This window comes from Sphingomonas trueperi (assembly GCF_040545665.1).
Taxonomy (GTDB): domain Bacteria; phylum Pseudomonadota; class Alphaproteobacteria; order Sphingomonadales; family Sphingomonadaceae; genus Sphingomonas; species Sphingomonas trueperi_B.
Genome location: NZ_JBEPMH010000007.1, coordinates 1 through 57,671, shown reverse-complemented (window position 1 = coordinate 57,671; position 57,671 = coordinate 1). Strand labels below are relative to the sequence as shown.

47 protein-coding genes, 1 tRNA gene and 3 pseudogenes (1 of these 51 running past the window's edge) are annotated in these 57,671 nt (G+C 65.6%); 20 read left to right on the top strand and 31 right to left on the bottom strand.

Annotated features, from left to right (window positions below; translation table 11 throughout):
* The 3 genes in view from ABIC65_RS19550 to ABIC65_RS19540 are tightly spaced (at most 22 nt apart) and all read left to right on the top strand, a layout consistent with a single transcriptional unit that may run on beyond the window.
* Positions 1 to 51 carry the end of a glycosyltransferase family 4 protein gene (locus tag ABIC65_RS19550; protein WP_354310942.1) on the top strand. It extends 951 nt beyond the left edge of the window, so the window shows 51 of its 1,002 coding nt (coding positions 952–1,002); the start codon falls outside the window, past its left edge; it ends in the stop codon at positions 49 to 51.
* A gap of 22 nt (positions 52 to 73) precedes the next feature.
* Complete coding sequence (locus ABIC65_RS19545; protein ID WP_354310941.1) at positions 74 to 1,375, top strand: glycosyltransferase family 4 protein; 1,302 nt, start codon at positions 74 to 76, stop codon at positions 1,373 to 1,375.
* Positions 1,372 to 2,676, top strand: a complete 1,305-nt coding sequence (locus ABIC65_RS19540) for a hypothetical protein (protein ID WP_354310940.1) — start codon at positions 1,372 to 1,374, stop codon at positions 2,674 to 2,676. The genes ABIC65_RS19545 and ABIC65_RS19540 overlap by 4 nt, the downstream gene beginning before the upstream one ends.
* A 1-nt stretch (position 2,677) precedes the next feature.
* Here ABIC65_RS19540 and ABIC65_RS19535 read toward each other — a convergent pair whose 3' ends face one another.
* The gene (locus ABIC65_RS19535) at positions 2,678 to 3,859 is read right to left on the bottom strand and encodes a lipopolysaccharide biosynthesis protein (RefSeq protein WP_354310939.1); all 1,182 of its coding nucleotides are present in this window, start codon (positions 3,857 to 3,859) and stop codon (positions 2,678 to 2,680) included.
* Positions 3,860 to 3,902: 43 nt separating this feature from the next.
* Complete coding sequence (locus ABIC65_RS19530) at positions 3,903 to 4,943, bottom strand: ABC transporter permease (protein ID WP_354310937.1); 1,041 nt, start codon at positions 4,941 to 4,943, stop codon at positions 3,903 to 3,905.
* A 92-nt stretch (positions 4,944 to 5,035) separates the two neighbouring features.
* Here ABIC65_RS19530 and rfbF point away from each other — a divergent pair, with 92 nt between their 5' ends.
* From rfbF to ABIC65_RS19485, 9 genes and pseudogenes are all read left to right on the top strand, one after another.
* Positions 5,036 to 5,803, top strand: coding sequence for a glucose-1-phosphate cytidylyltransferase (rfbF, locus tag ABIC65_RS19525; protein WP_354310936.1), 768 nt, complete (start codon positions 5,036 to 5,038; stop codon positions 5,801 to 5,803).
* Positions 5,767 to 6,891, top strand: coding sequence for a CDP-glucose 4,6-dehydratase (gene rfbG, locus ABIC65_RS19520; RefSeq protein WP_354310935.1), 1,125 nt, complete (start codon positions 5,767 to 5,769; stop codon positions 6,889 to 6,891). The genes rfbF and rfbG overlap by 37 nt, the downstream gene beginning before the upstream one ends.
* Complete coding sequence (locus tag ABIC65_RS19515) at positions 6,891 to 8,129, top strand: class I SAM-dependent methyltransferase (RefSeq protein WP_354310934.1); 1,239 nt, start codon at positions 6,891 to 6,893, stop codon at positions 8,127 to 8,129. The genes rfbG and ABIC65_RS19515 overlap by 1 nt, the downstream gene beginning before the upstream one ends.
* Positions 8,126 to 8,656, top strand: coding sequence for a dTDP-4-dehydrorhamnose 3,5-epimerase family protein (locus tag ABIC65_RS19510; protein ID WP_354310933.1), 531 nt, complete (start codon positions 8,126 to 8,128; stop codon positions 8,654 to 8,656). The genes ABIC65_RS19515 and ABIC65_RS19510 overlap by 4 nt, the downstream gene beginning before the upstream one ends.
* A complete protein-coding gene (locus ABIC65_RS19505; protein ID WP_354310931.1) occupies positions 8,653 to 9,558 on the top strand; it encodes an NAD-dependent epimerase/dehydratase family protein in 906 nt (301 codons plus the stop codon). The genes ABIC65_RS19510 and ABIC65_RS19505 overlap by 4 nt, the downstream gene beginning before the upstream one ends.
* 138 nt (positions 9,559 to 9,696) lie before the next feature.
* Positions 9,697 to 16,728, top strand: coding sequence for a rhamnosyltransferase WsaF family glycosyltransferase (locus ABIC65_RS19500; RefSeq protein WP_354310930.1), 7,032 nt, complete (start codon positions 9,697 to 9,699; stop codon positions 16,726 to 16,728).
* Between the two features lie 330 nt (positions 16,729 to 17,058).
* A pseudogene (locus ABIC65_RS19495) lies at positions 17,059 to 18,259 on the top strand (transposase); the annotation flags it as partial.
* 71 nt (positions 18,260 to 18,330) lie between these two features.
* Complete coding sequence (locus ABIC65_RS19490; protein WP_354310928.1) at positions 18,331 to 18,789, top strand: hypothetical protein; 459 nt, start codon at positions 18,331 to 18,333, stop codon at positions 18,787 to 18,789.
* 97 nt (positions 18,790 to 18,886) lie between these two features.
* Positions 18,887 to 19,246: a UrcA family protein gene (locus tag ABIC65_RS19485; protein ID WP_354310926.1), complete on the top strand. Its 360-nt coding sequence runs from the start codon at positions 18,887 to 18,889 to the stop codon at positions 19,244 to 19,246.
* Positions 19,247 to 19,435: 189 nt separating this feature from the next.
* Here ABIC65_RS19485 and ABIC65_RS19480 read toward each other — a convergent pair whose 3' ends face one another.
* The 16 genes and pseudogenes from ABIC65_RS19480 to ABIC65_RS19405 form a co-directional block, all read right to left on the bottom strand.
* The gene (locus tag ABIC65_RS19480; protein WP_354310925.1) at positions 19,436 to 21,148 is read right to left on the bottom strand and encodes a hypothetical protein; all 1,713 of its coding nucleotides are present in this window, start codon (positions 21,146 to 21,148) and stop codon (positions 19,436 to 19,438) included.
* Positions 21,149 to 21,169: 21 nt separating this feature from the next.
* Complete coding sequence (locus ABIC65_RS19475; protein ID WP_354310924.1) at positions 21,170 to 22,249, bottom strand: protein-glutamate methylesterase/protein-glutamine glutaminase; 1,080 nt, start codon at positions 22,247 to 22,249, stop codon at positions 21,170 to 21,172.
* Positions 22,249 to 23,064 carry a CheR family methyltransferase gene (locus ABIC65_RS19470; protein ID WP_354310923.1) on the bottom strand — a complete coding sequence of 272 codons (816 nt, stop codon included), beginning with the start codon at positions 23,062 to 23,064 and terminating at the stop codon, positions 22,249 to 22,251. The genes ABIC65_RS19475 and ABIC65_RS19470 overlap by 1 nt, the downstream gene beginning before the upstream one ends.
* Positions 23,065 to 23,132: 68 nt before the next feature.
* Entirely contained in the window at positions 23,133 to 23,612 is a 480-nt protein-coding gene (locus tag ABIC65_RS19465) for a chemotaxis protein CheW (protein ID WP_126002480.1), read from the bottom strand.
* Positions 23,609 to 25,402 carry a methyl-accepting chemotaxis protein gene (locus tag ABIC65_RS19460; RefSeq protein ID WP_354310921.1) on the bottom strand — a complete coding sequence of 598 codons (1,794 nt, stop codon included), beginning with the start codon at positions 25,400 to 25,402 and terminating at the stop codon, positions 23,609 to 23,611. Before ABIC65_RS19460 ends, ABIC65_RS19465 begins: the two co-directional genes overlap by 4 nt.
* 32 nt (positions 25,403 to 25,434) lie before the next feature.
* Positions 25,435 to 27,339 (bottom strand): methyl-accepting chemotaxis protein, encoded by a 1,905-nt coding sequence (locus ABIC65_RS19455; RefSeq protein WP_354310920.1) that lies wholly within the window; start codon positions 27,337 to 27,339, stop codon positions 25,435 to 25,437.
* Positions 27,340 to 27,362: 23 nt separating this feature from the next.
* Positions 27,363 to 29,045: a methyl-accepting chemotaxis protein gene (locus tag ABIC65_RS19450; protein ID WP_354310919.1), complete on the bottom strand. Its 1,683-nt coding sequence runs from the start codon at positions 29,043 to 29,045 to the stop codon at positions 27,363 to 27,365.
* Between the two features lie 67 nt (positions 29,046 to 29,112).
* Positions 29,113 to 29,622 carry a chemotaxis protein CheW gene (locus tag ABIC65_RS19445; protein ID WP_354310917.1) on the bottom strand — a complete coding sequence of 170 codons (510 nt, stop codon included), beginning with the start codon at positions 29,620 to 29,622 and terminating at the stop codon, positions 29,113 to 29,115.
* Between the two features lie 4 nt (positions 29,623 to 29,626).
* On the bottom strand, positions 29,627 to 31,585 hold the full coding sequence (locus ABIC65_RS19440) for a chemotaxis protein CheA (protein ID WP_354310916.1): 1,959 nt from the start codon (positions 31,583 to 31,585) through the stop codon (positions 29,627 to 29,629).
* The gene (locus tag ABIC65_RS19435) at positions 31,582 to 31,950 is read right to left on the bottom strand and encodes a response regulator (RefSeq protein ID WP_354310914.1); all 369 of its coding nucleotides are present in this window, start codon (positions 31,948 to 31,950) and stop codon (positions 31,582 to 31,584) included. The genes ABIC65_RS19440 and ABIC65_RS19435 overlap by 4 nt, the downstream gene beginning before the upstream one ends.
* Entirely contained in the window at positions 31,947 to 32,258 is a 312-nt protein-coding gene (locus tag ABIC65_RS19430; protein ID WP_354310913.1) for an STAS domain-containing protein, read from the bottom strand. The genes ABIC65_RS19435 and ABIC65_RS19430 overlap by 4 nt, the downstream gene beginning before the upstream one ends.
* 353 nt (positions 32,259 to 32,611) lie before the next feature.
* Positions 32,612 to 33,304: pseudogene (locus tag ABIC65_RS19425) on the bottom strand (IS5 family transposase); the annotation flags it as partial.
* A 72-nt stretch (positions 33,305 to 33,376) separates the two neighbouring features.
* Entirely contained in the window at positions 33,377 to 34,492 is a 1,116-nt protein-coding gene (locus ABIC65_RS19420; protein ID WP_354310911.1) for a collagen-binding domain-containing protein, read from the bottom strand.
* Positions 34,493 to 34,752: 260 nt separating this feature from the next.
* Complete coding sequence (locus tag ABIC65_RS19415) at positions 34,753 to 35,220, bottom strand: hypothetical protein (RefSeq protein WP_354310910.1); 468 nt, start codon at positions 35,218 to 35,220, stop codon at positions 34,753 to 34,755.
* A gap of 6 nt (positions 35,221 to 35,226) precedes the next feature.
* Positions 35,227 to 35,658, bottom strand: coding sequence for a hypothetical protein (locus ABIC65_RS19410; protein WP_354310908.1), 432 nt, complete (start codon positions 35,656 to 35,658; stop codon positions 35,227 to 35,229).
* A gap of 1 nt (position 35,659) precedes the next feature.
* The gene (locus ABIC65_RS19405; protein WP_354310907.1) at positions 35,660 to 36,436 is read right to left on the bottom strand and encodes an SDR family NAD(P)-dependent oxidoreductase; all 777 of its coding nucleotides are present in this window, start codon (positions 36,434 to 36,436) and stop codon (positions 35,660 to 35,662) included.
* Between the two features lie 147 nt (positions 36,437 to 36,583).
* Here ABIC65_RS19405 and ABIC65_RS19400 point away from each other — a divergent pair, with 147 nt between their 5' ends.
* Both ABIC65_RS19400 and ABIC65_RS19395 read left to right on the top strand, forming a co-directional pair.
* On the top strand, positions 36,584 to 37,297 hold the full coding sequence (locus ABIC65_RS19400; protein ID WP_354310905.1) for a hypothetical protein: 714 nt from the start codon (positions 36,584 to 36,586) through the stop codon (positions 37,295 to 37,297).
* Positions 37,298 to 37,491: 194 nt separating this feature from the next.
* Entirely contained in the window at positions 37,492 to 37,872 is a 381-nt protein-coding gene (locus ABIC65_RS19395) for a VOC family protein (RefSeq protein WP_354310903.1), read from the top strand.
* A 51-nt stretch (positions 37,873 to 37,923) separates the two neighbouring features.
* On the opposite strand, the gene ABIC65_RS19390 is transcribed toward ABIC65_RS19395, so the two are convergent.
* From ABIC65_RS19390 to ABIC65_RS19375, 4 genes are all read right to left on the bottom strand, one after another.
* Complete coding sequence (locus tag ABIC65_RS19390) at positions 37,924 to 38,988, bottom strand: M23 family metallopeptidase (protein WP_354310902.1); 1,065 nt, start codon at positions 38,986 to 38,988, stop codon at positions 37,924 to 37,926.
* Positions 38,989 to 39,242: 254 nt separating this feature from the next.
* On the bottom strand, positions 39,243 to 39,689 hold the full coding sequence (locus tag ABIC65_RS19385; protein ID WP_354310901.1) for a tyrosine-type recombinase/integrase: 447 nt from the start codon (positions 39,687 to 39,689) through the stop codon (positions 39,243 to 39,245).
* Positions 39,690 to 39,731: 42 nt separating this feature from the next.
* Positions 39,732 to 40,310 (bottom strand): tyrosine-type recombinase/integrase, encoded by a 579-nt coding sequence (locus tag ABIC65_RS19380; RefSeq protein ID WP_354310900.1) that lies wholly within the window; start codon positions 40,308 to 40,310, stop codon positions 39,732 to 39,734.
* A 159-nt stretch (positions 40,311 to 40,469) separates the two neighbouring features.
* Positions 40,470 to 40,560, bottom strand: a tRNA-Ser gene (locus ABIC65_RS19375).
* Positions 40,561 to 40,638: 78 nt separating this feature from the next.
* Here ABIC65_RS19375 and ABIC65_RS19370 point away from each other — a divergent pair.
* On the top strand, positions 40,639 to 41,526 hold the full coding sequence (locus tag ABIC65_RS19370; RefSeq protein WP_354310899.1) for a peptidylprolyl isomerase: 888 nt from the start codon (positions 40,639 to 40,641) through the stop codon (positions 41,524 to 41,526).
* Between the two features lie 4 nt (positions 41,527 to 41,530).
* On the opposite strand, the gene ABIC65_RS19365 is transcribed toward ABIC65_RS19370, so the two are convergent.
* Genes ABIC65_RS19365 through ABIC65_RS19350 form a run of 4 tightly spaced genes read right to left on the bottom strand, consistent with a single transcriptional unit; the run spans position 41,531 to position 45,025 of the window.
* Complete coding sequence (locus tag ABIC65_RS19365) at positions 41,531 to 42,124, bottom strand: ABC-type transport auxiliary lipoprotein family protein (protein ID WP_354310898.1); 594 nt, start codon at positions 42,122 to 42,124, stop codon at positions 41,531 to 41,533.
* A gap of 8 nt (positions 42,125 to 42,132) precedes the next feature.
* Complete coding sequence (locus ABIC65_RS19360) at positions 42,133 to 43,098, bottom strand: MlaD family protein (protein WP_354310897.1); 966 nt, start codon at positions 43,096 to 43,098, stop codon at positions 42,133 to 42,135.
* The gene (locus ABIC65_RS19355; protein WP_354310896.1) at positions 43,098 to 43,919 is read right to left on the bottom strand and encodes an ABC transporter ATP-binding protein; all 822 of its coding nucleotides are present in this window, start codon (positions 43,917 to 43,919) and stop codon (positions 43,098 to 43,100) included. The genes ABIC65_RS19360 and ABIC65_RS19355 overlap by 1 nt, the downstream gene beginning before the upstream one ends.
* Positions 43,916 to 45,025 carry an ABC transporter permease gene (locus ABIC65_RS19350; RefSeq protein ID WP_354310895.1) on the bottom strand — a complete coding sequence of 370 codons (1,110 nt, stop codon included), beginning with the start codon at positions 45,023 to 45,025 and terminating at the stop codon, positions 43,916 to 43,918. The genes ABIC65_RS19355 and ABIC65_RS19350 overlap by 4 nt, the downstream gene beginning before the upstream one ends.
* Positions 45,026 to 45,086: 61 nt before the next feature.
* On the opposite strand from ABIC65_RS19350, the gene ABIC65_RS19345 reads away from it, so the two are divergent.
* The 3 genes from ABIC65_RS19345 (at position 45,087) to ABIC65_RS19335 (ending at position 50,155) form a co-directional block, all read left to right on the top strand.
* The gene (locus tag ABIC65_RS19345) at positions 45,087 to 45,764 is read left to right on the top strand and encodes an HAD family hydrolase (RefSeq protein ID WP_354310894.1); all 678 of its coding nucleotides are present in this window, start codon (positions 45,087 to 45,089) and stop codon (positions 45,762 to 45,764) included.
* 90 nt (positions 45,765 to 45,854) lie between these two features.
* Positions 45,855 to 47,564, top strand: coding sequence for a histidine kinase famiy protein (locus tag ABIC65_RS19340; RefSeq protein ID WP_354310893.1), 1,710 nt, complete (start codon positions 45,855 to 45,857; stop codon positions 47,562 to 47,564).
* A complete protein-coding gene (locus ABIC65_RS19335; RefSeq protein WP_354310892.1) occupies positions 47,561 to 50,155 on the top strand; it encodes a PAS domain-containing protein in 2,595 nt (864 codons plus the stop codon). Before ABIC65_RS19340 ends, ABIC65_RS19335 begins: the two co-directional genes overlap by 4 nt.
* Positions 50,156 to 50,157: 2 nt before the next feature.
* On the opposite strand, the gene ABIC65_RS19330 is transcribed toward ABIC65_RS19335, so the two are convergent.
* The 4 genes from ABIC65_RS19330 to ABIC65_RS19315 form a co-directional block, all read right to left on the bottom strand.
* On the bottom strand, positions 50,158 to 51,165 hold the full coding sequence (locus tag ABIC65_RS19330) for a glycosyltransferase family 4 protein (protein ID WP_354310891.1): 1,008 nt from the start codon (positions 51,163 to 51,165) through the stop codon (positions 50,158 to 50,160).
* A 112-nt stretch (positions 51,166 to 51,277) separates the two neighbouring features.
* Complete coding sequence (locus ABIC65_RS19325; RefSeq protein WP_354310890.1) at positions 51,278 to 52,957, bottom strand: alpha-amylase family glycosyl hydrolase; 1,680 nt, start codon at positions 52,955 to 52,957, stop codon at positions 51,278 to 51,280.
* 160 nt (positions 52,958 to 53,117) lie between these two features.
* On the bottom strand, positions 53,118 to 54,233 hold the full coding sequence (locus ABIC65_RS19320) for a glycosidase (RefSeq protein ID WP_354310889.1): 1,116 nt from the start codon (positions 54,231 to 54,233) through the stop codon (positions 53,118 to 53,120).
* Between the two features lie 37 nt (positions 54,234 to 54,270).
* A complete protein-coding gene (locus ABIC65_RS19315; RefSeq protein ID WP_354310888.1) occupies positions 54,271 to 54,579 on the bottom strand; it encodes a chorismate mutase in 309 nt (102 codons plus the stop codon).
* An 82-nt stretch (positions 54,580 to 54,661) separates the two neighbouring features.
* Here ABIC65_RS19315 and ABIC65_RS19310 point away from each other — a divergent pair, with 82 nt between their 5' ends.
* On the top strand, positions 54,662 to 55,675 hold the full coding sequence (locus ABIC65_RS19310) for a polyprenyl synthetase family protein (protein ID WP_354310887.1): 1,014 nt from the start codon (positions 54,662 to 54,664) through the stop codon (positions 55,673 to 55,675).
* A 22-nt stretch (positions 55,676 to 55,697) separates the two neighbouring features.
* Here ABIC65_RS19310 and ABIC65_RS19305 read toward each other — a convergent pair whose 3' ends face one another.
* The gene (locus ABIC65_RS19305; protein WP_354310886.1) at positions 55,698 to 55,916 is read right to left on the bottom strand and encodes a hypothetical protein; all 219 of its coding nucleotides are present in this window, start codon (positions 55,914 to 55,916) and stop codon (positions 55,698 to 55,700) included.
* A gap of 60 nt (positions 55,917 to 55,976) precedes the next feature.
* Between ABIC65_RS19305 and hrpB the strand changes: the two are divergent.
* Positions 55,977 to 57,449: pseudogene (hrpB, locus tag ABIC65_RS19300) on the top strand (ATP-dependent helicase HrpB); the annotation flags it as partial.
* Positions 57,450 to 57,671: the final 222 nt, after the last annotated feature.

Sequence of the window (57,671 nt, the reverse complement as noted above, 5' to 3'; positions counted from 1 at the left end):
GACGAAACATTGTCCAATTCGCTCGGGGTGTCTAACGCTCGCCGACGATGATATTCTTCTTGGTAGAGCACCCGTGCGCATCGCGATAGACGGCTATAATTTCGCGCTGCCGAACGGGACAGGCATTAGCTCCTATGGGATGGCACTGGCCCATACGCTGCGGTCGATGGGGCATGCGGTCGAGGGTGTGTTCGGCATTGATGTGGCAGGCCCCGCGGCGCATCGCGAGGCGTTGTTCTACGATCGGCTGGCCCGGCCGGCGCGGCGCCCGAAGGGGCTCAAGCGTTGGCTTTCCGCCACGCGACTGGCGACAGGCGCAGCCTCGTTTCGTGTCTCGTCCGGCGGCGTGGATGCGCGTTCACTGGCGCACCGTCTACCGCACTTTGATGCGCTATGGAGCAGCCCCGATCTGTTCGAGCGCGCGCAGGACTATTTTCGTCTGACCGGCCGGTTCACAGAACTGCAAATTGCCTCACCTCCCGACATCATGCACTGGACTTACCCCGTGCCCGTGCGGGTGAAGGGTGCACGCAACATTTACACGCTGCATGATCTGGTCCCCTTGCGGCTCCCTTTTGCAACGCTGGACGAAAAACGCCTTTATCGTGCCCTTGTCGGTACCTGCGTTGCGCAGGGCGATCATATCTGCACGGTCTCAGAAGCAAGCCGGGCGGACATTATCGAGTTGCTCCATGCAGATCCGGGAAAGGTTTCCAATACCTATCAGGTATCGACCATCGATCCCGCTGTAATCGCAGAAGATGCGGCGGTATCTGCCGAAACGATTTCCGCGCTTTTCGGTCTCGCGCCACAAGGATACTATCTTTTCTATGGCGCAATCGAGCCTAAGAAAAATCTAGGACGGCTGATCGAGGCGTATCTTTCCTTACGGCTTAAGGCCCCCCTGGTAATCGTGGCAGCAAAATCGTGGCAGAGTTCGGCTGAGGTGGTGTTGTTGCCTCGCGAAGACGATCCGTCCGGACTGCGTCACGAGCATCTGCGCGATCGAGTCGTGCAAATCGACTATTTGCCGCGGCACTTGCTGCTGCGCCTGTTGCGCGGCGCGCGCGCGCTCGTTTTTCCCTCGCTGTACGAAGGTTTCGGATTGCCTGTGCTGGAGGCAATGTCGCTTGGCGTGCCTGTGCTATCATCCACCACGGCCGCTATTCGGGAAATAGCGGGTGAGGCAGCAATCCTAGTTGATCCCTACGTGGTGGCAGAGATTGCGGACGCCCTTGCTCGTGTCGATGCCGATGCAGCGTTGCGGCAAAGCTTGGCGACGCGTGGCATTGCCCGGGCAGCGGCGTTTAGCGAAAGCGCCTATCAGCGCGCTCTTGCCGAGATGTACAGCAAAGTTTTAGGTGAAACGTCATGAGTATCGATACCATTCCTACCGGTCTCAAGCAGAGCGGTGAATGGGAACGCGACCGATATCTTCCGCTGCCCATCGATCCGTTCGGTGCCACCCCGCATTTCGCGAGCCGCCTCACCGGTCTGGGTGGGGATCGGCCACCGCCCAATCCTGCTTATGTGTTGGAAACCAACCCAGTACGTGCTGCGGTGGGGCCGATCGTATTCACCGTGGAAATAGATCAGCTGCGCGCTACGGCCGGAACGTTGGTGTTGCACGTCCTTGCGCGACCGGCGCACTTGAAGACGGATCTGACGCCGGTTGCAACGATCGCGGTCTCGATGGCGGACTTGATAGCGCATAATGGAGTGGCCTGCATCGGCACGATCGGCCGCCGCAATATGCTCTATTCGGTCACGGCAGAACTCTCGGACGAAAGCGATGCCACCGCTAGCGCGATCCGCGTCTCGCTCAATCGCCGGGAGGAGTCGGATCCTGACTGGCAGCCACGCGATGTGGCTTCGAAACTTGCATCCCTTCCGCAACGTGGACCCGCCTTACGGGACAAGCCGGAACTGATCTCAATGCAGTCGCCCCTGCTTATGAGCCCGGTGTCGCAAGTCATGACTGCACGCCAGTTCGCCGAGCCGGTGTTTGCCGCACGCATGGCTGACCTGGACCAGCAGGGTGGTCGCGGTGAGCTGCAGGCTTGGGAGGATGCCATCATCCTTCAAGCCCTACGATACTATGGCGCCCTGTCTTCAGGTGCCCCGCGCGGCTTGTGCTTCGACCGCGCGGCTCGGGCGCTGCCGGCCTATGTCGCCAGTCAAGGCGGGTCCATGACGGTGATACGCGATGGGCTTGGTTCCCAGGCTGGTGACGATAGTGGGGATGGCCTTGGCCCATTGCACCGACCGTCGGTGTGCACGCCGAAAGTGTTCGAAAGCTCGGTTCATCTCGCAACGGCCGCCACGCTGGCGCGGGGTGAGGAAGTCGCCGACTATGATTTCCTCTGGTCGAGGAACATCAGCGATACGGTGGAGAGCAAAGCGGCCTTTCCGCACTTTTTGCTCGATAGCATGCGCTATCTGCGGTTCGGAGGCATTGCCATTCACCTGCTTCGATATGGCACCTCGCAACAAGCCAATCCGGCGGCGGGTGGCGGACCGATTCATTTCTCGCGCCCGGAAATCGAGCGGCTGGCACTGTCGTTGGTTGCGCAAGCCCAGGAAGTCGCCCAGCTGAAATTCGCGATCCAGGAAATCGGCGCGTCCGAGCTGAACGCGCCGATTCCCTTTGCTATCCTGGCACGGCGAACGTGCTAAATCAGGCAGCGTGCTCGCGAACGCCTGCTACGATCAGCCAGCCGATTCCGTAGATGAGCAATAAGGCGAGGAACACTGTCAGCACGATCCGTCCGCGCTCGGGGTATAGCGGCGTGACCGCTTTGTTCGCGTCCACGACGCGGACGAGATAGAGTTGCTGCCGCTGGGCTCGTTCGCGCGCTTGCTCGAAATTGGCGGCCGCAGCCTCATAGCGCTTCCCGACAAATTCCTGGCGCAGGCGGAGATCCTCATATCCGCCAAGATCCGTTGCAATCGAAGGATCGGCTGGAGCATCGCCGGTCAGACGACCGGCTTGCGCAGCGACTTGGCTGCGCAGCGACTGCACCTGGCGCGACATAGCGATATACTGCGGGCTCGACCGGCTGATAAAGGCTCCCATCGTGTCCAGCTGCGATTGTGCGGCGGCTAACTGGCCGCGCAGGGTCGAGACGAGGCCGATTTGCGCCTTGCCGGAGCCCTCAGGATCGATATCCTGGCGACGCTGACGAAAACTCGTCATCTGCTCCTGGATCTTCGCCAGCGCCGTTTCGGCTTCTGACAACTGTCGGCGCGCAAGCCCGACCGCATCGTTATACCCGCGCGCATTCAGCTGGTTCACGCGCTGCTCGCCAAGCGTCATCAGGCGCTGGATAATGGCATAAGCGTCGTCGGGGCGAAACGCGTGAACCGAAAGCGTGGTAATCCCGGTGTCGCGGTTGAAATTCACCGCGACCTTGCCCTTGTAATATTTCAACAGCCTTTCCGGCGTGAGCTGGTCGCTACGCAACCGGCTGAAGGCATCGGCTTCGGGTCGTTGAAAGCGTCCGATCAGCCCAATGTCGCGATCCAGCGTCGCGACCGCTTCGTGCGAAACGAGGTAGTCCGAGACGCTCAGCGCTTCACCTTGCGATTGCGTCATGCCGCCCGCGAGGCCGAGCAGCGATCCAAAGCTCGATGGCATTGCCGCCGGAGTGTCAGAGGAGCGGATGATGAAATGCGCTTCAGACACGTACTGGTCGGCTGCAATCAGGTAATAATACCCAGCAACCAGCGCTGTAGGCAGAAATACAACCAGCATTATCGCGCGGCGCCGCCGGAGCCACCCGAGCACTTTGGAGGCTAAGGTAGGAGCGTGATGCGGCGTTTCGTCGATTACCGGGGCAAAGATGCCGTGCATGTTCATTGATAGAGCTCTTGAGATAAGATGCTGATGGCTAGCTGCGTCGTCAGCTCAGATGGATGCGTCGCTTTACCGCACGAACTGCTAGCAAGCCGAGGAAGTTCAGCACGAGCGTCCAAGCGGTGATGTATGTGAAATTAACATATTCCAGTGTCGCAGTCTCGAATTGGCCGTAGCGAACCAGTTCGAACATCTGCGGGAAGGGGTTGTACAGCAGCCAATCTCGGTACGGCTGCGGGACCCAGATAACCTGGTAAAAAGCGCCTGACAGCGGAATCATGAAATAGGTGAACGGATGGACCATGCGCTCAAGCAGTCTATTATCATGCGTGCCACCCACGATGATCAGCGAAATGCCAAAGGAGAAAAAGAAAATATAGGCTATGCCTGCAATTAAGAGCAGCGGCCGATAAGGATATGTCGCATAGCCGATCGAGATGATCAGGCTTAAAAGTATCATGAATGCCATCATGGTGCCGGCAAGTTCAAGCACGGCTCGGGAAAAGGCGAGGTCAAATACGCCAACCATTTTATGATACATGAGCGGCAAGTTCGCGTGCAGCGTGCCTTCCGCGCGATTGACAATGCCGCGGAACATGATGAAGATCGTGTAGCCGACGACGGTAATCGCCACCGGATTTATTTCTCCTTCATGGGAGGTCTGACCGCTATGCATCAGCGAGATGATGCTGCCCAACATCAATGGTTCCAACACCAGCCACAAATAGCCGATATTTTCCCGACCGTAACGAGTGTGTAGCTCGCGCATTAGCAGCGCGCCGATCACCCGCATCTGAATGGCCAGCGCCTGCCCGAGGGATGGCTGTGAGACTTTCGATGGTGGGTTGGGCATATAATCTTCGACCTTGATGATCGCTTCCCATAGGACGAGAATGGACGCCTGCCAACTTGTTAGCGCGCGCCTCAAACGCCTGCGCACGATGGGCGGGACGATGAATCCCGGACTGCGCTGCTCCAGCGTCGACTGGCGGCCCCCGGGGGCGCGGGGTCTCTTGGGTTCAGCCTTCGCAGAAAATCCGACGCGGGATTCTAATGGCGATCCTGTTGCAGGCGGATTCGAGCGCAAGGCGGTTGCATCGTGCCGCGCCGATATTAAAGAGGCGCTTCGTTGGGAAACGCGCAGGCGTTACGTGCACACGCGCTAAGGGTGGTCTTGATATGAAAGTAGTCTTGCTGGCTGGTGGGCTTGGGACCAGATTATCTGAGGAAACCTCAGTGCGGCCAAAGCCGATGGTTGAAGTAGGCGGCCTGCCGATGCTTTGGCATATCATGAAGATCTACTCAGCGGCGGGCTTTAATGATTTCATTATTTGCTTGGGCTATAAGGGGTACTTTGTAAAAGAGTATTTTGCGAACTACTTCCTGCACATGGCGGACGTGACGATCGATCTTGGCCGCAACGGCATGGATATTCATCATTCTCGGGCCGAAAAGTGGCGCATCACGCTCGTCGATACGGGCGCCGAAACGATGACCGGCGGCCGGCTCAAGCGTGTCGCGGATCATATTGGCGACGAAACCTTCTGCATGACCTATGGCGACGGCGTAGCGAATATCGACGTGCGCAAGCTGGTCGACTTTCATGTCGCTGACGGTCGCGACGCCACGGTAACGGCGGTGCGGCCTCCGGGGCGGTTCGGTGCGCTCGACATCGACAGCAATCGTGTGCGCGGCTTTATTGAAAAGCCTCAAGGCGACGGCAGCTGGATCAATGGCGGCTTTTTCGTTTTGTCGCCGCGTGTCATTGATCGGATCGCGGACGATACAACGACGTGGGAACGCGAACCGTTGGAAGGCTTGGCGCGCGACGGGCAATTGTCCGCGTACCATCACGAAGGCTTCTGGCAGCCGATGGATACGCTGCGCGACAAACATTACCTTGAGGATTTATGGCAGAGCGGCAATGCGCCGTGGAAAATCTGGTGACGCGGGTGCCATTTCCAGCGCCAGCTTTCTGGCGTGGCAAGCGCGTGCTGGTCACCGGACATACCGGATTCAAGGGTAGTTGGGCCGCGCTGTGGCTTGAGCTGCTTGGAGCCGATGTTTACGGCCTCGCCCTGCCGCCGGCGGAGGTTGCGGGCGGCGAGCCGTTGTGGGACGCGATCGGGCGGCCAGGTTCGCGCGGCGTGCTCGCTGACATCCGCGATGCGGCCGCGGTCGAGGCGGCATTCGCACAGGCGCGACCGGATGTGGTGCTCCACATGGCCGCGCAAGCACTGGTGCATCCGTCTTACGACGATCCGGTGACGACGTTTGAAACCAATGTCATGGGCTTGGTCAACGTGTTCGAGGCGGCGCGCCGCAGCCCGGGTCTGCGGGCGATCGTGAACGTCACCAGCGATAAGTGCTACGAAAACACGGAGCAGGTCTGGCCGTATCGCGAAACCGAGCCGATGGGTGGATCCGATCCCTACAGCGCCAGCAAGGGTTGTGCGGAACTCGTCACGGCTTCGTATCGCCGCTCCTTCTTCAAGCAATCCGATCGTGCATTGCTCGCGTCTGGGCGTGCAGGCAACGTGATTGGCGGCGGCGACTGGTCAGCGGATCGCCTCGTTCCCGATGCGATTCGTGCATTTGCAAGCGGAACCGACGTGCTGATCCGCAATCCCCTGTCCACCCGCCCTTGGCAACATGTGCTGGAGCCGATTGCCGGGTATCTCATGCTCGCCCAGGCGTTGACCGATCACGGCGAGGGGGCCGCGCAGGGTTGGAACTTTGGTCCCCCCGACGACGACGCGTGGCCGGTAGGTAGAATTGTCGACGCGCTGGTGCAGGCATGGGGACCTGGTGCCGGTTGGGCCCGCGACAGCGCCGTGCATCCTCATGAAGCGATGCTGCTGCGGGTAGATGCCAGCAAGGCACGGGTTGGTCTGGGCTGGCGCCCGCGACTGCCAATCACTGCCGGGCTGACCTGGACCGTCGACTGGTACAAGGCCGTTGCGGCCGGCCAGTCCGCACGCGACGTAACGATTGATCAGATCAAGGCCTACGAATCCCTTGCCGGAGCTAATTGATGAACCCGACCTGCCGTTTCTGTAATGCGCCGCTGGAAGTATCGTTCGCCGACCTCGGCATGTCTCCGATTTCCAACGACTATGTTGCCCCTGAACACTACGCTGCGATGGAGCCTTTCTACCCGCTGCATGCGTATGTCTGTGGCAACTGCTGGCTGGTGCAGCTAGTCGATTTCGAAAAAGCCGAGAACATGTTCTCGGATGAGTACGCTTATTTCTCGTCTTACTCCCAGTCGTGGTTGGCGCATGCCGAGCGATATGCGAGCAAGATGATCGCTGCAGAGGCGCTCGATGCGAACAGCCTTGTCATCGAGGTTGCGTCGAATGACGGCTATCTGCTGCAATATTTCAAGCAAGCTGGTGTGCCCGTTCTTGGAATCGAGCCAACCGCCAACACGGCCAAAGTTGCGTTCGACGAACGTGGAGTTGAGAGTGAAGTCGCCTTCTTCGGCCGCGCGACGGCCGAGCGTCTGCGGGACCGCGGGATTCAGGCGGATGTGATGGCGGCCAACAACGTTCTGGCGCATGTCCCGGATATCAACGACTTCATTGCCGGCTACCCCATCCTGTTGAAGCAAGGTGGCGTTGCCAATATCGAATTCCCGCACCTGATGCGCCTGATCGAACAGCGGCAGTTCGACACGATCTACCACGAACATTTCAGCTATCTGTCGTTCACCGTCGTGCGCCGCATGTTCGCCGATCACGGCATGCGGGTCTATGACGTCGAGGAATTGCCGACACATGGCGGATCGCTCCGCGTGTATATCGCGCATCAGAACGATACTACCCGCCCGGACACCGCCGCTGTCGCTGCAATGCTGGAAGCGGAACGGGCAGCCGGCTTGTCGGACCTCGCGACCTATCAGCGTTTTTCCGATGCGGTTGTCGATACCAAGCTCGCGTTGCTGGAATTCCTTGTCGCCGCGAAGCGCGAGGGCAAGACCGTGGCGGCCTATGGTGCGCCGGCCAAGGGCAACACGCTGCTCAATTATTGCGGTGTAAAGACCGATCTCGTCGCGTTCACGGTCGATCGTAGCCCGCACAAGGCTGGCAAGTTTCTGCCGGGAACCCGCATTCCGATCTATTCGCCGGACCGGATCGACAGCGAGAAGCCGGACTATCTCCTCATCCTGCCGTGGAACCTGAAGGACGAGATCATGGCGCAGATGGCCCATGTCCGGGAATGGGGGTGCGCATTCGTGACGCCAATCCCGACCGTGCAAATCCACCCATGATCTTCACGCCTCTGTCGATTGCGGGCGTGTGGCGCGTCGCCTTGTCGCCCGTTTCAGACGATCGCGGCTTCTTTGCCCGGAGCTTTTGCGCGGCGGAATTCGCCGCGCAGGGGCTGCCGGCGGTGTTCGAGCAATCGAGCCTGTCGCGTAACACGCGCGCGGGCACGTTGCGGGGCCTTCACTATCAGGACGCGCCGCACGCGGAGGCAAAGTTCGTGCGCTGCGTGCGCGGTGCGCTGATGGACGTGGTCGTCGATCTGCGGCCCGGATCTGCGACCCGCGGAAAGTGGATTGGCGAACGGCTGTCAGCGGATGAAGGCACGGGTCTATATATTGCTCCCGGCCTGGCGCACGGTTTCCAGACGCTCGTTGACGACACGGACATGCTGTATCAAATCACACCCGCCTTCCGCCCCGGCTTCGGGGCGGGTGTACGGTGGAACGATCCGGCGTTCGGGATTGAATGGCCTCTCCCGAATCCCATTCTGTCGGAGCGTGACGCCCAATATCCAGATTGGTCGGCATGAGGGTTCTTGTCACCGGCTCCAGTGGTTTCGTCGGGCGTCACGTCATCGACCAGCTCGTCGCGCGGGGCGTCAATGTAGTCGCTTCCAGCCGCAGCCCGATGGGACGTCACGATGTTGATCATGTGGCCGCGGATCTCACACAGCCCGGGGCGGCTACCGCGCTGATCGAGAAAGTTCAGCCAACCCATCTGCTGCATCTTGCATGGAATGCGGTACCGGGTCAGTTCTGGAACGCGGCGGATAATCTCGATTGGTGTGCAGCGAGTTTGGCCCTGCTCCGCAGCTTTCACGCAGTTGGCGGCAAACGCGCGGTGGTGGCGGGAAGCTGCGCTGAATATGACTGGACGGGTGCGGGGCAGCTCGACGAGGCGCTCTCGCCCATCAATCCGGCAACCTTGTACGGCGTGGCCAAAGACGCGCTTCGACGGATGGTGCTGCGCGACGCCGAACAGCACGGACATTCGGTCGCCTGGGGGCGGATCTTCTGGCTGTACGGTCCGGGCGAAGCGCCGGGGCGGCTGGTATCGGATGTTGCCGTGGCCCTGCGTGACGGCCGTACCGCCGCAGTCAGCGCAGGAACGCAACGCCGCGACTTTCTGCACGTATCCGATGTCGCCGGCGCCTTCGTCGCTGCCCTGCACAGCGAGTATCGCGGCATTTTCAACGTAAGCTCTGGTACGCCTGTTTCGATACGTGACGTCGTTGGCTGCCTGTCAGAAGCGATGGAGCGACCGGAAGGCGTGCACTACGGCGCGCGGCCGACCCAGCCGGGCGAGCCTCCGTTGCTGTATGGCACTGTCGATCGGTTGCAGCGCGAGATCGGATTTCGCCCGATCTTCGGATTGCGTGACGGCCTAGCGGAAACGGCGCGGTGGTGGCGTCAAAGCTGCGACGCACTATGAACGAATTTTGGGCTTCTACGGCAAGCCACGTGAAATCTTTTTGGGGGAAAATGGATGTGGGTTCGTCGGGCGCGGAAGCGGATCATCCGCCAGGTACAGCGTCTTGCGAAGAGTTCGAACAAGGTGGGGGCGACACCCTTGTTCGACTCCATTTGGTATACGGCGGCCTATGGGGCGACGATCCCATCCGGGATGACACCATATGATCATTATCTGAAGCATGGTGCGGCGCTTGGCTACGACCCGAACTGGCTCTTCAGCACCCGCTGGTATTTGCGGCATAATCCGGATGTCGCTGCGGCAGGCGTGAACCCGCTTCAGCATTATCTCGAATACGGCATCGCTGAAGGCCGCGAACCGGGCCCTCTATTCAACGCCGCCTGGTACTTGGAGCAATACCCTGATGTGGCCGCAGCCAACGTCGGTGCCTTGCAGCATTATCTCGAATATGGAGCAAGCGAAGGGCGGGATCCCAACGGGTGGTTCGATACGCGCTGGTATTTCGATCATAATCCCGATGTTGAAGCCGCTGGGGTCAACGGGTACGCACATTTTCTGGAACATGGCGCCAGCGAAGGACGCAACCCTAGTCCGCTGTTCCTCACGACATGGTATCTCGGCGACAATCCGGAGGTCGCGGCGGCGCGGATCAATCCGCTGGTTCACTTCCTGACGGACGGAATAGAGGCAGGGCGCGCGCCCAGCCCGTATTTCTCGGCCGAAAAGCTTGCCGATTATCATACGATCAAGCGGGCAGGTATCTTCGACCGCGAGTTCTACGCCGCGCGGTTTCCGGATGTGCTGCTATATGGCTATGACCCGCTCGTTCATTTCGTCCAGCGCGGGGCGATGGAGCGGCGCGACCCCCATCCCGCTTTCGGCATTAGCCGCTACGTTGCCAACCATCCGGACGCAGGATTGCCCGGCGTCAATCCATTTGTTCATTATATTCAGAACGGCAACAAAGAAGGCCTGTTGGTAGATCCGGCGCCTCGCTTCTCGCGCCATCAGGCGCTATGGATGCCGCCCCAAAACGAGGAATGGCGAGACAGCTTTGAAAAGCGTCTGGCCGAACGCCTGCTGGCGCGCGATGCGGATGGCGGCGAACGAGTGTTTGGCACGGCAGGTCCAACATTCTCGATCATCACGACCGTTTATGACACTCTGCCGGGCTTCCTGTATGACCTCGCCGACACCGTCGAGGCGCAGCTGTTCCAAGACTTCGAGTGGGTGATCCTAGACAATGGATCGACTGACCCGGAAACGCGCGCCGCTATTCGCGCGATCGCCGATCGCGACGCACGCTTCCGGTTGTTCACCGTCGATCGCAACCTCCACATCATTGGCGGTAACCGCTTCGTTTTCGAGCGTGCGATCGGCCACTATATCGTGCCGATCGACTCCGATGACGTGCTCTATCCGGATTCGCTGGCGCTTATCGCAGATGTCTTGCGTCGCGACCCGGAGAATCCGCCGGCGCTGATCTACAGCGACGAACAGAAAGTTGATCAACAGGGCAAGCCGCTGGAGCTGATCTGGCGTTGCGACTACTCCGTGGCGCAGGCGATGCAGACAGCACCTGCCGCGCATCTGCTGGTCTTTGCCAGAACGGCAGGTGAGCGCGCGGGCGTCTACACGGAAGATTACGCCCGCGGGTCGCACGACTGGGATACCACGCTTCGGTTGACTGAGAACGGGGCGAACGTTGCGCACGTCCCGGAGGTCCTCTATGGATGGCGCGTCCATGCGCAATCGACTGCGGGCAACGCAGCGGCCAAGGACTATATTGTCGATTCACAGCGTGAGGTGGTCCTTGCCAGCTTGCGACGGCGGGGCCTTTTGCAAGACTTCGCAGTCGTGCCGCTGTTCGACGATGTCCCAGGTTGGTATCGTACGACCCGCAATCACGCGAGCTTGCCATCGATCGCGATCGATTTCGTCGTGCCGTTCGATGCGGAGGATCTCGGGGCCACGGCGCATAATCTGAAGTTGCTGGCGGACACGCCGGCGTGGCGTCGGGTTGTCTACCCGGCTGCGCTGAAAAAGAATGTCGCCAGGTTTCGGGCAACCGCGGGCATCGAGCAGGCTATCGACGAGTGGGTCGCGGTCGAAACCGCTGCGGATATGATCACGCAGATCAATCAGGTCCGCGACGGCAGCTTCGCCAAGGCTATCATTGCGGCGGCTGTGGCGCTTGAGACGGCGGATGCCGTGATCGAAGCGGTCGGCGTTCTCGAACTCGATTCCCGAGCAGGCATCATCGGCGGCCCGCTGATCCACAAAGACGGCAGCGTCCAAAGTATCGGCCTGATGACCGGGATTGACGGTTTCGTCGGCACGCCGTTTTACGGGTGGCCGCTGGAAGCTTGTCCGCCGCATCTCATCAAGGTGCGCCGACCGGTGGCGGGATTTCCGGCCTTGGCTTTGTGTGTGCGGGCCGACCTCCTGCGTCGTGGTGCCCGACTTATCGGCATCGACCATGCCGATGCGGAGGCAGGACTCGATTTGTGTCTCAACGCCGAGCGGCTGGGCTATGGCGTTATCCTCGACAGTCAGTTTACCGGGCGGGTAGACCACGACCTGCGGCAGTTTATCGGTGCTGGAACGACCTGGCGCGGCAAGATGCTGGAAGCCAGGCCGGCGTTGGCGTCGCACAGAGGCTTCTCGAAACACCTGACCGCGATCGGCGCCCGTTTCGGCAGTCTCGCAGACCAGAGCGAAGCGGTGCCGCCGACGATTTTGGCGCTTAGTCCCGCGATCCCGCTCAACTTGCTAGTCAGTTCGCGGCTCAGCAGCACCCCCACGATCAACGTTCTTCTCCCGGCAGTCCGAAAGGAGAGCCTGTCGGGCGGGCCGAACACCGCGTTGAACATCGTTTATCGCTTGGCGGCATTGGGTCATCGGGTGCGAATCATCTCGACGGATATGCCGCCCGGGCTCGATCTCGATGTGGTATGGGATCTGATGCTGGAGCTGAGTGGCGAGACGGAGCGCTTCGCGCATGTCGAAATTGCCAATGGTTCCGATCGCAGCCGCCCCCTCGAAATCGGCCGAAACGATATCTTTCTCGCGACGGCATGGTGGACCGCGACGATGGCGCAGGCGGCTGCACCGCTGGTCGATGGTAAGCCGTTCGTTTATTTGATCCAGGATTTCGAGCCGATCTTCTATCCGGCATCGAGCCACTACGCGCTCGCGTTGGAAACCTATAATTTCCCGCATATTCCCGTAATCAATACTCATATCCTGCGCGACTTTTTGGTTGAGAACGCGATCGGCAGGTTTGCGCAACCCGATCATGCCGCCAGCGCCTTGGCGTTTGAACCGGCGCTCGACCGGTCGGTATTCCATCCACCCGAAGCATCGTCGACGCGGCCGACGTCGGGGAAGCGCAAATCTGCGATCGAAGCCAAGCCCCTTGCTCGGACGAAACGAAGGCTGCTGTTCTACGCACGCCCCTCGATCGGCACGCGCAATCTGTTCGAGATCGGACTGGCGGCGTTGAAAGCCGCGGTCGGCGAACATCTTTTCGACGGCGACACCTGGGAGATCGTCGGAATGGGTGAGAATTTCACGCCCCAGCCGCTCGGTCATGACGTCACCCTGGAATGCGCGCCGTGGCTTGGCTTCTCGGGGTATGCGCGGCAAATGCGGGAGTCTGACATCCTGCTGTCGCTGATGCTGTCACCGCACCCGAGCTACCCGCCACTGGAAATGGCGAGCTGTGGCGGCATCGTGGTCACCAACAGCTATGCCAATAAAACCGCCGCGCGACTCGCGGATATCTCCGCGAACATCATCGCGGCCGAACCGAGCGTGGCGGCAATCGTCGCAGCACTGCGGACTGCGGTGGCGCGGCTCGACGATATTGCCGCGCGCCACTGCGCGGCCAAACTTGATTTGCCGGCGAGCTGGGATGAAGCGTTCGCCGAGATCGTTCCCAACTTGTCGGATCGGCTGATTGCGGAGGGGGTGAATAAAGACCCGCACAACAGGAAGCCGACGGACGAACCCACCTCGCTGGCACTGCCAACAGCGGAGCCGGGCGGGACCTATGCTGCCTATCTTGCAGCTGCGGCGCATCGCCGCGCGCAGTCAACCGCGGGGGTTGCCGAAGCGGGGCTGTTTACCTTCATCACTACCGTGTGGAACACCGCACCGGCCTATTTGGACGTGTTGGCCAAAAGCCTGGAGCGCCAAGCCGGTGGGCCACGCTTCAAATGGTTCATTCTCGACAATGGCTCGACCCGTGCGGATACGCGGGCAATGCTCGACCGCATAGCGCGTCGAGATTACGTTCAGCTTGAGCGGGTAAACGAAAATCTCGGCATCATTGCCGGTATGCGCTATTGTCTTGAGCGCGCCGAAGGGCGGTACATCTTGCCGCTTGACTCGGACGATTATCTTTTTCCGGACTGTGTTCGTACGCTGGCATGGTATGTGCACAAGCACGACTATCCGGCTTTGTTGTACACTGACGAAGACAAGTTGATCGGTGAACGGCTGTCCATGCCGTTTCAAAAGCCTGCATTCGATCCTGTGCTGTTCTCCGTGCAGTGCTATATCGCGCATCTGTGCGTAATCGATCGTGCGCTGGCGATCGAACTGGGGTCCTATTCGGACCAAGGTCCAGAAGGCAGCCATGATTGGGATACGTTCACTCGGTTCCGCAATGCCGGTCATGTACCTGTACATGTCCCGCATATTCTCTACAGTTGGCGTCTCCACGCGCAGTCGACGGCCGGCGGGAATATGGAAACCAAGCCCGTGGTTTTTGACTCCCAGCGTGCCGTGCTCGAGCGGATGCGCGCGGGCAATCCTGCGGGACATCGGTTCTCGCTGGCGCCAAGCCCGCTGTTCGGGAACACGCCGGATTGGTGGTGGAAGCGCAAGCGCGTTGATGGGCAACCTGTCACAACGATCGTCATCGGTACCAGGCATGCCCGTTCCGCAACGGCTGATCCGCGTATCGCCAAGGGTGTCGACCATCGCATCGCACAGATGGATTTTGAGGATGGGCTCGGACGATTGCGGGATCTGGTGGCGGAAGCGGCCGCAGCGGAACGGCTGGTCCATTTGTTGTTTGCCGACGCGCAGCCAGATGACGACGAATGGGCATGGGAAGCGATCGGGCAATTTGATCTCTACACCGATGCCGTCGCCGTTGGTGGCCGACTGCACGACAAGGCGACGATCATCGACGGAGGTCAGTTCCTGGGGTTCGGCACGGGGTGTGATTCTCCCGATCGTGGCCGCGCGCTATCGGATCCAGGCTATGCCGCACAGATGTGGAAGCAGCGGTCGGTAAGCGCCGTCGCGATCCAACATGCTGTTTTCAAGCCCGAGTTTCTAAAGCAGGCAATCGAGCGCGCGCTACAGTTCGATGCCCCGATAGCGTATCTGTCCGCGTGGATTGGCGGCTTTGCCGCTCAAACCGGCAGCCGGATCATCTATTCGCCCTTTGTCAGTGCTTACACCAAGACCGATCTTGCCGATCAGGTGACGCCGCGAGACAAAGGCGTCTTCTTGTCGGCACATGCCCAATGGATGCCGCAACGGGATATCCGCTCGCCTGACATGGGCCTCCGGTTTGGCGAGGCATACGAACCCCGTCTTGCCCAGCCTTACCGTATGCCGGGGGAGGGGGTTGAACTTCCGTCCTATCCGGAATGGCTCGCTCGAGAATCCGATGCCGGCGTACCCGACGCACGCGAGGGCGGTGCACCGACCTTTTCGCTTCTGACAACGCTTTACGAAAAGACGGAGGCGCAGTTCTTTGAACGCACTGCGGCCAGCGTGATGGCGCAGACGTTTGCCGACTTCGAGTGGGTGATCCTTGCGCATGGTCCGACTCCGCCGGCCGTCGATCGCGTCCTGGAGACCTTGCAGGCAGACGACCGGGTGCGGGTGCTGCGCCTTGCGGAAAATCGCGGGATCGTTGGCGGCATGCGCTATGTCCTTGAGGCGGCGCGCGGCCGGTATACGGTGTCTCTCGACGGCGACGATCTTTTGACCAGCACCGCGCTTGCAGTCTTTGCGACCGCGATCAATGCCTCGGCCAAGGCTCCGGCTTTGCTATACAGTGACGAAGACATCGTCATTGATGCGGCACTTCAGCTACCCTATTGCAGGCCTGCCTGGGATCCGCTGCTCGATCTCGAGAATTCATGGATCTGGCACCTCGTGGCTATGGACCGCGTGATGGCGTTGGAGTTGGACGTCTATGGTGACGTGGGCGCCGAATATTGCCACGACTGGGACAGCGTCGATCGCTTTGCGGCTGCCGGCGCGAATATTGTTCATGTCCCGCGGGTGCTGTGTCATTGGCGCCACCATGCCAGCAGTACGTCCAATACGGACACGGCGAACACCGTTTCCTCAGCCTCGGTTCGGCATGTTCTCGCGCGCAAGATCGCCCGGCTGGGGATGACCAATAAGGCGGAACCCGCACCGTATCCGATCTGGCGCGGCGCCGAGGAATGGTGGATCAAACGGCTGCCGGTCGATCTGCCCCCGCTGGTTGCGCTTGCGACGCCTGCTGCGACAATCCCGGCTGGCTTTACCGCCATCGGCGTCACCGACATGAACGCCGCGGCGGAGCTTGCGGAGATCGCCTCAACGCTGCCGCCCGACGCGGTCGTGGGTATCCTTGCCGATGCAGTCATCTTTTCCGACCTTGCCGCGGGCGAGGCAGTGAAGATGTTCGAATTCGTTGAGGAATTGGCGGTTGTATGCGGTCCAATCGTCGCCAACGGCACGATCGTCGCTGCCGGGCTCGCGATCGACTCCGCAGGTGGGTTGATCGCCCCGCTAGAAGGCCAGGCCGAATCTTATCCGGGCCCTTACGCCTTAGCCATGAAGCCGCATTGTATCGCTGCTCCTCCAGGGGGAGCATTCTTTGCCCGCGCGTCCTTCCTCGTCGAGGCGATACAGGCGGCGCCGGCATTGACCGACAGGGGTGATCTCGGCCTTTGGCTTGGTGCCTACGCAGCTGCGACAGGACGACGGGTGGGGTACTCGCCGCTGCTTCGATCGCAGACAAGCGTTGGCGTGTCGGGTTGGGATCCACTTGCAACGCCATTGGCGTGGCGGTCGTTTTGTGCCCGGGCCGGCGCTGTGCCGACCGGCCCCCAGGCGTTCGGCGGGTACGAACCGATGCGATGGCGATAATTGCCATGGCGGGATGCGGCTGACCCGCGAGGCTGCTGCGGATGTCGCGGTAGCCTCGCGGAAAAGACGTTGTGCTGGCGCCCGCTCAACATTTCGAAGCAGCCCGCCGGCGATGCTGCGCATCGCTGGCGCCTTGCGGAGCTCCGCCCAGATCCAGTTCGGCCGCGAGGCCAATGGCCGCTCCACCCGTCGCGCCGACAGGACGTGCCGGCGCGGGCGTGTCGCCCGCAAATTGTAAGCGTCCGGACCAGACCGGCTAATCACCGTGACGTGCGCCCCTGAAATGTGACCGCGAGAAGGTAGAGTCCGACGCAAAGGAGTCGGACGGATATGAAGCGGAGCAGGTTCAGCGAAGAGCAGATCATCGCGATCTTGAAGGAGCAGGAGGCAGGCATGGCGACGGCGGACGTGTGCCGACGTCACGGCGTGAGCTCGGCGACATTCTACAAGTGGAAGTCGAAGTACGGCGGGCTGGAGGTATCCGAGGCCCGGCGGTTGCGGGCGCTCGAGGAGGAAAACGCTCGGTTGAAGAAGCTGCTGGCCGAGGCGATGCTGGACAACGTGGTGCTGAAGGATCTGGCGTCAAAAAAATGGTGACGCCCGGCGCGAAGCGGGAAGCTGTCGCCCATGCTCGTGCATGTCACGGCCTGAGCGCGCGTCGGGCGGAGCAGCCCAAGGTTCCGGCGATGCGTAGCATCGTTGGAAAGGCTGCGGAGGGGTGCAGTCTGGTCGGCGTAAGCCGGCGCGTAATCCGCTATCAGCCGACAGGGCTGATGATGCGCCCTTGCGGGCGCGACTGCGCGAGCTGGCGGCGGAACGCCGCCGGTTCGGCTATCGTCGCCTGGGTTATCTTCTGGCGCGGGAAGGTATAACGCCCAACCACAAGAAGCTGCGGCGCATCTACCGCGAGGAGAACTTGCGGGTCCGCCGTCGCGGCGGCCGCAAGCGGGCCTTGGGCACTCGGGCGCCGATGCTGTTGCCGGACGGGCCGAACCAGCGTTGGTCGCTGGACTTCGTTTCCGACACGCTGACGTGCAGCCGTCGCTTCCGCATCCTGTGCGTGGTCGACGATTACACGCGGGAATGCCTCGCGCTGGTAGCCGACACGTCGCTGTCGGGCGTTCGGGTTGCGCGCGAACTGACGCGGTTGATCGGGCTGCGCGGCAAGCCGCATACGGTGGTCAGCGACAATGGCACCGAGCTGACCTCATCGGCCATCCTGCGCTGGTCGCAGGAACGGCGCGTCGAATGGCACTACATCGCGCCGGGCAAGCCGATGCAGAACGGCTTCGTCGAAAGCTTCAACGGGCGGTTGCGCGACGAATGCCTCAACGAGACGCTGTTCACGTCGCTGGCGCACGCCTGCTTCGTGCTCGATGCCTGGCGGCATGACTACAACCACGTCAGGCCGCACTCGAAACTGGGCGGGAAGCCCCCCGCCGAGATCGCCGGCCAAGGTGTCCGGGGGCATGCCCCCGGACACCTTGGCATCCCATCAAGCAACCATCATGAAGGAGCGAGACTCTACCTCTGACTGGTAACAATCAGGGGCGCACGTCACTGCATTTCACCCTGCGCTGCTCGGCGACAGGCTTGCTCCTGATGTCCGCGATGCCGGCCGTCGCGGGGCCGGAGGGTTCCTCCGTCGGCCGGTCCACCTTCCTCGGAACCTGGGAGCTGGACCTCAGCCGGATGCCGGCCAACTATGGTCCGCCGCCCCGCCGGGTCCTCTACAGCTTTGAGGATGCCGGCGATGGTCAGTGGCGGACAAGCGTCGACATCACCGCGCCGGACGGCAGCGTGCGGCACATGACGGTGCGCTACGCACGCGACGGATCGGCGTCGGCAGGCGAGGGCGACCTGTCGGAAGCGGACAGCGCCGCGATCAACCAGCCCGTGCCCAATGTGCTGGTCATGAGCCTTTCGAAGAACAGGATGCTGGGCTCGGTACGGGTCTATGCGGTCTCGCCGGACGGCAGGGAAATGACAGAATCTGCCGCTGCGGCGGACTCAGGTGGAGCGCCCTTCGTCAGGAACTTCCATTTCCGTCGCCTGAGGTAAGCCAGCCGCGTCGGCAGGAAGGGGCATAAAGCCAGCCAGGCGGACCCGCGGCGGCTGCTCTGGGGCGCGATCGACGCCAACCTGACAGGAGAAGATCATGAAGTTGTTGCTGCTCCTCAGCGCCGCACTGCTGCCGGCTTGCGCCAGCGGCACTTCCGCGATGGCATTTCCGCCGAGCATGGCAGTCGCATATCGCGACTTGCGGCTCGATACGGCAGCCGATCGCGCCAGGTTGGTACGCCGGGTCGACCGTGCTGCTGGCGCCTTCTGCAAGGCGTACGACCCGATGGACCCGGATACGCGTTTCGATGCCCGGCTGGCGAGCGGGCGGCACTGTCCTGGCGCTGCCGCCATTCTGCTGGCGCAGCACATGCCTGCGAACGTCCGACGGGCGTATCGCGCAGGGCGTCGAGAGCAAGGTGGAAGCCGAATGCCCGCGATGCACAACCCAAGTTAGGCCAGCCTAGACCAAGTGCTGTCCAAAAACGGAAGCTGCCACGCCGATGCCGCCTGTCCGCTGTCGGTCGGGGGCTGAGCGTGTCAGACCTGCCGCACGCGACGCGCTCAGGGTTCGCCAAACTCCAAAGCTCGACGGCACGGACGCTAAGGATGAGGACTAGGCGGGGTGAGGCGCCGGACGGATCGTTCAGAACAACCCATCGTCGTCATCCTCCTGGTCCATGCTGGCTTGCGGGGAGGCGGGCGTGCCTGGCAGCGCGAAGCGGGTGTGGATCTCGCGCTCGCGCGCCATGGTGTAGCTGCGCGCCATGCCGTCGAGCAGCTCGGCCAGTGCCGCTGCCACCGCGCCCTCGGGCGCGGAGCAGGGCGTGCCGAACATCTTGAGCCGAAGTGCCACGCCGCGCAGCGCGTCGCCGAACGCGGCTTCGCAATCGACGTTGCTGGTCGTGGTTTCCAAGATCCGCGTCACCGCCGCCGCATCGTCGCTCAGCCCGGCCATGCCCTCGCGCATGCGCTGGGCGCCGTCGCGGATGCAGGCAAGCGATTCGGTGAGCGCCTCGGCTGCGTCACCGCCCTGCTCCGCCTCGGGGTCGCGCAACGCGGTGACCGCGCCGACCAGCCGCTCGACCGACTGGCGGATCTCGCCCGAGATCGTCGCCAGCGCGGTCGCGAAGCCGCGGATTTCGGACGCGACCATCGCCAGCGCCTTGCCCTCGTCGCCGAGCCGGTGGCAGCGCAGATCGGTGTTCCACGCCATCAGGTGCACGTCCTCGTTCACCCGGTGCACCACGCGCAGCCGCTCGGCGAGCCGCTCGGCACTGTCCGAGGTCGAGCCGCCCAGCGCCTGCGCCTTGGCGTCGGCATCGCGCAGCCGCGCGGTGACCTGGGCGACATCAGCGACGCTCTTTTCCAGCGCGCCAAGGAAGACGGCGTCGTCCCCGGTCTGCTGGCGGTCGCCCTCGGCCTTAATCTCCAGCAGTTGCGCCGCGCTCGGGGCGATGCCGCGCAGGCTTTCGGCTAACCGTTGCGATTCCTTGTGGAAGGCGTCGATCGTGTCCGAGGCCTGGGCGGCGAACAGCGCGACCATATGGCCGACCACGTCGATTGCCGTCGCCGGATCGGCGGAATCGCGCCAGGTGATCAGCGCCTGGATGCCGCTGGCGACATGCTCCAGCCGCTGGCGGGTGATGTCGCCGATCTGCATCGCGCCGATCGCGGTCGCGACCTTGCCATGGATTTCGCGGCCGACCGAGGCGATCCGCTTGGCGCGGGCGGCATCGGCGGCCTGGTGGCGCTGCAGCGCCTCGGCATCCTCGGCGAGCTTGCGCGGCACCTGCGGAATTACCTTGACGCATTCGGCGGCGAGCTGGCGATCGACTTCGATCAGCGCCGGGATGCTGGCGGTGAGCCGCTCGATCTCGATGCCGATCCCGCCGATCTCGATCTCGCCCACGTCGAGCCGTACGTTCATCGTGTCGGCGAAGTCGGCAAAGCCGTTGCGGCCGGCCGCCGCCACCTTGATGTTGAGCCCGCAGATACGGAGGAAGTCGAGCGTCCGCTTCACCTGGTTGATGTGATGCGCGAGCGGCCGCGCACCCGCCGCGATGCTCTCCAGCCCCGCCTGGCGCGCGGCCTGCACCGCGGGCAGCCGCTCCAGCCGGTCCGCCGTGGCGCGCATATTATCGACCGCCGCTTCCGCCGCGTCGCGGCCAAGCGCGTTGGTCACGCCTTCCAGCGCGCTGACCAGCCGCTCGACGATGCCATAGGCCTGGGCCAGCGCCTCGCCCGCCGACACGAACCGGGCGTCGAGCTTGCTCGCCACCTGGCTGATCGTCGCCTCGATCTCGGCGAGCGACAGTTCGGATTCGGGGTTGGGTTCAGGAATGGGTGCGGCGTACATGGCCGTCTCCTTGGCAAGCGGTCATCGTGCGGTGGCCGTGAGCAGTTCGCGGGCGATGTGCCCGAGGGGAATGATCTTGTCGGCGGCCTCGCGGGCGATCGCCTCCTTGGGCATGCCGAACACGACCGAGGTCGCCTCGTCCTGCGCGAAGGTGCGCGCGCCGGCCTGGCGCATCTCCAGCAGCCCGCGGGCGCCGTCGTCGCCCATGCCGGTCATGATGATACCGACCGCGTTCGATCCCGCCGCGCGGGCCGCCGAACGGAACAACACGTCGACGGAGGGGCGATGGCGCGAAACCAGCGGCCCGTCGCGGACCGAGACGTAATAGCGTGCGCCCTGGCGCTCGAGCATCGTGTGCTTGCCGCCCGGCGCGATCAGCACATGGCCGCGCAGCACGGGGTCGCCGTCCGCCGCTTCCTTGACGTCGACCTCGCACAGACCGTTGAGCCGCTGCGCGAAGGCGCGGGTGAAGTGCTCGGGCATGTGCTGGACGATGACGATGCCGGGGCTGTTCGCCGGCAGCGTTTCCAGCACCTCGCGCAGCGCCTCGGTACCGCCGGTCGAGGCGCCCATGCAGACCACCATCTCGGTGGTGCGGCTCATCGGCTTGCCGCTCGGCGGCGGCAGCACCGCGTCGGCGGTAAGCTTCTGGGCCGGCGGTTCGGTCCGCGGCATCGTCTTGCCCGGGCGGCCGCGCACCTTGGCGCGCGCCGCGGCCTTCACCACATCGCGGATCTGGAGGTGGTGCTCGGCGAGATGGTCCGCCACGCCCACCTTGGGCTTGAGGATCACGTCGACCGCGCCCGCCTCCATCGCCTGTAGCAAGGTCTCGGAGCCGTTCTCGGTCAGCGACGAGCACATCACCACCGGCAGCGGGCATTGCTGCATCAGCTTCCTGAGGAAGGTGATGCCGTCCATCCGCGGCATCTCTACGTCGAGCGTGATGACGTCGGGCACCTGTTCCTGGATGCGCTTGGCGGCGCTGAACGGATCGGCGGCGGTGCCGATCACCTCGATCGCCGGATCCTCGCCGAGGATCGACGCCATGGTCTGGCGGACGCTCGCCGAATCGTCGACGATCAGGACGCGGATCTTGGGCATCAGGCGCCGCGCCGGAACACGGTGTTGGCGACCTGTTCGAGCGGCAGGCCCAGCCCGGTGATCGATTCCGAATGGCCGAGGAACAGGTACCCGCCGGGCGCCAGGCAGTCATAGAGCTGCGAGACGACCTTCTTCTGCGTCGGCTTGTCGAAATAGATCAGCACGTTGCGGCAGAAGATCAGGTGCATCGCATCGCCCACCGGATAGCGATCGTCCATCAGGTTCAGCCGGCCGAAGCCGATCGCGCTGCGCAGCCGCGGCACCATCCGCACCTCGCGCCGGCGCGGATCGTTCGAGGTCATCACATATTTGCGGCGCAGCGCCGCGGGCACCGGATCGACCAGCTCTGCGGCGTAGATGCCGTTCCGCGCCGCCGCCAGCACCTCGGTATCAAGATCGGTGGCGAGGATGCCGTAATCCGGACCGCCCATCCGCTCGGCATAGTCGTCCAGCACCATCGCCATGGTATAGGGCTCGGGGCCGGTTGAGCAGGCGGCGCTCCAGGCGCGCAGCGTGCGCACCCCGCGTGCCTCCAGCGTGGGCAGCGCATGGGCGACCAGATAGTCGAAATGCGCCGGCTCGCGGAAAAAGTCGGTCTTGTTGGTGGTCACCGCATTGATCAGGTGCAGCCCTTCGGCCGCGAGGTGATCGCCGGTGAACAGAAAGTCGCAATAGCCGTCGAGCGTATCGATGCCCACCGCGCGAAGGCGGCGGCGCAGCCGGCCTTCGAGCATGGTCTTCTTGGTCTCCGGCATCTTGATGCCCGAAACCTCGTAAATATAGGCGGCGATCTGCGCGAAATGGCGCTTGCTCATCGTGTCGAGCCCGGACGGGGGCGACGGATCCAGCGCTAATGCTGCGGACAAAGTGCTGCTCCGTAGGCTCAGGCGGCGGCGCGGACGGCGAGCGCCCGCGCTTCTTCCGACGAGAAGATCTTCGCCATGTCGACTAGCACCACGAATCCTTCGGACCGCTTGATGACGCCGCCGATATAGTCGGACGACCAGCGCACCCCGATGTCGGGCGCGGCTTCCAGCTGGTCGGTGGTGACGCTGCACACCTCCAGCACGCGGTCGACCACCAGGCCCAGCATCAGCACCCGATCGGCGACCGGCACGTCGACCACCAGGATGCGGGTCGCCTGGGTCGGCTCGAAGGGCGAGAGGCCCAGCCGCTGGCGGAAGTCGATCGTCGGCACGCCCTGACCGCGCATGTCGGTCAGGCCGAGCAGATAGTCGGGGCCGTTGGGGATGCGGAAGGTCTCGCGATAGTCGAGGATCTCGCGGACCAGCGTCACCGGTACCGCGAAGATCTCCGCGCCCAGCCCGAAGGTGACGAGCTGGAGTTCGCTTGTGTCGCTCATGCTGCCTCCACGTCGAACGCGCTGTCTTGCGCGTCGGGGCCGCCGGTGGCGAGGTCGAGCGCGAAGCCGCTCACGCGCGCCTGCTGGTCGGCGACGCTGTTGGGCTTGTGCCGCGTCGTCGGCTTGGCGGCGGGCTTGGCTGCCGGACGGCGGGCCGGGGTGGGCACGCGGCCGCGCGGCTGCTGCTCGACGCGGAAATAGGCGATGCTGGCCTGGAGCTCCTCGGCCTGGGCGGCGAGTTCTTCCGACGTGGCGCTGATCTGCTCGGAGGCGCCCGCATTCTGCTGGGTGACCTGGTCGAGCTGCTGGATCGCATCGTTGATCTGCGAGGCGCCGATGTCCTGCTCGCGGCAGGCGGCGCTGATCTCGCTGACCAGTTCGGCGGTGCGGCGAATGTCCGGCACCAGGCGACCGAGCATGTCGCCGGCCTCTGCCGCTGCCTTCACCGTTTCGCTGGAGACCGAGCTGATCTCCGCGGCGGCACCCTGGCTGCGCTCGGCGAGCTTGCGCACTTCCGAGGCGACGACGGCGAAGCCACGGCCATGTTCGCCGGCGCGTGCTGCCTCGACGGCGGCGTTGAGCGCGAGCAGATCGGTCTGGCGGGCGATCTCCTGGACGATGCCGATCTTCTCGGCGATCGTGCGCATCGCGCCCACCGCGCGGTCCACCGCGACGCCGCTGGTCTCGGCATCCTTGGCGGACTGGCGTGCGATCTTCTCGGTCTGCGCAGCATTGTCGGCGTTCTGCTTGATGTTGGCGGCCATCTCTTCCATCGCCGCCGAGGCCTGCTCGGCCGCCGCCGCCTGCTCGGTCGCGCCCTGCGAGACCTGCTCGGAGCTCGACGACAGTTCCTGGCTGCCCGAGGAGACGTTGGTCGCGGCCACGGTCGCGTCCGACACCACGCCGCGCAGGCGATCGACCATCCGCACCAGCGCGTTGCCGAGCACGTCCTTCTCCGAGGCGGGCTTGTGGTGGACGGTCAGGTCGCCATCGGCGATCTTGTCGGCCAGCGTCGCGCTGACGCGCAGGTTGGCGACCATCGTGTTGACGGTGTCGACCAGGTCCTTGATCTCGTCGTTGCTGGTGACCTGCACGTCCTGGCTGAGATCGCCGATCGACACCGCGCTGACCGCGGTCGAGACACGGCGCAGGCCCTGCGAGACGATCCGCGAGATCCAGAAGGCACCGCCGACGGCGATCAGCAGCGCGATGCCGGCGACCACCCACAAGGTGGTTGCGGCGCTGGCATAGAGCGCGTTGGTATCCTGGTCGGCCTGGGTCATCTGCTGCTTGGACAGCGCCACCAGCTGATCGGCCACGTCGCTCATCGCGCTCGCGATCTCGCGCGACTTGGTAATCGAGATCGTGCCCGCCTCGGTGTTCCTGTTGGCGAGCGCCAGCGTGCGGACCTGATCGTTGACCGGCACGAATTCGTTGAACTTGGTGCTCAGCTGCAGCCACAGCGGCTTGCCCTGCGCGCTGGCGGTGGCGGTGCCCTTGGCGATCTGCGCCTGGACCTGCTCGCGTGCCTTCATCAGCTCGGCGTCGAACTTGCGGGTGAGCGCTTCGTCCTCGGTCAGCGCCATGTTCTTTTCCTGGCGCAGCACATAGCTGATCCCGCCGCTGACGCTCTGCGCGATCTCCTGGCGCTGGGCGGGGCCGGCGATGACGTCGCTGATCGCCTGGTTGAGCGTGGCGAGTCGCGAGTTGGCGACGCCGACCACGGCGAGCAGCAACAGGATGAGCACGCCGAAGGTGATGCCAAGTTTCAACTTGATCGTGGCACGCATGGGTTCGAGTCCTTGAACGGGAGAGGTGGCGGTCAGGCTGCGTGGACGCCGAAGGCGGCGTCTTCGGCGTCGGGGCCGCCATTGTTGAGATCGAGCGCGAAGCCGCTGATACGGGCCTGCTGATCGGCGACGCTGTTCGCCTTGGGCCGTGCCGCTGCCGAGCGCTTGGGCGCAGGAGCGGTGCGGGCGACCGGGCGGGCATGGCCGCTGCTGCGTTCGACGCGGAAATACGCGATACTGGCCTGGAGCTCCTCCGCCTGGGCGGCGAGTTCTTCGGACGTTGCACTGATCTGCTCGGAGGCGCCGGCATTCTGCTGGGTCACCTGGTCGAGCTGCTGGATGGCGTCGTTGATCTGGGCGGCGCCGATGTCCTGCTCGCGGCAGGCGGCGCTGATCTCGCTGACCAGCTCGGCGGTGCGTCGGATATCGGGGACGAGGCGCCCGAGCATCTCGCCGGCCTCGGCGGCGGCCTTTACCGTCTCGCCCGAGACCGAGCTGATCTCGGCAGCAGCACCCTGGCTGCGCTCGGCGAGCTTGCGCACTTCCGAGGCGACCACCGCGAAGCCGCGGCCATGCTCGCCCGCGCGCGCGGCTTCCACCGCGGCATTGAGCGCGAGCAGATCGGTCTGGCGGGCGATTTCCTGGACGATGCCGATCTTCTCGGCGATCGTCCGCATCGCACCGACTGCGCGGTCGACCGCGACGCCGCTGACTTCGGCGTCCTTGGCCGACTGGCGCGCGATCTTCTCGGTCTGGGCGGCGTTGTCGGCGTTCTGCTTGATGTTGGCGGCCATCTCTTCCATCGACGCGGAGGCCTGTTCGGCAGCCGCGGCCTGCTCGGTCGCGCCCTGCGAGACCTGCTCGGAGCTGGACGACAGTTCCTGGCTGCCGGTCGAGACGTTGGTCGCCGCGATGGTGGCATCGGAGACGACGCCGCGCAGCCGCTCGACCATCCGCACCAGCGCGTTGCCCAACGTGTCGCGCTCCGAGGCCGGCTTGTGCTGCACGGTCAGGTCGCCATCGGCGATCTTGTCCGCGACCGCGGCCGAGAGCCGCAGATTGCCGGTCATCCGGATCATCGCGTGGCCCAGCGTGTCCTTGTCCGACAGCGGCTTGTGGTCGACGCTGAGGTCGCCCGCGGCGATCCGGTCGGCCAGCGCGGCGCTGTCGCGCAGGTTGGCGGTCATCCGGTTGACGGTGTCGACCAGGTCCTTGATCTCGTCATTGGTGTTGACCGCGATGCGCTGGTCGAGATCGCCGATCGCCACGGCGTCGACTGCCTGCGCGATACGGCGGAGACCCGTCGAAACGATCCGCGCGATCCAGAAGGCGCCGCCGACGGCGAGCAGCAGCGCAAGCCCGGCCACCACGTAGAGCGTCGTCGCGGCGCTGGCGTAGAGTGCGCTGGTATCGCGATCGGCCTGCTCCATCTGCTGGCGCGACAGGGTAACGATCTGGCCGACCAGGTTGCTGATCGTCCCGGCCAGTTCGCGCGACCGGGTGATCGACAGCTTGCCCGCTTCGGCATTGCGGTTGGCCAGCGCCAGCGCGCGGACCTGGTCGTTCACCGGCACATATTCGGTGAACTTGGCCTCGACCTGCATCCACAGCGGCTTGCCGGTTTCGGTCGCGGTGCCGAGGCCCTTGGCGATCAGCGCCTGGGTTTCGCCGCGTGCCTTCATCAGATCGGCGTCGAACGCGCGGGTCTCCGCGGCGTCCTCGGTCAGCGCCATGTTCTTTTCCTGGCGCAGGATATAGCTGACCTTGGCGTCGACGCTCTGGGCGATCTCCAGCCGCTTGGCCGGGCCGGCGATCACGTCGCTAGTCGCCTGGTTGAGCAGGCCGAGGCGGCTGTTGGCAACGCCGACGACGGCGAGCAGCAGGGCGATCAGCACGGCGAAGGTGACGCCGAGCTTCATCTTGATGGTGGCACGCATGGGGTACTCCTGGAACGGGGCGGTCAGGCTGCCTGGACGCCGAAGGCGGCGTCATCGGCATCGGGGCCACCATTGCTCAGGTCGAGCGCGAAGCCGCTGACCCGGGCCTTCTGATCGGCAATGCTATTGGGCTTGGGCCGTGCCGTCGACTTGGCGGCGGGCTTGGGTGCCGGGCGGCGGGCAGGGGCCGCGCCGCGCGGCGCGGCGGTGCGCACCGAGTCGACCCGGAAATAGGCGATGCTGGCCTGGAGCTCTTCCGCCTGGGCGGCGAGTTCTTCGGACGTTGCACTGATCTGCTCGGAGGCGCCGGCATTCTGCTGGGTCACCTGGTCGAGCTGCTGGATGGCGTCGTTGATCTGGGCGGCGCCGATGTCCTGCTCGCGGCAGGCGGCGCTGATCTCGCTGACCAGCTCGGCGGTGCGTCGGATATCGGGGACGAGGCGCCCGAGCATCTCGCCGGCCTCGGCGGCGGCCTTTACCGTCTCGCCCGAGACCGAGCTGATCTCGGCAGCAGCACCCTGGCTGCGCTCGGCGAGCTTGCGCACTTCCGAGGCGACCACCGCGAAGCCGCGGCCATGCTCGCCCGCGCGCGCGGCTTCCACCGCGGCATTGAGCGCGAGCAGATCGGTCTGGCGGGCGATTTCCTGGACGATGCCGATCTTCTCGGCGATCGTGCGCATCGCACCCACGGCGCGATCGACCGCGACGCCGCTGACTTCGGCATCCTTGGCCGACTGGCGCGCGATCTTCTCGGTCTGCGCGGCGTTGTCGGCGTTCTGCTTGATGTTGGCCGCCATCTCTTCCATCGAGGCCGAGGCCTGTTCCGCGGCGGCGGCCTGCTCGGTCGCGCCCTGCGAGACCTGCTCGGCGCTGGACGACAGTTCCTGGCTGCCCGAGGAGACGTTGGTCGAGGCGACCGTCGCATCGGCGATCACGCCGCGCAGGCGATCGACCATGGCGTTCACCGTCTCGACCAGATCCTTGATCTCGTCGTTGCTCGTCACCTGCACGCGCTGGTTGAGGTCCCCCTCGGCCACCGCGGTGACTGCTGAGCCGACGCGGGCGAGGCCGGTCGAAACCGTGCGCGCGATCCACCAGGCGGCCGCAACGGCGATCAGCAGTGCCACGCCGGCGACGCTGAACAGTGCGGTATTGGCGCCGGCATAGACCGCCGCAGCTTCCTGCTCGGCGGTGCCCATCTGCTGCTTCGAGAGGCTGACGAGCTGGCCGACCGCCTGGCTCATCGCCAGCGCGAGCTCGCGCGACTTGCCCATCGACAGCGCGGCCGCCTCGGCATTCTTGTTCGCCAGGCCGAAGGTGCGCACCTGGTCGTTGGTCGGCACGAACTCGTCGAACTTGCTTTCCAGCTGCGCCCAGAGCGGGCGGCCCTGCTCCGTCGCGCCGGATACGCCCTTGGCGATCAGCTGCTGCAGCTCGCCGCGTGCCTTCATCAGGTCGGCATCGAACTTGCGCATCTGCGCGTCGTCGCTCGACATCGCCAGGTTCTTCTCCTGGCGGATGACGAAGCTCAGCTTCGCCTCGATCGTCTGGGCGAGTTCCAGCCGCTGGGCCGGGCCGCGGATCACGTCCGAGGTCGCCTGGTTGAGCACACCGAGCCGCGTGCTCGCCACGCCCACCACCACGATCAGCAGCGCGATCAACACGCCGAAGGTGATGCCCAGTTTCAGTTTGATGGTTGCGCGCATGGTCAACATTCCTCGAAGCGGGGGTGCATCGGCGACATCGGCCGTGCGGGCGGGGGGAGAAGGCGGCTCATGCCGCCGCCGCGATGGCGGCGTCGCCGAGATGGGCGGCGAAGATGGCATGTAGGTCCGGCAGGACGACGACGCCGTCGTCGCGGCGGACCAGGGTGCGGACGAACTGGCGGCGCCAGCGCATGCCGACCGCGGGTGGCTCCTCGCTCGCCGTCTCGGCGAGCGTCGCGACCTCGTGGACCTTGTCGGTGCGGATGCCGATCTGGAGCGGCTCGTCGCCGAGCGCGATCTCGATCACCACGATGCGGCTGTCGAGCGTCGTCGACTCGGCAGGTTCCATCGCGAAGGCCTGGCGCAGGTCGGCGATCGGGATGATCTTGCCGCGGAAATTGACCACGCTGTGGACCAAAGGCGCCGCGCCCGGCACGCGCGTCTCGGGCAGCAGGTCGAGGATCTCGCGGACCAGCACGGCCTCGAGCGCGAAGGTCTCGTCGCCGAGGTCGAAGGTGAGGACTTCGAGATGGCCGGTCTCGTCCCAGGGGACGGTTTGGGTGGTGCTATCCTGCATGGGCTCAACCGGCGGCACGCAGCCGCTCCTCCTGCTGCTGGCCGGCCAGCACGAGCTGGACGACGTCGAGGATCAATGCGACGCCGCCGTCGCCGAGGATGGTCGCGCCGGCAAAGGCGGCGACGTCTTGGTGCAGCGGCGACATCGACTTGATCACGGTCTGGTGGCTGCCGATGATCTGGTCGACGACCAGCCCGACGCGCTCGGCGCCGGTGGCGATGACGACGATCTTCTGGTGCGGATCGGGGCGGGTGCCGGTCTCGAACATCTCGCGCAGGCGCAGGAACGGCACCAGCCGATCGCGCAGCGTGATGAAGCTGCGGCCGCGCGAGCGCAGATCCTCCTCGAGGCTCAGCTCGAGGCATTCCTCGACCGCCGCCAGCGGGATCACGTAGCGGCCCTCGCCGACGCGGACGAGCAGGCCGTCGATGATTGCCAGCGTCAGCGGGATGCGCAGCACCACCTTGGAGCCCTCGCCGGGCGTGGAGGTGATGTCGATCGCGCCGCGCAGGCTCTCGATCGTGCGCTTGACCACGTCCATTCCGACGCCGCGGCCGGACAGGTTGGTCACCGCGGCCGCGGTCGAGAAGCCGGGGTGGAAGATCATCTGCAGCAGCTCGCTGTCGCTGAGCGCCTGCCCGGGCTGGATCAGCCCCTGCGATTCCGCCTTGGCGCGGACGCGCTCGCGGTTGATGCCGCGGCCGTCGTCCTGGATGGTGATCAGCACCTCGCCGCCGGCCTGGTGGGCCGAGAGGCGGACATGGCCGGTGGCGGGCTTGCCCGCGGCCACGCGCTCGTCCTCGGGCTCCAGCCCATGGTCGCAGGCGTTGCGGATCAGGTGGACCATCGGATCGGCCAATCGCTCGATCACGGTTTTGTCGACTTCGGTGGCCTCGCCCTCGGTGGAGAGCTCGATCGCCTTGCCGGTCTCGCGGGCGAGATCGTGGATCAGGCGGCGGAAGCGGCCGAACAGCGTGGCGACCGGCACCATGCGCAGCACCATCATCGTGTCGCGGAGTTCGCTGACCAGCCGTTCGATTTCCTCGGAGATCGAACGCAGCACCATGTCGCCGCCCTGGCCATTGGCGAGCTGCGAGAGGCGGCTGTGGACGATGACCAGCTCGCCCACCCGGTCCATCAGCTCGTCGAGCCGCTCGGCGGGGACGCGGACGCTCTCGCCGGTCTTGGTCGCGGCCTTGGCCGGGCCGCTGGCTTCGGGCGTGGCGACGGCAGCGGTGGCGACGGGCGCCTCGACGATCTCGGCGGGGGCTTCCGCTTCGCCGCCGATTTCCTCGATCACCAGCTCCATGTCGTCCATGACGAACAGGAACACGTCGTCGATATCGTCGCGCGACACGTCGCCGAACAGTTCGACGTCCCAGCCGACATGGCATTCGACCGGGTTGAGTTCGCCGAGCGGCGGCAGCCGGTCGGTGCGCGCGGTGATGGTGCACTCGCCCAGCTCGCGCAGCTCGTCGAGCAGCATCAGCGGGTTGGTGCCGTTGGCCATCGATTCGGGCGGCAGGTAGAAGGTCAGGCGCCAGCCCTTGCGCACGGGTGCCGAGGCGGCGGCGGGCGGCGCGCCGGCGGCGGCATCCACCTCGCGCTGCAGTTCGGCGAGGATCGCGGCGCCGGCGACCTCCAGCCCCGTGCCGTCGCCGTCGACCAGCGCGCGCATATGGTCCTTGGCCGAGAGGATCACTGCGACCAGCCCCTGCGTCGCGGGCGCGAGACCCTTGCGCACGCGGTCGAAGGCGGTCTCGCAGTGATGGGTGAAGCTGGCCAGCGCGTCGAACCCGAACATCGCGCCCGAGCCCTTGAGCGTGTGCAGGCCGCGGAACACCGCGTCGATCAGGTCGCGGTCGTCGAGCCGGTGGGTCAGGTCGAGCAGGCCCTGCTCGACCTGGTCGAGCAGGTCGCCGGCCTCGACCCGGAAGGCGGCGATCGGATCGCCGCCGCTCAACGGCCGAGCACCTTGCGCGACACCTTGAGCAGCTGCTCGGGGACGAAGGGCTTGACCAGCCAGCCGGTGGCGCCGGCGGCCTTGGCCTGCTGCTTCATCGCGTCATCGCTCTCGGTGGTGAGGAACAGGATCGGCGTGCCGCACTGGGAGGGATCCTTGCGCAGCTCGCGGATCATCGTCAGCCCGTCCATGTTGGGCATGTTGAGATCGGTGATGATCAGGTCGAACTTGGCGCCCTTAGCCTTGGCGAGGCCCTCGACGCCGTCGCCGGCCTCGGTGACGGCGTAGCCTGCGCCGGTCAGCGCGATCTTGATCGCCATGCGCAGGCTGGGCGAATCATCGACGGTGAGGATCGAGGCTGTCATTGGGCACGTTCTCCGTGAAACCAGAATTCGAGATCTAGGGGGGTGGGCGCGGCAAGGAAGCCGGCACGATCGAGCAGCGCGGCGACCGGCGCAGGGGCGGGGCTGCGCAGGCGAACCGCGCGACCGGCCTCCGCAGCGGCGGTGCGCAGCGCACAGAGGATCTGGACGAAGCTAAGATCAGCGTCCGTTACGTCTGCGATATCAATGGCGATCGTGCCTTCTTCTGCCAGTGCATCGATGCATTGCTGACGAAGATCGGCAGCATTCCGCATGACGGCGGAAGACGCGACGTGGAGTTCTATTTCCATTTATCCCCCGGTAAGATTTCTTAGCGCGAGCTTCATGGTCCGCACCGGCGGTCTTGGATCCAACCGCGACATGGGAATTATAGGCAAAATACCGGAGGAACGCTCTGTACCGGCGGCAAAAAATTCGCGACATCCTGCAGCCATCACGCGTCCAGTCCCTCGATATTGTCGAGAGGGGAGCACATTTTCACAGGTGAACTAGGTAGTTACACGGTGAAGGCAAAGGTTTGCAGCGCCCGCTTGTGGCGCCTCGCGATCGCTGGCGCAGGAGCGCCGAACTCGGTTGTGACCAGCATTTTCCTAGGGCTGCGACCGGCAAAAACCACATGATGCTGGCGGCAAGGTGGGAAGATCGCGGCGGTGCGATCGTAGCGCGTGGCGCGGCGTCGGCAGTCCTTGAGGCGGCACGATATACGCTCGATGGCGTTGCGTCCCTTATAGAGGCTCCGGCTGAAGCAGCTTTTACAGCGTCGATTGGCCTTGGGCGGGATGTGGGGAACAGCACCCTGCCGCTCGATGATGTCGCGGATGCGGTTGGTGTCATAGGCGCGACCGGCATGGACAATGCATCCGGCCGGCAGGCCATGCAGCAACGCCTCGTCTGCCCGACAGTCGGCTGTCTGACCCGGCGTCAGGCGAAAGGCGAGCGGCTTGCCTTGGGCGTCGTCGATGGCAGGAATCTTCGGGTTGCACCCGCCGCGGCTGATGCCGATTGCCTGGGCTAGGCCCCCTTTGCCGCCGCTGCCGTCCGATGGGCTTTCACACCTATGCTGTCGATCAGGAACTCAACCGGTCGTCTGCCGGCAGCGGCCAGTGCTTCGAACACCGGCTTCCAGACGCCCTTCTCCGACCAACGCTTATGCCGGTTGTACAGTGTCTTGTACGGACCCGAGGCGCTCGACGCGTCCTGCCAACGGCAGCCTGCCTGCAGCATGCGGACCATGCCGCTTATCACCCGACGATCGTCAACGCGCGGCACGCTTGTTTGATAACAGCGGCCGTAGTTGCTTCCACTGCTCGTCGTTCAGCCAGAACTCTCCCGGCAATTCACGCGCCGAGGGAATCCGCGTTATAGGTGCCAACCCTAAGCAAGCGGGGGAGCCCCCCGCCCAAACACTTCATGCGGCAACAAGCGCTGCCCGGCGGCGGCGAAGGATCGCACCGAACGTGCCGAAGCCGAGCAGGAACATCGCCCAGCTGGCCGGTTCCGGAACACCGGACGGCGGCGAAAAGCTGCTGGTGCCGTTATAGGTTCCGAGATGGATCTCGCCATTCAGTGTGAAGTTCCGCGCCACGATGGACCCTTCCAGGGCGCTGCTGTTCGAGACGTTCGCGTTGGGCGCCAGGATGCTGCCGTGAAAGCCCTTCAGGGACAGGCTTTCGGCCTGGTTGAAATTCCAGATCACGGATTGGTTGAGCAGCTTGCTGTTGACGTTGCCCTGCTCCACCAGGTTCGTCCCCAGGACGTTGATGATCGTGGTCATGCCGCCCGGCATGCCGTTGAACAGCAGGTCGAAATTGGCGTTCTGGTCCTCGAATGCCGCCTCCGTCATCGTGAAGACGGCGAAGCCGTTCTGCGCGCCCGAATAGTCGAGCGCATGTCCGGCCGACGTGATCGTGGCGAGCGAGGGCAAGGTCGCCAGCTGGCTCGACAAGGCCGTCAGGTTCGCCTGAAGCGCAAGCATCTGGGTCTGCAGCCCGGCGGCGACATCGTTCGCGCCACCCGCGGCGAGGCTGCTGTCCTTCACGGCGCCGTTCAGGCCGCTCACGGCCGTTCCGCCATACCGAACGACATTGTTGTTGATGTTGAACGTGCCGGTGAGGTTACCGCCGGCGAGCAGTGCCCCATTTACGCCCCCGGCGGTGTTGAAGTCGATCGACCGGACATTGCCGCCGACGCGTGCGGTCGTCCCGACGATTCCGTTGGCACCGTTCTGATAGCCAGCTTTGAGGCGGAAGGAGCCGCTCGTATTCCCGACGACGCTCAGCACGTCGAAGGACGACGTTGCCGCGCCCTGGGACGCGTTTCCGATCCCGAAATTGGTGAAGTTCGCAGCCGCGAGTTGGCCGACGAACGTCCGCCCTTCCACTTCCTGCCCGTTGGTGGTGAGGGTGTCGAACACCACTAGGTTCAACTCGCGCATCGCCTGAAGGCCCGCGGCCGGATCCGGCATCGCCAGAGCGGGAGACGCGACGAGAAGAGCCGCAATGGCGGCGACGGACAGCAGGCGCATTATACCCCCTCCTGGGACGAAAGCCGACGGGTCTGTTATGGGAGCCGGTCGCGCTTATTGACGACCTGCCGGTAGAGGAGCCTGCGAGGAAGAAGTACCCGATATTACGCGCGCTTAGGTCCCGCGATGAGACGCGCGGTACACTGCGCTTGAGGACGTGGTTGCGATCCAGCGAGATTGCCGTTCGTCGGCTGTCGCTAGTCGACCGGTGCGATGGCTACCTGAATCCACTGAAGCAGTTTGGCGGCAAGCGCGAGGATTCAGCTTGAGAAGCGACGGATGGTAGCGCGGAACAATGCGCGGTCGGCGCGCGAGAAATAGAGCCAGATTCGCCCGTCCTGCAGAACCACCGACGCGGCGAAGGCGATGTCTGTATCCATCCTATTTGGCGATGGGGGCGGCGCAATCAGCGGTTCGACGCAGCGGTCCGTGATGCGCGTATATTCCGAATCGAACGCGATCCATCCGATCCGCCAGCGAGCATCCTGGGTCGCGCCATTGTAGAACATTACCGGCTGTGCCTTGTCGTCGGTGAGCAGCGGGCCGGTGGAAAGATGGAAGTCGTCCCCTGCATCGCTGCGGGGTACGAACGGCTGTCGGTCATGATGCCAGGGGCCTTCGACGCCCGGCGCAGTGGCGAGGCCGATCAGCGAGGCATCGTGCGCGGCATATTCGTAGAACAGCCGCCATCCGCCTTGCTCGGTACGATCGACGGTCGCCTCCTTCACATTCCCCTACGACGGGGTGGAGCCCATGGCTACCCCACGCTTGTCCAGCCGATTCATGCTCGGCCCGGTGGCATAGAGCAGCTCGCCATGCGCATGCGGCGCGTCTACGCCCGTATAATAGACCACATAGCTGCCATCCGGCAGCGCGACGACCGTGGGGTCCTCGCAACCGCCGGCATCCTCGGCGGCCGGGCCCGGGACGAGCGCTGGCGTTTCGGTGGCGGTGTAGGTCAGGCCATCCTTGCTGGTGGCGTACCAGATCGTACCGGTGTTGCCTTCCTCGTCCATCTTCGGCACCGCGCGGACCATCATCGCATAGGGGTGCTGTCCGCGAATCTTCCAGACATAGGGGCTCATCAGGTCCCGCTGCGTCACCGCATCGGGTCCGTGCAGGACTACGGGTTCGATCTTTTCCACGTTGAAGTCGAGCTGCGCCATCTCAGGCCCCCAAGGCTTGTTCGAGGACCAGTCCGCCGTCGATGGTGACGATCGCACCCGTGAAATACTGGGCTTGCCTGGAGCACAGGTAGACAGCGAGATCGGCAACTTCGTCAGGGCGGCCGGCACGCCCCCAGGGGATGTGCTTCTCGGCCTCGGCGCGATACGACGGATCGCGCTTGGCCTTTGCGTTCATCGGCGTCAGGATCATGCCGGGCGCGATCGCATTCACGCCGATGCCGAGCGGCGCACATTCGATCGCCATTGTTCTGGTGAGATTGTCGAGCCCCGCCTTGGCGGCGCAATAGTCCGCACCGCCCTCCCGCACGGCAGTGGAATGAATGGAGCTGATATTGACGATGCGGCCCGGTTGCCCAGCGTCGCGCAACCCGCGTACCAATGCCCGAGAGGTGAGGAAGGCGCCGGTCAGATCGGTGCTGATAGTTTGGCGCCAATGGTCTAGATCCATGTCGACGACCGCGACGTACTGCATGTTCACGCCTGCAGAGTTCACGAGAAGGTCAACCAGGCCGAGCTCTTCCTCGACGCTGGCAAAGACGCCAGCTACCTGATCCTCGTTTCCCACATTGGCCTGAAAGGCGATCACGCGCCGACCCGCGGTCCGCACCGTGTCGCAAACGCCTTCCGCCGCCACTGCGTCCTGGTGGTACAAGATGGCGACATCCGCACGTGCCGCCGCCAGCGCTGTCGCGCACGCAGCGCCGATGCCCGACTCTCCACCCGTTACCAGCGCGACGCGGCCTTCAAGTACCTGCATGTGACCCTCCGATCAGATGCGTCAACGAGGATAGAGTCCAGAGGTTCACGCGGCGAATGCACGCGGCTTGCACCGCCCCATGCTTGGGGTTCGTGCCGCCACGCGCTAGGAATGCAGGCTGCAATATGTCATGAGGAAGAGGCCGCGATGTACGACAATCTGCTGAGCCGTCGGGCCTTGCTCGGGGGCGCCGCGATGACGGTGGCATCCGCTGCTCCCGTGCCTGCGTTTGCCGCGCGACGGGCCTCCGGGCGGACAGGCCTGGAGCATGGCACGATCCGCGCGATGGGCGTCGAGGCGGTGCAAACGGCCTATAAAGGCCGCGCCGCTCTGCGGGCCATCGCCTTGGAGGATGTCTCGGGTCCTGACCGACTGGTGATGCTGGACACGCCGGCCTTTGGCGACGGCGTCCTCGAAGCCTGGATCAGCGGCGCCCCCATGGCCGCGGCAAGTGCCACGGCGCGAGGGTTCGTCGGGCTGGCCTTCCGTGTGCAGGACGGAGCCAGGCTGGAAGCCATCTATCTGCGCCCGACCAACGGCAGGGCCGACGACCAGCTGCGCCGCAACCATGCCGTCCAGTACATCTCGCACCCCGGCTATCCGTGGGAGCGACTGCGCGCCGAAACCCCTGGCAAGTACGAGACCTATGTCGATCTCGAGCCGGGTCGGTGGACGCGGGTGCGTATCGTCGTGGCGGGAACCCATGCCCGTCTCTATGTCGATGGCGCAGAACAGCCGACCCTGATCGTCGACGATCTCAAGCACGGGGCCGGAGTGAAGGGCGCCGTGGCACTCTGGGTCGGTCCGGGGACGGAAGCGCATTTCAGCGAGGTGAAGGTCCGCGGATCAGCGGGCATTTGAAGGGGGCGAAAAGGGTCAGTAGCCGCCGCATGTGGAAGCGCGGCATACCAGACCGCGTATATCCTGCTGCTTACTGGCGTGCGGCCGCCGTGCCACGATTGACAGATCCTTCGGTTGCCCGCAGGCGCATCGTTCGGACACCGCTCCTGAACCGGCAAGCGCACCGCCGCCGCTGCCCGACGAGGAAGAAAAGCATGTCGCCGTCCGCTGCAACCCACATCACCTTCGGCCGTACCGCCCCCGGAATCTGCGTACGGGACCTCAAGGTCGCACACGACTTCTACGTGCGCGTGCTTGGCTTCACCAAGGTGTTCGAGAACGGAGATCCCGTCGGCTTCATGGTGCTGAAGAAAGATGCTGCCGAGATCCATCTCAGCCGGAAGCCCGATCACAAACCCTCGACGGTCAACGTGATGCACATGTTCGTCAGCGATGCCGCGGCTCTGTATGCATTGTGCGAAGCGGCGGGGGTGCGGATCATCAAGCGGTTGGCAGACAAGGCATATGGCCAGCGCGCCTTCGTCTTCGCCGACCCCGATGGAAACCGGATCGATGTTGGCGAACGCCTTGCCTGATCCTGCCTGGCGAGGCTGCCGCCTGGTGGGAAGTAGCGAAACCGCCTGCTGCTACGTGCCGAAGTCGATGATCATGCCGTCCAGCGGTAGCTGGCCGCTTCGAGGGCTACGTACGCCCGTCTTTGGATCCATCACGCTGTAGTGGTCGATGACATAGGGCAGCCCTTCGCCCGCCAAGGTTTCGCGCGCGTCGGTGACCTCCAGATGGACATGTGGCTCGCGAGCATCCCCGGATGCGCCGATCGCGCCGATCACCTGTCCCTTTCGCACGTGATCGCCCACCCGGACCCGGAAGCTGCCGGTCTTCAGATGGAAATAATGGGCATATTGCCCATCTCCCAGATCGAGCACGATCAGATTGCCACCCACATTGTCGATCGTGATCGGCTCGGCAGGGTGGAAGTCCGCGCCGTGCCCGGCAGGATTGTCGGGATGGCCGTCCTCGGCGCGCACCACCTTGGCGTCGCCCACCGCAAGCAGCGGTCGACCATAGGCAAAGTAGGAGGCGGCGGCGTGCGCGTCGCCGCTATAGGATTGGCCGTTCCTGATCACCTTCCAGTCGATCGCGAGGCGTCGCGAGTCGGTCAGCGATCCGTTGCTGATGAAGAGGCCGCGACGATGATGGTTGTCAGGGTCGCTGCCCGGGCCGTCCGCTGCGATCCAATCGCCCCCCGCGACTGGCCGCCCGAGTAGCTTCACGGCACGACGCACCGGGATCGCTGCCATGACGATCGTGCCGTCGCCGATCGAAATACGGTGGACGAGATGCCGGGGCACCGCCTGCCCTTCCCGAATCTTGACCTCGACGAAGACGATCTGGGTGCCCCCCGCGGGAATCGGCATCAGCGCCGCGCGATCTTCGTGACCAACCGTGCGCGTGAGCGCCGCCAGTGCCTCCGCAGAAAAGCTGGCAAGCGGCGCTGCCGCCGGGGCGTCGCCATTGATCACGTCGAGACGTCGCAATGGGATAGGCGACCCCGAGAAATTTGTCAGGTGCACCTCGTAGAACAGGTGTTGCGCGCCTTCGGACGGAAAAGCGCTGGGAGCGTGAGGTACCATCGCGCTGACTTGGATGGGCCATGGAGCAGCGCCTTCCAAAACGGTTCGCTGCGACATTGCCGACGGGCCGCCAAGCGTCGTAGCGGCTGTCAGGCAAGCAAGCCAGAACGCGAGTGAAGAGCGCAAACGAGACCTCCCGCATGTGTATTGTTCAAATAGCACACATGGGAGGTTCAACTTCAATTTCGTTCAGACTCCCCCGCTTCCACCTGCTCGCTGATCGTTCGATCACGCGCCTTCGCGCAAAATGCAGCCCAGTCGCGCATGAGCAGCCTTCGCTTGTCGAGGAAGTCTGTCCGGCGGTAGGCGGCCTAGACCTTGTTCGAGACCGTGTGGGCAAGCGGCGCTTCTGCGATCTCGCCCGAATAGTCCGTCTGCTCCGCCACCCAATCGCAAAAAGCCGAGCGGAACCCGTGCACGGTCACCGCGAGATCCATGTCCCGTAGGATCTTGAGGAGTGTCATGTCCGAGAGCGGCTTCTTCACGGTCTGACCGGGGAACACCAAGTCGCTAGCCCCAGCCTTGAACTTCTTGGCGCGCTCGAACACGGCCACCGCTTGGGGGGCGAGAGGCACAACGTGTACTCGCCCCATTTTCATCCGTTCGGCCGGGACCGTCCACAACGCTGCTTTCAGGTCGAGTTCCGACCAGGTTGCTCCCCGAATTTCGCCTGATCGCGCCGCTGTGAGGATCAGCGCCTCCAACGCGACGCGGCCCACCGATTCACGTGCGCCCACTTTCTCAATGAAATCCGGCACCGAGGCATAAGGAAGAGCCGCGAAATGGTTGTCTTTCTTGGGCTAGCGAGGCAGCCCCTTGGACAGCGAACGCATCGGCGCTTCGGTTGCGCGAAACCCGCGTGCATACGACCAGTCGAGAACCGTGCCGATGCGCTGCCGGACGCGGCGCGCAGTTTCCGGCTTCGAAAGCCAGATCGGCGCCAGCACATCCCGGATCAGCGGCCCTTCGATTTCGCTGACCAATCGGTCACCCATCTTGGGGAAGGCGTAAGTCTTCAGCGTCGCGATCCACTGGTTCTGATGCTTGCCATTCTTCCAAGCCTTCTCGTGTTCCTCATGGACCATTTCGGCAACTCGTCGGAACGTCGGAATGACCTGCCGCTGCTGCTTCCGTTCAGCGACAGGGTCGATGCCCTGCGCGATCTTCTGGCGAGTAGCGAAAGCGGCTTCCCGGGCCTCTTTGATAGAAACGACCTTCGAGGAGCCCAGCCCGATATCCTGGCGCTTCCCATTATTCTGGACCCGGAGGATCCAGCGGGCTGCTCCCTTGCCATTGATTTCGAGAAACAGGCCATCCCCGTCGGAATAGCGACCGGGTTCGGGCAGTGACCGGATCTTGAGCGCAGTGAGCTTTCCCATGCCACCTCCACCTCCACCTCATTCTTCCCCACACTTTTCCCCACACTTCGCGTGAGATCGTGTCGGATCGAGTGAAACGCAGCGGAACGAAAAAACCGCTGATTTCTGCGGATTTTTAGCAGTTTTAGGGGGGGTGGGGAGCCCCAAAAAGGGCGCAGGTGGCGGAGCGGGAGGGATTCGAACCCTCGATACGCTTTTGGCGTATACTCACTTTCCAGGCGAGCGCCTTCGACCACTCGGCCACCGCTCCGCAGGATACCTGGAAGGCGCGGCCCTACCGTTCCTTGGGCGGCTAGGCAAGCGTGCGTTGGCGTGCCAAGCTCCCACCATGGCAAAAACCCTGCTCGTCCTCGCCGCGACCCTCGCCGCCGCGCCGCTCGCCGCCCAGAATGCCCCGCAGACCGCAGCGCCGCCGCGTCCCGCCGCCTCGGCGGCCGAACCTGCCCCCGAAGACTGGCACGACATTCCCGACGACGAGATCCTGCTGATCCAGCTGGCCAGCGGCAAGCAGGTCGCGATCCGCCTCGCCGCGCGGTTCGCGCCCGCGCACGTCGCCAATATCCGCAAGCTCGCCGCGGCGCGCTGGTGGGACGGCGAGAGCGTCTACCGCGTGCAGGAGAACTGGGTCGCGCAATGGGGCGATCCGACCGAGAAGAAGCCGCTGCCGTCCGAGCTGATCACCCGCCCGCCCGCCGAGTTCGAGATCGGTGCTTTCACCCCCGCCCAGCGGCTCTCCAACCCTGATTCCTATGCGACCGCGACCGGCGTCACCGCCGACGGCTGGCCGATCGCCAGCGACGGCAAGGCGGCATGGCTCACCCATTGCTACGGCATGGTCGGCGTTGCGCGCGACCAGCTGCCCGATACCGGCACCGGATCGGAGCTGTTCACCCCGATCGGCCAGTCGGCGCGGCGGCTAGACCGCAATTACACGGTGGTCGGGCGCATCATCGAGGGGATGCAATATCTCTCGGCGCTGCCGCGCAGCGACGCGGCGATGGGCGTCTATGCGACCGCAGCCGAGCGTACCGGCATCGCCTGGGTGCGGCTCGCCAGCCAACTGCCGCCCGACGAGCGGCCCCACTTCCAGGTCCGCGCGACCGACAATCCGCGCTACGCGGCAATGCTGGCGCTCCGCGAGAACCCTGCCCCGCCGACGGTGGCGACGGGGCTCAACGTCTGCGACCTGCCGGCAGCCATTCGCCGCCGGCCCTGATCGCTTACTTGCCGACCCAGTCGGAGACTTCGGCGGCGACCTGGTTGGCGGCCTGGTTGAGTGCCGGGCCGATGGCGGCGGTGGTCACGGCGGTGATCGGCACGTGCGCCTCGAAGCGGCGACGCTCGAACGCCTGGGTGCCCTCGCGGCCGAGCGACGCGTCGAACACCACCACGGCTTCCATCTTGGTTGCATCGACGCCGAAGCTGCGCACGTCGCCGCCCAGGCTGGCGCTGGGCGTGCTCAGCGACTGGCGGCGGCTGAGCACGATGCGCCCGGTCCGCGCGGCGATGGTATCGGCGAGCAGGCGGCCGAACAGGCTGGCGGGCCCTTCGACCCACTGCGCATCCTTCACATAGGCGATCGTGGTGCCGCCGGGGCCCGAATGGACCGGCACCCGCGTCGTCGCCAGTTCCTGCGGCGCGTTGACCGGGCCGATCGACACGGCCTTGACCGTGCCCGACTGCTGGACCTCGCCCGCCGGCAGCACCGCCGCCGGCTGCAACGTGAGCAGCGAGGCGGGCGGCTTGGCGGCGAAGGAGATGCAGCCGGAAAGCGATGCGGCGGCGAGCAGCGCGGCGATGGCGGACTTGTTCATCCGGAACCTCACTTCTTCGGCTTGTAGGTGGGCAGCGCGGGCGCGCCGATCAGGCTGGAGGCTCCGCCCTGATCGAGCTTGTGCGCGACATTGGTGAGCGCGATCGACATCTCGCGCAGATCCTGCACGAGTTGGCCGACCTCGGGCATGGTCTTGTTGGAGAAGGCCTGGATCCCCGGCCGGGCATCACTGATCGTCGCATCCAATGTCTCGACGCTCTTGCGCGCCGAGGTGATGGTGGCGTTGAGATTGGCGATGGTCGGCTTGATGTCGCTCGTCACCAGGCCGTCGGTCGTGGCGGCGAGCTGGCCGATCTGCTGCGCAGCGGCGCCGGCCTGCTGGATCGCGATGCGGGTTTCGGCCAGCGTCGCGGCGATCTCCGGCCCGCGATCGGCGAGCGACTTGGTCAGCCGGTTGGTGTTGGCGAGGATGCCCGAGATCGAGGCCTGGTTCTTCTCGTCGAGCAGGTCGGAGACGCGCTCGGTGAGCGTGGTCAGCCGCTCGAGCAGCTTCGGCGCCGAGCTGAGCAGCGCGCCGAGGCCGCCGGCCTTGGTCGGGATCACCGGCACGCCCAGCGGGCAGGTCGCGCGCGGATTGTCCTTGGGGCATTCGATCGGCGGCTGGCCCTTCACCGCGCCGTCCAGCTGCACGGTGCTGGGGCCGGTAAAGCTGCCCTGGATCGTCGCGTTGGTGCCCTCGAGGATCGGCACGTCGGGCTGCACGCTGATGCGCACGCGCACAAGGCTGGGGTCCGGACGCCAGAACTGGATGTCCTTCACCGTGCCGGCGGGCACGCCCGAGAAGCTCACCGACGAACCGCGGCTGAGGCCGTCGACCGACTGTTTGAAGAAGATGTCGTACTGCCGCTCGTCGCCGCCGCCCAGCCGCGACAGCCAGACGATGAACAGGCACAGCACGGCGAGCAGGATCAGCACCACCGCGCCGACCAGCACATGATTGGAACGCGTTTCCATCAGCCCCTCTTATCCTCATGCACGCGCCGGTTCGGGCCCGCGACCGCAGCGCGGCCGCGCGGTCCGTTGAAATATTCCTGGATCCACGGATGGTCCAACGCCAGCAGTTCCGGAATCGTGCCCACCGCGATCACCCGCTTGTCCGCCAGCACCGCGACGCGGTCGCAGATCGCATAGAGTGTATCCAGATCATGGGTGATCAGGAACACGGTGAGCCCCAGCGTCTTCTGGAGCGACGCGGTCAGCTCGTCGAACGCCGCCGCGCCGATCGGATCGAGCCCGGCGGTCGGCTCGTCGAGGAACAGCAGCTCCGGATCGAGCGCCAGCGCGCGGGCCAGGCCTGCGCGCTTCTTCATGCCGCCCGAAAGCTCGGCCGGATATTTGGGACCGGCCTCGGCGGGCAGGCCGGTCATCACCACCTTGTAGGCGGCGATTTCCTCGAGCAGCGCCTGGTCGAGCCCCGGATAATATTCCTTGAGCGGCACCTGGACGTTTTCGGACACGGTGAGCGTCGAGAACAGCGCGCCGCCCTGGAACAGGATGCCCCAGCGCTTGCGGATGTCGATCGCGTCGGTTTCCTCGCGGCCGATCGTGTTCTCGCCGAACACCTCCACCGTGCCGTCCATCGGGGTCTGCAGGCCGATGATCGAGCGCATCAGCACCGACTTGCCGGTGCCCGAACCGCCGACCACGCCGAGGATCTCGCCCCGGCGCACATCGAGGTCGAGGCCGTCATGGACGATCTGCTCGCCGAAGCCGTTGCGCAGGCCGCGGACGCGGATGATGATTTCGCGGTCGTCGTCGCGTGCAGCGTCGGTCATGTCCAGCCCACATTGGTGAAGAACACCGCGAAGAAGGCGTCGAGCACGATCACCAGGAAGATCGCCTGGACCACCGCGGTGGTGGTGCGCTGGCCGACCTGCTCGGCATCGCCTTCCACCTGCATGCCGTGGAAGCAGCCGGCCATGGCGATGATCGCGCCGAACACCGGCGCCTTGACCAGCCCGACCCACAGATCGGTGAGCGGCACCACTTCGCGGATGCGCTGGATGAAGGTGACCGGCGTGATGCCGAGGTCCACCCAGCAGAGCAGCCCGCCGCCGAGGATCGAGATGATCGAGGCGTAGAAACCGAGCAGCGGCAGCATGAACACCACCGCGAAGACGCGCGGCAGCACCAGCGCCTCCATCGGCGAGACGCCGATCGTGCGCATCGCGTCGATCTCTTCGGTGAGCTTCATCGTGCCGATCTGCGCGGCGAAGGCCGATCCCGAACGGCCGGCGATCATGATCGCGGTCATCAGGATGCCGAGCTCGCGCAGCGTCAGCCGTCCGAGCAGGTTGATCGTGTAGATCTCGGCGCCGAACTGGCGCAGCTGCACCGATCCCTGCTGGGCGATGACGATGCCGATCAGGAAGCTCATTAGCCCGATGATGCCGAGCGCGCCGACGCCGACCACCTCGAAGCGCTGCACCGTCGCGTTGAAGCGGAAGCGGCGCGGATGGGTGATGACGTGCCAGAAGGCGAGCACCGTCGCGCCCATGAAGCCGAGCAGGCCGTAGAGCGTCCGGCCCGAGTTGATCACCGCCTTGCCGATCTCGTCGAGCGCGCGGGTGACCGACCCTTGCGGCGGCGGCGGCAGCTGGATGGGATGTTCGGCGGCGATCACCTGGTCGAGCAGATGCTGCTCGTCGGCGTTCAGCCCCTCGATCTTGGCGCCGCGATCGCGGGCGAAGCGGTGGACCACCCAGGCGCCGACCGTATCCATCCGGCCGACGTCGCTGAGGTCGAGGCGGGCGACGCCGCCCTCCACCGTTTCCAGCCGCGCGGGCAGGTCGCCCAGGCAGGCAAGCGAAAGATTGCCGGAGAAGCGGAGCACCGCCTCACCGTTGTCCTCGGACCGTTCAAAGTCGGCGGGTGCCCTCATCGAAACCCCCTTTCCGCGATTCTGGCTGGAACGGCAAGTTCCTCCGTGGCTAGAGAGCGCAATGCAACGCCTCGCCATCTACGACATGGACAAGACCATCACCGCGAAACCGACCTGGACGCGGTTCCTGCTGCACGTCGCGCGGACCCGCGCGCCGTGGCGGCTGGGGCTGTTCCCGGTGGTGGGGCTGGCCGGCCTCGCCTATCTCGCGCGCCGGATCGATCGCGCCGGGCTCAAGCGCCTGTCGCACCGGCTGCTGCTCGGCCGGGCGCTGCCGCCCGCCGAGATGACCGCGGTGGCCGAGGCGTTCGCCGATCTGGAGCTGCAGAAGGGCGTACTGCAAGGTGCCCGCGCGCAGATCGAAGCCGATCGCGCCGCCGGCTACCGGCTGGTGATGGCAACCGCCTCGCACCGCTACTATGCCGAGGCGATCGGCAAGAGGCTGGGCTTCGACGACGTGATCGCCACCAATGCGAAGCGGGACGGGCAAGGGCATATTCTCTCCGAACTCGAGGGCGAGAACTGTTACGGGCCCGTAAAGCTCCACATGATCGAAAATTGGTTGGCGGCAGAGGGTCTCCACCGAGCTAACTGTTACGTCCGCGCCTATTCCGACCATGTCTCGGATGCACCGCTGCTCGGCTGGGCGGACGAGGCGTTCGCGGTCAATGCGCATGGCCCCCTGGCGCAGCTTGCCCAAGCGCGCGGCTGGTCGCAACTGGACTGGCGGCGCCCCTGAAATTCCGTATGCTTCCAAAAGGTTCGCAACCGAAACGGCGTTTCGCGCATTTGTCTGGCGGGTTGCTGTGATCACGAGGAAGCCAGACGCGTGCAGAACGACGACGAGCATAAGCCCGCCGCGACCGGAGAATCGGCCGGCGACCTAAACGACTCGACCTCCTACAGCCCGACGGGCAACCATCCGACGCACCATTGGAAGCGCGCGGTCATCGGCACGCCCGGCCTCGGTGATCGCAGCACGGTATTCTTCGCGGCGCTGCAGATGACGCGCATGCCGATGACGCTCACCGATCCGAACCAGCCGGACAATCCGATCGTCTTCGCCAACAAGGCGTTCCTCGACCTCACCGGTTATGAGGAGCACGAAATCCTCGGTCGCAACTGCCGTTTCCTCCAGGGCGTCGAGACCGATCGCGACGCGGTGGCCGAGCTGCGCGCCGCGATCGACGCTAAGGAAGCGATCGCGCTGGAACTGATCAACTATCGCCGCGACGGCAGCTCGTTCTGGAACGCGGTGTTCATCGCGCCGGTGCTCGGGCCCGATGGCGAGCTGCTCTATTTCTTCGCCAGCCAGCTCGACGTGACGCGGCGCCGCGAATCCGAACAATCCTTCCGCCAGGCGCAGAAGATGGAGGCGATCGGCCAGCTCACCGCCGGTCTCGCGCACGATTTCAACAATCTGCTCCAGGTCGTGTCGGGCAATATCGACATCGTCGCCAGCCAGGTCGAGGACGACCGGCACCAGCGACTGCTCAACAACGCCGCACGCGCCGCCGATCGCGGATCGAAGCTCACCCGCCAGCTGCTCGCCTTCGCGCGCAAGACGCGGCTCGAGCCCAAGACCGTCGACATGAACCAGCTGATCCATGATTTCGGCGATCTGCTCGACAACACCGTCGGCGCGCAGATCCGGCTGGTGACGACGCTCGAACGGCGGCTGCCGGCGGTGCAGATCGATCCCACCCATCTGGAGATGGCGATCCTCAACGTGCTGCTCAACGCGCGCGACGCCATGCCCAAGGGCGGCACCGTCACCATCGCGACACGGCTGTGGAAGCTCAACGGCGACGCGCCGATGCACCAGCTGCCCGAGGGCGAATATGTCGTCCTCACCGTCCGCGACGAGGGCACCGGCATGCCCGACAATGTCCGCCGCCGCGCGATCGAGCCCTTCTTCACCACCAAGGGTGCTGAGCGCGGCACCGGTCTGGGCCTTGCGATGGTCCATGGTTTCGTCCAGCAATCGCTGGGGCGGCTGGAGATCGACAGCACGCCCGGCGAGGGGACCGAGATCCGCATGTTGTTCCCGGTTGCCAATGCCATGACCGGATCCGCGCCCGCTGCGCCGGCGCCGAAACAGGCGAGCGGCCAGGGCGCGACCGGCGGCAGCGAGACGATCCTGCTGGTCGAGGACAGCGACGATGTCCGCGCCCTGGCGCAGGAGCAGATCGCCGCGCTCGGCTACCGCGTCGTGCTCGCGGCGAGCGGCGAGGAGGCGCTGGAGCGGCTCAAGACCGAGACGATCGACCTGCTGTTCACCGATATCGTCATGCCCGGCGGCATGAGCGGGCTCGAGCTGGTCGAACAGTTCCGCAAGACCCATCCGGAAACGCCGGTGCTGATGACCACCGGCTATAACGAGGATCTGGTCGCCGACATTCCGCGCGGCTCCAACCTCGACGTGATCGGCAAGCCGTATCGCCGCGAACAGCTGGCCGACCGCATCCGCGCCGCGCTCGACCGGCGCACGCCCGGTCCCCGCCGCGACATCAATCCGATCGTGCCCGCCGAGGGATGAACCCGCCGGCGGGCCTGGATGCCCCCGGCGCGACACCGCTCGATCGTCTGATCGCAGCGCGGGGCTGGAGCGATTCGCCGCTCGGCCCGCCCGATAGCTGGCCGCGCAGCCTGCGCGACGCGCTGGCGCTGGTGCTGCCGTCGCACGCGCAGATCGCGATCTTCTGGGGGCCGGACTATGTCGCGCTCTACAACCCCGCTTATGCCCAGACGATCGGCAACAAGCATCCGGGCGCCCTGGGCAGCGCCGCCCAGCCCTATTGGGCCGAGACCTGGGACGAGCTGGGGCCGATGCTCGACTATGTGCGAACGACCGGCAAGACGCTCTCGGCGCGCGACCGCCGCTTTTACACCGAGCGCTATGGCTTCGGCGAAATCGTCTATTTCGACATCTCGATGTCGCCGGTGCGCGACGAAGACGGATCGGTCGGCGGGGTGATGTCGGTCGTCTCCGAGACGACCGAGCGGGTGAAGGCCGATCGTCGGCTGCGCGACAGCGAGGCGGCGCTGCGGGCGAGCGAGGGGCTCGCCCGCGAACAGGCCGACGAACTCGCGGTGATGTACGACAACTCGCCGGTGGGGCTCGCGGTGCTCGATACCGATCTGCGCTACCTGCGGATCAACCGCCAGCTCGCCGAATGGAACGGCCTTCCCGTCGCCGCGCATATCGGCCGCCATGTCAGCGAGATCGTCCCCGAACTGAGCGACCAGGTGGTGGCCGCGCTGCTCCGGGTGCTGGGCGGCGAGCCGCTGCTCGGCATCGAGATCACCGGCCCGACGCGCGGGCGGCCCGACGGCACCTCCACCTGGCGGCAGAATTGGGTGCCGATCTACGACTGGGAGGGCAAGGTCCACCAGATCGCGATCTCGTGCGAGGACGTCAGCGAGGAACGCCGCGCCCAGGCCGCGCTGGAGACGCTCAACCGCGTCGGCGCGGCGCTGTCGGCCGAGCATGATCTCGAACGGCTGGTGCAGATGCTCACCGATGCCGGGGTGGAACTCACCGGCGCGAGCGTCGGCGCTTTCTTCCACAACGTCATGGACGAGAGCGGCGAGCGGCTGCACCTGTTCACCCTCTCCGGCGAGGATCGCGCGCGCTTCGAATCGCTGGGCCGACCGCGCGCGACCGCCATTTTCAAGCCGATCTTCCACAATGTGGTGATGCGCTCCGACGACGTGACCCGCGAGGCCGATTATGGCCGCAACGCGCCGCATCACGGCATGCCGCCGGGCCATCCCGTGATCACCAGCTATCTCGCGGTGCCGGTGGTCTCGCGGGACCGTTCGGTGCTGGGCGGGCTGCTGTTCGGCCACCCGCTGCCCGGCCGCTTCACCGCGCGGCATGAGGAACTGGCGCGCAGCCTCGCCGCCCAGGCCGCGGTGGCGATCGACAATGCCGGGCTGCTCGCCGACGTCCGCGCTGCCAACGAGACGCTCGAACGCCGCGTCGAGGAACGCACCGCCGCGCTCCACGAGACCGAGGCGGCGCTGCGCCAGAGCCAGAAGATGGAGGCGATGGGCCAGCTGACCGGCGGCGTCGCGCACGACTTCAACAACCTGCTGACCCCGATCATTGGCAGCCTCGACCTGATCCTGCGCAAGCGCGGCGACGATCCGGTGCTCCATCGGCTGCTCGACGGCGCGATGCGGTCGGCCGAGCGGGCGAGCACGCTAGTACAGCGGCTGCTCGCCTTCGCCCGGCGCCAGCCGCTCCAGCCCGCGCCGGTGGACATGGCGGCGCTGGTCGAGGGCATGGTGCCGCTGCTCGCCAGCACGCTGGGCCCCAAGATCGCGCTGTCGGTCACCAAGCCCGAGGCGCTGCCGCCCGCTCGTGCCGATGCCAACCAGCTCGAAATGGCGCTGCTCAACCTCGCGGTGAATGCGCGCGACGCGATGCCCGAGGGTGGCGCGCTCGAAGTGCGGCTGGGGCTGGGCGACGCGGGCGACGCGCCGACGCCGCTCGCCGAGGGGCGTTATGTGCGGCTGGCGGTGCGCGACACCGGATCGGGGATGGACGCAGGCACGCTCGCCCGCGCGATCGAGCCCTTCTTCTCGACTAAGGGCGTCGGCCGCGGCACCGGGCTGGGCCTGTCGATGGTGCACGGCCTGGCGAGCCAGCTGGGCGGCACGATGGGGCTGTCGAGCCGCCTCGGCGAAGGCACCGAGGTCGAGCTATGGCTGCCGGTCAGCGCCGAGGCGCTTGCCGTCCACGAAGCCCCGCAGCGCCACGAGCCGCATGACGGCGCCGGCACGGTGCTGCTGGTCGACGACGAGGATATGGTGCGCGGCACTGCCGCCGAGATGCTGCGCGCGCTCGGCTATCAGGTGCAGCTGGCGGACTCCGCCGAGGCGGCGCTGGCGATGCTCGACAAGGGACTGGCGCCGGACCTGCTTGTCACCGATCATCTGATGCCGGGAATGACCGGCACCGAGCTGGCGCGCGAAGTGCAGGCGCGGCTAGGCAAGCTGCCGACGCTGATCGTCTCGGGCTATGCCGATGTCGAAGGGCTGGGGCGCGACTTCGCGCATCTCCCCAAACCCTTCCGCCAGGCCGATCTCGCCCGCGCGCTGACCCTGCTCGGCGTGCGCTGACTTTACCGCCCGAGGATGCGGCGGTAGAGCGCGATATAGGCGTCCGCCATCGCCTCCACCGAGAAGCGCGCCTCGATCGCGCGGCGGCAGGCGGCGCGGTCGATCGAGGCAACGCGCTCGACCGCCTCCACTCCCTCGTCGGCCGAACCGACGAGGATTCCGGTCGCGCCGTCATCGATCAGCTCTGGCATCGAGCCGCGGCGGACCGCAATGACGGGCGTGCCGCAGGCCATTGCCTCGATCACCGACAGGCCGAAGGGTTCGTCGAAGTTGATCAGGTGGAGCAGGGCGCGGGCATTGCCGAGCGCGCGGATGCGTTCCTCGCCGCCGACGGGGCCGTGATAGACGATACGGTCATCGAGATGCGGCTGCACCTCGCGCTCGAAATAGCCCTGGTCCTGAACGATGCCGTAGAGGTCGAGCCGGCGGCCGGTCGCCTGGGCGACGGCGATCGCTTCGGCCGCGCCCTTGTCCGGGTGCATGCGGCCGAAGAACAGCAGGTCGTCGCTGCCCTGCGCATCGAAGGCGAATTCGTCGAGCGGGATGCCGTGGTGGATCGTCGCGGCATAGCGCAGCGCCGGGTGCCGATCGGCATCCGAGATCGCGACATAGTGCACGCGCTCCTCGAACGGCTTGTACATCGGCAGGATGCGCTCGGAGGAGAAGCCGTGGATCGTCGTCACCATCGGGGTGTCGATCAGCGGCGCATAGGCGTGGGCGGGGAAATCTGCCTGGTTGTGGATCAGGTCGAATTCGCCCGCCCGGGCGAAGAGGTGCGACTGGTGGGCATATTCCCACACCTTCGCGTCGATCGCCGGGTCTTCCTCGTAGCCACGCGGCACCACTCCGGCGAGGCGGGCGGTGGTGACCGAATCCTGCGTGGCGAACAGCGTGACGTCGACGCCCTTGGCGACCAGCGCCTCCGTGAGCAGGCTCGTCACCAGCTCCCATGGGCCGTAATGCCGCGGCGGGGTGCGCCAGGCGATCGGCGCGAGCATGGCGATCTTCATGCGAGGGTGCCCCTTTTCCGCTCGTGCCCCTGCGAAAGCAGGGGCCCAGGGTAGGAGAGCGAATCGCTCGGGGCTCTAGGCCCCTGCTTTCGCAGGGGCACGGGGAGGGTGATCATGCGAGCAGGATGCCTTGGTTGGGGGCGAGGTAGAGGACAGCGCCATCCACAATCCCGCCGTCATCCCCGCGAAGGCGGGAATCCATTGGTTGGAACGCTTCGGCGCCATCCCCGGCCGCACTGGCAAATGGATCCCCGCCTCCGCGGGGATGACGGGTGGTGGGCGTAGTGAGCGCAGGCGTGAGCGTCCCGGCCCACTCCGGCAACGCCAGCGTCTGCGGCGCATTCGACAGGTTCAGTGCCACCAGCACGCGCGCGTCGCCATGCCGGCGCTCGTACGCCAGCACCGCGCCGTCGCTCGACACCGCATGCCAGCTCCCCACCGACAGCGCCGGATGCGCCCGCCGTAGCTGGAGCAGCGCGCGGGTGAAGGCCAGCATCGAGTCCGGCGCGTCACGCTGCGCCATCACGTTGCGTGTCGCCCAATCGGGATTGAGCGGCAGCCACGGCTCGACGCTGCTGAACCCGGCATGCGCGCTTGCATCCCAGGGCATCGGCGTACGGACTTCGTCGCGGTTGAAGGCGGTGTCGGGCTCGCGCAGCGCCTGTGGGTCGCGCACCCGGTCGGGCGGGATGGCGACATTGGACATGCCGAGCTCATCGCCCTGATACAGCGTCGGCGTGCCGCGCAGGGTGAGCAGGAGCATCATCGCCACCGCCGCCTGTTCGGGTCCCACCCGCGACGCGACCCGCGGCTTGTCATGGTTGCCGAGCACCCAGTTGGGCCAGCCATCGGCCGGCAGCGCGCCTTCATACTCCGCGATCAGCGTGGCCAGCGCCGCGGCGTCCCACCGCGCATCGAGCAGATGGAAGTTGAAGGGCAGGTGCACGCCGTTCCCGCCCGCGCCATAATAGGCGACGAGGCGGGGGATCGGCAGGTAGATCTCGCCGATCAGAACGCGCTCGGGATACTCCTCCGCCATGTCGCGCATCGCGGCGATGATCTCCACCATCTCGGGCTGGTCGGCGGAATGGGTCGGCAGCAGCCGCTCGATGTCCTGCATGCCCTCGCGCCAGTCCGGATTGGCGGGGTTGTCGGGAAAATCCGGATGCTTGATCGCCAGCCACAGCACGTCGATGCGGAAGCCGTCGACGCCGCGATCGAACCAGAAGCGCATGGCGTCCAGCATCGCCGCGCGTAGATCGGGGTTGCGCCAGTTGAGCTCGGGCTGCTCTTTCAGGAACTGGTGAAGATAATATTGGCCGGTGGCGTCGTCCCATTCCCAGGCGCTGCCGCCGAAATAGCTCTGCCAGTTGTTGGGCGGCCCACCATCGGGCGCGGGGTCGCGCCAGATATACCAGTCGCGCTTGGGGCTGGTGCGCGAGGACCGGCTTTCGAGGAACCAGGGATGTTCGCTCGAGCTGTGGTTGGGGACGAAATCGAGCAGCAGCTTCAGCCCGCGCGTGTGCGCCGCGTCGCGGAGCGTATCGAAGTCGGCGAGCGTGCCGAAGCGCGGATCGATCCCGCAATAGTCCGCCACGTCATAGCCGAAATCGGCCATCGGCGAGGGGAAGATCGGCGATAGCCACACCGCGTCGACGCCGAGATCGACGAAATAGTCGAGCCGGGCTGTGACTCCGGCCAGATCGCCGATGCCGTCGCCGTTCGAATCGGCGAAGGAGCGCGGATAGACCTGGTAGATCACGCCCTTTTGCCACCACAGCGGTTCGGTCATGGATGTCATCCTTGGATCCTCCCCGGAACGGGGAGGGGGACCGCGCGGTGCAGCCGCGTGGTGGAGGGGGAGCACGGCAAGGGCATCCGGTGCGGAAGCCCCCCTCCACCATGCTGCGCATGGTCCCCCTCCCCATTCCGGGGAGGATCTAGGGCGCACGTCACCGGAATCGCTCTTTGGGAATATGCGTGATCCGGCAGGCCAGATCCGCCTCGCCGCTCGCGACGATGTAGCGATCCCCCGCATCGACCAGCCCGGTGGTGAACACCACCGGCGTCGGGAGATAGAGCTGGTGCGCGATATCCGCGGTCAGCGCCGGATTGGCCTCCAGCAGCGGCACGGTGTCTTCCTGCCGCAGGAGCACGCTGGGATCGTCGCGGTCGAGCAGTGCCCAGAAGCTGCGATAGATGCCGACGGCGTCGCGCTTCTCCACCCCGTGGTAGATCAGCAGCCAGCCCGCATCGGTGAGCACCGGCTGGCTGCCGCCGCCGATCCGCTGGTTCGAGGTCGATCGCTTGCGCGCACGGATCCCCGGCTGGTCGAGGGGCTTCCAGTGCAGCCCGTCGGGCGAGCGGGCGAGGTTGATCGAGGGGCCACCCAGCCAGGGGGAATCGTCCGGATAGGCTAAATACACCTCGCCCAGCGGCCGGGTCAGCGCGTGGAAGAAGCCGCCGATCCGCCCCTCGAACAGCAGCATGTCCTTGTTCTGGTGGTCGAGCACGACGCCCAGCAGCTGCCACTCGAGCCCATCGGTCGAGCGATACATCGCGGTGCAGTGCCGTTCGGCGGAGACGCCGCACACCGTCATCCAATAGGTGCCGTCGATCCGCGTGATCCGCGCATCCTCGACGCCATAGTCCATGTAGGAGGCCGAGGGCGCGATCGCCTTGTCGTAATGCACCGCCACCACCGTGCGGGCATCGGCGTCGAGCTCCACCGGCAAAAGCCAGGACAGCGAGGTCAGCCCGAGCAGCCGGGGGTTGCGGTCCTTGAGCGCGAACTGGCGCGGGTCGGCCATGTCGAGCCCCGCCACCGGGTGGCGATCGAGCACATAGCCCGAGGGCGTCCAGCGAATCGCCCGCGCATGGCCGTCGACCACCGCATCGCGCAGCGCCTCAGCCACGCGCACCATCAGCAGCAGATTGCCGCTCGGCAGCCGCGCGAAGCCGGGGTTGAAGGCGCCCAGAACGTAGGTCGCCTCGTCCACCCCCTCGCGCAGCGGCGAGCGGGCCAGGTCGACATCGTCGGGCCGGAAGATCAGATAATCGTCGCTCAAGCGCTTGCCCCCATGGGTTTCACGCCCAGCAACGGAGTCAGGCCCCGGCGGTTCCGGGCGCGGTTCCGGCTTCTTGCGCCTGGCGATGGTGCCGGATCACCTCGTCGATGATGAAGCGCAGGAATTTCTCGGAAAATTCGGGGTCGAGATCGGCGTCCTGTGCCAGCGCGCGCAGCCGGGCGATCTGCGCTTCCTCGCGGCCGGGGTCGGCGGGCGGCAGCCCGGACTCGGCCTTGTAGCGTCCCACCGCCTGGGTCACCTTGAACCGCTCGGCGAGCATGAAGACGAGCGCCGCATCGATATTGTCGATGCTCTGGCGAAAGCGGGTCAGCGTCGCGTCGGTCATGGCAATCTCTTTTGCCGCTGCGGCACGGCCATGCAAGCACCTCTTGCCTTTGCAATGCACAAAGGCCAGAGGCTCGATGCATATGAGCGCAACCGTCCACCGCCTGGGCTCGCGAACCCAGCCTTCGCTCGATCCGATCATGGCGCTGGTCGCCCAGGACATGAACCTGGTCAACGCGGTGATCCTCGATCGCATGCAGTCCGAGATCCCGCTGATCCCCGAACTCGCCGGCCATCTGATCGCCGGCGGCGGCAAGCGGATGCGGCCGATGCTGACGCTCGCGAGCGCCCGGCTGCTCGGCTATTCGGGCACGCGGCACCACAAGCTGGCGGCCGCGGTGGAATTCATCCACACCGCGACGCTGCTCCATGACGACGTGGTCGACAGCTCGGACCTGCGCCGCGGCCGCCGCACCGCCAACATCATCTGGGGCAACCCCGCCAGCGTGCTGGTCGGCGACTTCCTGTTCAGCCGCTCGTTCGAGCTGATGGTCGAGGCGGAGAGCCTGAAGGCGCTCCACATCCTGTCGAACGCCAGCGCGGTGATCGCCGAGGGTGAAGTCAACCAGCTCACCGCGGTGCGCCGGATCGACCTGTCCGAGGATCGCTATCTCGACATCATCGGCGCCAAGACCGCGGCGCTGTTCGCCGCCGCTTGCCGCGTGGCGGGCGTGGTGGCCGAGCGTCCCGAGGCGGAGGAGCTCGCGCTCGACGCCTATGGCCGCAACCTCGGCATCGCCTTCCAGCTGGTCGACGACGCGATTGATTACGTCTCCGATGCGTCGACCATGGGCAAGGATGCCGGCGACGATTTCCGCGAAGGCAAGATGACCCTGCCAGTGATCCTCGCCTATGCGCGCGGCAACGAGGCGGAGCGCGGCTTCTGGAAGGAAGCGATTTCGGGCCGCCGTATCGCGGACGAGGATTTCGCCGAGGCGATCCGGCTGGTGCAGAGCTGCCGTGCAGTGGACGACACGCTCGCCCGTGCCCGCCACTATGGCCAGCGCGCGATCGACGCGCTGGGCGGCTTCCGCGCCTGCGAGGCGAAGGACGCGATGGTCGAGGCCGTGGAATTCGCGGTGGCGCGCGCCTACTGACGCGCGCCGACCGGATTTCGGGTTACTCTTCGGTCGACTTTTCCGCGCCGTCGTCCTCATCGACCTCGAGCGCGTCTTCCTCGTCCATGTCGAGCACCTCTTCGATGCTCTCGACGATCAGGTCGAGCTGCTCGTAGCTCGCCGTCATCTCGATGGTCTCGCCGTCCTCGTCTTCCAGATGCAGCGTGTAATCGCCGTCGCTGTCCGGGGTAATGGTGAACTGGGAAAGGATTCGTGCCATGTCGCGCTCCTCTGGCGGTGAGTCCGCCTAACCACGCTTGTCCCGAATGGTTGCAGCCGCATGACTCCCTCCCTGCCGATCCACGCTGTTTTGCCGGCGCTGCTCGAAGCGTTGCGGGAGGCGAGCAACGCGGTGCTGGTGGCGCCGCCCGGCGCTGGCAAGACCACGGCGGTGGCACCGGCGCTGCTCGGCGAGGCCTGGTGCACCGGCAAGATCCTGCTTCTCTCCCCGCGCCGGCTCGCGGCGCGCGCGGCGGCGGAGCGGATGGCGGCGCTGGCGGGGGAGGGCGTCGGCAAGACCTTCGGCTATGCCACGCGGATGGATACGAAGCGCTCGGCGGCGACGCGGGTGACGGTGGTCACCGAGGGCATCTTCGTCAATCGCATCCAGGCGGATCCCGAGCTGGCGGGCGTCTCCGCGGTGCTGTTCGACGAGGTGCATGAGCGCAGCCTCGACAGCGATTTCGGCCTGGCGCTGGCGCTCGATGCGCAGGGCGCGCTGCGGCCGGATCTGCGGCTGGTCGCGATGTCGGCGACGCTCGACGGCAGCCGCTTCTCGGGACTGATGGGCGATGCGCCGGTGGTGGAGAGCGAAGGGCGCAGCTTTCCGCTGACGCTGCGCCATCTCGGGCGCGCGGCGGAGGCGAGGATCGAGGATTCAGTGGCGGCAGCGGTGCGGCTGGCGCTGCGCGAGGAGGAAGGGGGCATCCTCGCCTTCCTGCCCGGCGTTGCGGAGATCGAGCGAACCGCCGAGCGGCTCGGTGACATCGGCGGCGCGGTGCTCCACCGGCTGCACGGCAGCCTGGAGCCCGCCGCCCAGCGCGCCGCGATCGCGCCCGATCCGGAGGGGCGGCGCAAGATCGTGCTGGCGACCTCGATCGCCGAGACCTCGCTGACGCTCGACGGCATCCGCGTGGTGGTCGACTCGGGGCTGGCCCGGCGGCCGCGCTACGATCGCGCGGCGGGGATGACGCGGCTGGTCACCGAGCGCGCCAGCCAGGCGGCGGTGACGCAGCGGGCAGGGCGTGCGGCGCGGCAGGGGCCGGGGAGCGCCTACCGCTTGTGGGAAGAGGCGGCGACGGCGGGGCTGCCGCGCTTCGATCCGCCCGAGATCCTCGAGGCCGACCTGTCGGCGCTGATGCTCGATTGCGCGCTGTGGGGGGTGACCGATCCCAGCCAGCTCGCCTGGCTCGATCCGCCGCCCGAGGCCGCCATCGCCGAGGCGCGGGCGCGGCTGGGGGCGCTGGAGGCGATCGACGGCGACGGGCGGCCTACCGAGCATGGCAAGGCGATCGCCCGCCTACCGCTGCCGCCGAGGCTGGGGCACATGCTGGTGCGCGCGAGCGAACGCGGCATGGCGCGGACCGCGGCGGAGGTGGCGGTGCTGCTCGGCGAGCGCGGGCTGGGGGGCAATGACGCCGATCTCGAACTGCGCCTGCGTCGCTGGAAGGGCGAGCGCGGCCAGCGGGCGGAGAATGGGCGGCGCCTGGCCGAACGCTGGAGCCGGCTGATTCCCCCTCCCGCAAGCGGGAGGGGGCTAGGGGGTGGGCCCCCGCTCTCCACACTCGAGTCGGTCGCGGATGCCGGGGGGGCCCCCCCCCCCCCCCCCCCCCCCCCCCGGGGGGGGGGGGGGGCCCCCCCCGCCGCGGGGGGGGGGGGGGGGGGGGCCTCCACGAGGGACGCCGCCTGTGGCAACCCCCCTCCACCATCGGCTGGCGCCGATGGTCCCCCTCCCCGTGCCGGGGAGGATTGAATG

Coding starts and splice junctions, on each gene's coding strand:
- ABIC65_RS19540 (WP_354310940.1), top strand. CDS start 1,372: ATGAGTATCGATACCATTCCTACCGGTCTCAAGCAGAGCGGTGAATGG.
- ABIC65_RS19535 (WP_354310939.1), bottom strand. CDS start 3,859: ATGAACATGCACGGCATCTTTGCCCCGGTAATCGACGAAACGCCGCAT.
- rfbF (WP_354310936.1), top strand. CDS start 5,036: ATGAAAGTAGTCTTGCTGGCTGGTGGGCTTGGGACCAGATTATCTGAG.
- rfbG (WP_354310935.1), top strand. CDS start 5,767: ATGGCAGAGCGGCAATGCGCCGTGGAAAATCTGGTGACGCGGGTGCCA.
- ABIC65_RS19515 (WP_354310934.1), top strand. CDS start 6,891: ATGAACCCGACCTGCCGTTTCTGTAATGCGCCGCTGGAAGTATCGTTC.
- ABIC65_RS19510 (WP_354310933.1), top strand. CDS start 8,126: ATGATCTTCACGCCTCTGTCGATTGCGGGCGTGTGGCGCGTCGCCTTG.
- ABIC65_RS19505 (WP_354310931.1), top strand. CDS start 8,653: ATGAGGGTTCTTGTCACCGGCTCCAGTGGTTTCGTCGGGCGTCACGTC.
- ABIC65_RS19490 (WP_354310928.1), top strand. CDS start 18,331: ATGTCCGCGATGCCGGCCGTCGCGGGGCCGGAGGGTTCCTCCGTCGGC.
- ABIC65_RS19485 (WP_354310926.1), top strand. CDS start 18,887: ATGAAGTTGTTGCTGCTCCTCAGCGCCGCACTGCTGCCGGCTTGCGCC.
- ABIC65_RS19480 (WP_354310925.1), bottom strand. CDS start 21,148: ATGTACGCCGCACCCATTCCTGAACCCAACCCCGAATCCGAACTGTCG.
- ABIC65_RS19475 (WP_354310924.1), bottom strand. CDS start 22,249: ATGCCCAAGATCCGCGTCCTGATCGTCGACGATTCGGCGAGCGTCCGC.
- ABIC65_RS19470 (WP_354310923.1), bottom strand. CDS start 23,064: ATGAGCAAGCGCCATTTCGCGCAGATCGCCGCCTATATTTACGAGGTT.
- ABIC65_RS19465 (WP_126002480.1), bottom strand. CDS start 23,612: ATGAGCGACACAAGCGAACTCCAGCTCGTCACCTTCGGGCTGGGCGCG.
- ABIC65_RS19460 (WP_354310921.1), bottom strand. CDS start 25,402: ATGCGTGCCACGATCAAGTTGAAACTTGGCATCACCTTCGGCGTGCTC.
- ABIC65_RS19455 (WP_354310920.1), bottom strand. CDS start 27,339: ATGCGTGCCACCATCAAGATGAAGCTCGGCGTCACCTTCGCCGTGCTG.
- ABIC65_RS19450 (WP_354310919.1), bottom strand. CDS start 29,045: ATGCGCGCAACCATCAAACTGAAACTGGGCATCACCTTCGGCGTGTTG.
- ABIC65_RS19445 (WP_354310917.1), bottom strand. CDS start 29,622: ATGCAGGATAGCACCACCCAAACCGTCCCCTGGGACGAGACCGGCCAT.
- ABIC65_RS19435 (WP_354310914.1), bottom strand. CDS start 31,950: ATGACAGCCTCGATCCTCACCGTCGATGATTCGCCCAGCCTGCGCATG.
- ABIC65_RS19430 (WP_354310913.1), bottom strand. CDS start 32,258: ATGGAAATAGAACTCCACGTCGCGTCTTCCGCCGTCATGCGGAATGCT.
- ABIC65_RS19420 (WP_354310911.1), bottom strand. CDS start 34,492: ATGCGCCTGCTGTCCGTCGCCGCCATTGCGGCTCTTCTCGTCGCGTCT.
- ABIC65_RS19410 (WP_354310908.1), bottom strand. CDS start 35,658: ATGGCGCAGCTCGACTTCAACGTGGAAAAGATCGAACCCGTAGTCCTG.
- ABIC65_RS19405 (WP_354310907.1), bottom strand. CDS start 36,436: ATGCAGGTACTTGAAGGCCGCGTCGCGCTGGTAACGGGTGGAGAGTCG.
- ABIC65_RS19400 (WP_354310905.1), top strand. CDS start 36,584: ATGTACGACAATCTGCTGAGCCGTCGGGCCTTGCTCGGGGGCGCCGCG.
- ABIC65_RS19395 (WP_354310903.1), top strand. CDS start 37,492: ATGTCGCCGTCCGCTGCAACCCACATCACCTTCGGCCGTACCGCCCCC.
- ABIC65_RS19390 (WP_354310902.1), bottom strand. CDS start 38,988: ATGTCGCAGCGAACCGTTTTGGAAGGCGCTGCTCCATGGCCCATCCAA.
- ABIC65_RS19380 (WP_354310900.1), bottom strand. CDS start 40,310: ATGGGAAAGCTCACTGCGCTCAAGATCCGGTCACTGCCCGAACCCGGT.
- ABIC65_RS19370 (WP_354310899.1), top strand. CDS start 40,639: ATGGCAAAAACCCTGCTCGTCCTCGCCGCGACCCTCGCCGCCGCGCCG.
- ABIC65_RS19365 (WP_354310898.1), bottom strand. CDS start 42,124: ATGAACAAGTCCGCCATCGCCGCGCTGCTCGCCGCCGCATCGCTTTCC.
- ABIC65_RS19360 (WP_354310897.1), bottom strand. CDS start 43,098: ATGGAAACGCGTTCCAATCATGTGCTGGTCGGCGCGGTGGTGCTGATC.
- ABIC65_RS19355 (WP_354310896.1), bottom strand. CDS start 43,919: ATGACCGACGCTGCACGCGACGACGACCGCGAAATCATCATCCGCGTC.
- ABIC65_RS19350 (WP_354310895.1), bottom strand. CDS start 45,025: ATGAGGGCACCCGCCGACTTTGAACGGTCCGAGGACAACGGTGAGGCG.
- ABIC65_RS19345 (WP_354310894.1), top strand. CDS start 45,087: ATGCAACGCCTCGCCATCTACGACATGGACAAGACCATCACCGCGAAA.
- ABIC65_RS19335 (WP_354310892.1), top strand. CDS start 47,561: ATGAACCCGCCGGCGGGCCTGGATGCCCCCGGCGCGACACCGCTCGAT.
- ABIC65_RS19330 (WP_354310891.1), bottom strand. CDS start 51,165: ATGAAGATCGCCATGCTCGCGCCGATCGCCTGGCGCACCCCGCCGCGG.
- ABIC65_RS19325 (WP_354310890.1), bottom strand. CDS start 52,957: ATGACCGAACCGCTGTGGTGGCAAAAGGGCGTGATCTACCAGGTCTAT.
- ABIC65_RS19315 (WP_354310888.1), bottom strand. CDS start 54,579: ATGACCGACGCGACGCTGACCCGCTTTCGCCAGAGCATCGACAATATC.
- ABIC65_RS19310 (WP_354310887.1), top strand. CDS start 54,662: ATGAGCGCAACCGTCCACCGCCTGGGCTCGCGAACCCAGCCTTCGCTC.
- ABIC65_RS19305 (WP_354310886.1), bottom strand. CDS start 55,916: ATGGCACGAATCCTTTCCCAGTTCACCATTACCCCGGACAGCGACGGC.